Below are 57,671 nucleotides of genomic sequence, written 5' to 3'. Positions count from 1 at the left end.
GCGACCGCCGCCGCCAAATCCTCACCCTCACCGACTACGGCCGCACCCTGCTCGCCCAATGCGCCGACCTCGCCCGGCAGGTCGATAGCCAACTCACGGCGAAACTCAGCCCCCGACAGCTCGACGCCCTTCAGGACGCACTCGCGATCCTGGCCGCCGACCTCGGATTGCCCACGGCCTGACCGATCGCGCTCGCACGCGGCGACCACTACCCGAGACTCGACGCCTTTCGGACGGCTTATGCGGGCGGCATCATGGCGCTGGCCGCGCTGCTGGGCGGCGGCTGCTCGCCGGCGATGATCCTCGGCTGGACTCGACCGGATCCAGACCAAGAGTCCTGAGCTACCGCGATCCGATCCCGCTACCTGCTGCGCGGCGGTGGCAGGAGGCGGGTACGGAGGCAGTGGTCCAGGTATCGGTGCAGCAATTCACGATCTATCCGGGGACAGCGCACCGTGCTGGTGGCAAGGCCGCGAACGACATTGGCGTTGTGCACCATGCCGAGGCTGTCGAAGGACAGTGCTCTGTCGGCGTCCCCGGATCGGAGGTCGAGGAAGGCCAGCACGGTGGGATCGGTCGTCGGGTCGGCGGCCAGTGTGTCGCGCCATTGGGTGATCGGCCGGGTGCTGAGCGGGAAACCGTATTCGCGGACCCAGGCGAAGATGTCGGTCAGGTTCACCGCGGGCACGGGGGCCACGTTGAACACTCGACCGTCGGGCCGTTCGGCGAGCGAGAGCCGGACGATCGCCGAACCGACGAAGTCCACCGGCGTCCAGACCTCGGATGCGTCGAGATCGGGGGCGATCCCGGTTCGTATGCTGGCCAACAGCATTCGCCACAGGAAATCGTTCGGGTTGACGATGCCGGTGCCGGTGGCGCCGGTCACCCGCCCGAGCCGGTAGACGGCGACCGGCAGCCCGCGTTCGGCGGCCTGCTGGAGCAGCCGCTCGGATACCCATTTGGTTTGCGGATAGCCATCCCACAGTTCTTCATGGGCGGGAAGGAACTCTTCGGCCACGTCGGGGTGGATCCGTGCCGGAGCCGCGACGGACAAGGTCGAGACATAATGCACCGGGATCGACCGATGCGCGGCGGCCATACGCAGGATCTCGCGTGTCGCAACCACATTTGTCACCCGCAAACTCGAGTAAGCGCGCCGGATATCGATCACCGCCGCGTTGTGGTAGATCGCGTCGCAGCTTGCCGACAGCTCGGTGAACTGCCGATCGTCCAACCCCAACCGTGGCATGGCGAGGTCGGCAGGCAGCACTACCACGCGGTCGCTCAGCGCCGCGGTGGACAATCCTTGCTCGGCCAGCACCCGCCGAATCCTCGCCAGGCCCTGTGCCGGATCGTCGGCCCGGACCAAACACACCACCTGCGCGTCGGACTGCGCTAACAGCGCGGAGAGCAAATATGCGCCCACGAAACCTGTTGCGCCGGTGAGCAGTACGCGCCGCGGTGGCGACACGAGCGCCGGAGTCACGATCGATGACACCACATCGTCGGGCAGGATCGCATCGGCCAGCGCCGCGGCGGGCAAGCCGGTGATGCGCTGTGGCGCGGCGCCGGGCTCGCTGTCGAGGGCCGCCGCGAGTCCGGCCACCGTGGGGTGGCGGAACAGCAGGGCGACCGGAACGTCACGACCCAGTGCGGCACCAATGCGGTTCACCGCTTGAATGGTCTGCAACGATTGCCCGCCGAGTTGGAAGAAGTCCTCCGTCGTAGACCGGATCCGCACCCCGAGTACCTGTTCCCACACGGTCAGCACCGTGCTTTCCAATTCCGTTGCCGGTGCGGTCCCGCTCGACTGTGTCGTGTCGGTGGCCAGCGGGGAATTCCGCAGGGCACCTCGGTCCACCTTCCCCGAAGGAGTCCTCGGCAGTCGCTGCGCCATGACCACCGAGCCCGGAATCGAGGCGGCGGGCAAGACCGAGCCCAGATACGTTCGAAGTTCGGCCGAGGACGGACAGACCGCTGACGCCGCGGGAACGACATGGGCGGACAGGTGTTTCGCGCCATCGGCCAGCACCCGTCCGACCACCGCGGCCTCGGCGACGCCGGGATGACCGAGCAGCAGCGTCTCGATCTCGGCAGGATCCACCCGATGGCCGCTGATTTTGAACTGTTCGTCGATCCGGCCGACGAAGACGAGCTGTCCGTCTTCGCCGCGACGGACCAGATCGCCGGTGCGGTATGCGCGCGGCCGGCCCGCCAATTCTGGTAGTGACGTGAACCGTTCGTCGGTCAGCTCGGGTCGTCGCACGTATTCCCTGGCCAATCCGGCGCCGATCAAATACAACTCACCAACGGTGTTGGGGGCCGCCGGCTGTCCGTGCTGATCGAGCACCGCTGCGCGTACGCCGGGGAGAGGCACACCGATGGGCACCGTATCTCCGGGTCCGCCCGCGACATTCAGCTCGGCCGCGGTGGCCACCACGGTGGCTTCGGTCGGCCCGTAGGTGTTGAGCAGGCGCACCGAACCACCGGTGATGTTGTGCCACTGGACGATCCGCTCGGGCAGCGCCCCCTCGCCACCGATGATCACCATGCGCACACTGTCCGGCAAGTTCGCAAGGCCCGTCGCGAGGGCGTGGGTGAGTTCGTGCCAGAACGCTGTCGGCAGGTCGAGCACGCTGATGCGGTGTCGCACACAGGCGTCGACGAAGTGCGGCATGGATTGCAGCATCTGCGCGGTGCGCACGACGAGGGTGGCACCGGTCACCAGAGTCAGGAATATCTCTTCGACGCTGGCATCGAAATGCAAAGGGGCGAACTGCAATACCCGGTCGTCGGGCGCCAACCGGTAGCTGTCCCGCGCCCCCGCAACGAAATTCGCCAGCGCGCCCCGGGTGATCAGCACTCCGTTGGGACGACCGGTGGAACCGGAGGTGTAGATGACGTAGGCCGCATCATCGGCCCCTGCCGATGTGGCAGGCCCGAACGCGTTACCGAGGTCCGAGCCGACCGACATCGCGTCATCGATCAATATCACGTCCTCGCCGCGGTTTTCGACCAGGTCGACGTACTGCGCCGTGGTAATGATCGCGCAGGGCTCGGCGTCGGCCAGGATGGCCGCCCGCCGCGATCGTGGCCCCAGGGGATCCATCGGCAGATACCCCGCGCCCGCCAGCAGTACTCCGACGATCGCCACCACCGCTTCGATACCGTTCGGCAACAGCACCGCGACAAGCTGGCCGGGTCGAACGCCGCGTCGGCGCACGGTGTCGGCCAGTTGTTGTGCGGCCGTGGCGAGTTCCTGGTAGGTCAGCCGCCGCGTTCCCTGCTCGATAGCGACGGCAGTGGGCTGCCGACGAGCGCGTTCGAGGATCAGATCGACCACGGGTCGCGCGGGTGCGGACAACGGACCGCCGTCGAGTACGGCTCGGTCGCGTTCGGACGCGGGGAGCGAACGGATTTGGGCGATCGGTCGATCGGAGCCGCCGAGCAATTCCAGCACAGCGGTCCGCACCTGGGCGAGCATGCCGTGCGCGTGCTGCCCGTCGAGGGCGGCGTCGAAGGTGGCACGCAGCACCATCTCGGTCTCCGGAATCACGTACAGCATCAGTGGAGTTCCGGTCACCTCGTCGAACTGGACATCGGTGATCGACAGACCGGTCCCCTCGGCGGCCAGATCGTGTGCTGCCGGGTAGTTCTCGAAGACCATAATGGTGTCGAACAACGCCATTTCGCCGACGGACCGAGCCACCCCGCCGCACCGCTCCACCTGGGCCAGGGTGAGGCCGTCGTTGGCGCTGATCCGAAGCTGACGATCCTGAATGCCGCGCAGCCAGGCCGCAACGGGCATGGCCGGATCGACCGGAACCCGTAGTGGCAGCGTATTGATGAACAATCCGACCGCGGACTCGATACCGTCCAGCTCCGCGGACCGTCCGGTGGTCGTCACGCCGAACACGACGTCGGATTCACCGGTCCACCGGGCCAGGAGCAGCGCCCACGCCGCCTGGAAGAGTGTGTTGACCGTGACGCCGAGCGCGATCGCACCTCGACGCACCGAGGTCGTTTCGTCCTCCGTGAACCGCAACTCTCGAACGCCGTGGCGAAGTGCGCTGCCCGGCAACGTATTACCCGCGGGCAGCGCCCTGGTGGGTGCCGTGAGACCGGCCAACTCCGTGCGCCAGAACGACTCCTGCGCCGCCGCGCGTTCAGCGTACACGGCCGCACGCCGTGCCAGGAGCGCCGAATATGCCGGTGGTTCAACGAGTATGGGTGACTGATCCTGAAATGCCGCGCGGTAGCACGACATTACTTCGCGCAGTACCGTCCCGAGGCTCCAGCCATCGAGCAGGAGATGGTGGTGGGTCCATATCAGCTCGAAGTGCTCCGCGGATCGCCGCACCAGTGTCCAGCGCATCAGCAGGGGCCCGGCGAGATCCGGAAAACCGCGCTCCCGGTCGGTCTCCAGCACCTGTGCCATCCGCCGATCGCCATCGGCGGGGTCGAGTCCACGCAGATCGACGACCGCGATGGTGACATCGCCCTCGGCGATGACATGCTGGACGGGTCGGCCCACCGAATCGAAGCCGAAGCGCATCCGCAGCGTCTCGTGCCGATCCAGCACGTGTTGCCATGCGGTACGCAATGCCGCGACCCGCACGGGCCCGCTCAGCCGGAGGCGAACCTGCTCGCAGTACAGCTGCGGTGACTCCTGGGTGACGCAGTGCAACAGCATGGTTTGTTGCATGGGTGAGAGCCACTGGGACTGCGTCGTTTCGGCGTCCAGGTTCGAGTACGCGTCGAGATCGTGTTCGGCCGTCGTGCTCGCCGCCGCCATCTCGATGACCGTGCGATGAGCGAATATCTGCTCCGGTGTGAGCAGCACACCGGCTCGACGTGCTCCCGCACTGAGTCTGATTGCGAACACCGAGTCACCGCCGAGGGCGAAGAAGTCCGCGCCGATACCGATATCCGATCGGTCGAGCAGTTCCGCGAGCAGACGGCACAACAGCGTCTGACGCTCGTCGGTGGGGCGCGCTACCTCGGAGCCGCTACCGACGGCCATCGCGGCAAGTGCTTTGCGGTCGACCTTTCCGTTGCCGCTGAGCGGGAATCGTTCCACAACAACGATTTCCGGGGGCACCATGTAGCCGGGCAGGACAGCACGGCAGTGTTCGGCAGCGAGCGCGGCCACCTCGGTGCCTGCGTCAGTATCGGCGACAACGTAGCCGACGAGGTGCCCGCCGGTGGCGAGCACAACGACGTCGCGAATGGCGCTGTGCTCGCGCAGCACCGCTTCGATCTCTCCGAGTTCGACCCGGAATCCGCCGATCTTGACTTGCTGGTCGGTCCGGCCGAGAAATTCGATGAGTCCGTCTCGGCCATACCGCCCGAGGTCTCCGGTGCGGTACAGGCGGCCGAAGTCCTGGTGGGTGACGAACCGCTCCTCGGTGCGCCGGCTGTCCCGCCAATAGCCCTGCGCCACACCGATACCGCCGATGTGGAGTTCGCCGGTGACCCCCGGCGGACAGGGGTGACCGACCTCGTTGAGGATGTGGAACCGCTGGTTGGTCATCGGGCGCCCGTACGGGATGGAGTTCCACTGCGGATCGACCTCCGTCACGGGATACCAGTTCGACCAGATCGACGCCTCGGTGGCGCCGCCGAGGCCGATCACCCGCACGGATCGACCCAGTGCGCGGAGTCGGCCGGGCAGGCTCAGCGGAATCCAGTCACCACTCAACAGGCAGATCCGCAGCGACTTCAGGGCATCGCGGGTGCTGTGTTCTGCCTCTTCGGCGGCCAGCCCCGCCAGTGCGGGGACCGAGTTCCATATCGTCACCCGTTCCCGCCGCACCAATTCCAGCCAATGCTCGGGGTCCTTGAGCCCAGCTGACTGCGGTAATACGAGGGCGCCGCCTGCGGCGAGCACGCCGAAGATGTCGTACACGGACAGGTCGAAGCTGAGCGACGACAGGGCGAGTACCCGGTCGGTCGCGTCGACGGCGAAGCGCGAGTTGATGTCACGAATGGTGTTGGTCGCGCCGAGATGATCGATGATCACCCCTTTGGGTGTGCCGGTCGAGCCGGAGGTGAAGATCACGTAGGCGAGTCGGTGCGGGTCGGCAGGCAATACCCGAGGTGTCGCCGGGGTCGCACGCAAGGTGGAGACGTCCACCTCGAAGACGTGTCCGGCGAATTCCGGTAGCGCTGCCCGCGTCTCGGGCTGGACCAGCACGTGGTCGACGCCACCCAACCGCAGCAATTCCGCGATGCGCCGGGGCGGCAGTTCGGCGTCGATCGGCAGGTAGGCCGCACCGGATTTACAGACACCCAATGCCGCGACGATCTGCTCCCAGCCCTTACGCATGCAGATCGCCACCAGTTGGCCGGGAAGAGCTTGCGCACGTTGCAACCGCGCCGCGACGGTATCGGAGAACTCGTCCAGCTCGGCATAGCTGAGACGGATCCGATGATCGATGATCGCCTCGGCCTGCGGCCGCGCCGCCGCCATGACCCGGAATCCGTCGTGCAACGCGATATCGGACGGCACCGGTCCCGCGGTGTCGTTCCAGTCCTCGACGACGCGTCGATACTCCGCGGTGGGCAATATCGGCGTCGAGCCGACCGGGAGTTCCGGGGCAGCGAGCAGTCCGTCCAGCAGGACCATGAAGCGATCGGTGAAACGCTCGATCGTGGCCGGATCGAACAGATCGGTGCTGTACTCCCAACTGCCATGCAGGCCGTCGGCGGATTCGGCCAGTGACAGGGTGAGATCGAACTGGGAGACGGTGCGCGGCAATTCCGCTGAGGTGGCCGTCAACTCGGAGGTCAGGGCGAGGTGGCCGCCCGCGCCGCCCATCCCCATCAACGCCAGGCTGCTCATCTCCCGTGACCGCGCCTGGCGCAGCACGAACATGACGTCGAACAGTGGCGAGCGGCTCAGATCCCGCGGCACCCGCAGCCGCTCCACCAGCATCGGGAACGGCAGTGCCTGATGGATCATGGCCTCCACCGATGTCGAACGCACCTGCCGCACCAGATCATCGAAGGACGTCGTCGGATCCACCCCGACCCGCATCGGCAGCGCGTTGTCGAAATAGCCTGCCACCGAAGCCCATTCCGCATCCGTTCGACCGGTCATCGGGGTGCCGATCAACAGATCGTGCTGATTGCTGTGCCGGTGCAGGAAGACCGCGAAGGCCGCGAGCAGGGTCTGATAGGTGGTCGCACCGGCAGCGCGAGCGAACTCACGCACCCGGTCGGCGGTCCGGGCCTCAATCCGGAACCCGTGCATCGCCCCGCGGAACGACTTGGTCTGCGGCCGCGGCCGGTCGGTCGGCAGTTGGAGCACGGGGAGCGGACCGGCGAGATTGTCGCGCCAGTACTCCCACAGGCGCTCACCCTCCTGGCTCGCCAGCATTCGGGTCTGCCATCTCGTGAACTCGGCGTAGTGCCGGGTCACCGGGGGCAGCATCGGTTCGGTGCCTGCGGTTTCCGCCTGGTAGAGGGTGGCCAGGTCGTTCACCAGCAGAACCAGCGTCCAGAACTCGCCGACGATGTGATGCACCACCAGCAGGGCGACGTGTTCATCCGGGGCGGTGCGGTAGATGCCGAGCCGCATGAGCGGACCGGTGGTCAGGTCGAAGGGGCGGTCGACCTCTCGTGCGAGATGTGCTGTCAGCTCCTGTTTTCCCCATCCGGTGGCGTCGGTCTCCGACATCCGCAGCGTGTCGGTCGGAATCTGCGCCTGGTGCGGTTCTCCCCTGTCGTCGGTAACGACGCGGGAGCAGAGCACGCGATGGCGCTGCGCGAGCCTGGCCACCGCGCGGTGCAGCGCGGCCGAATCCAGCGGTCCGCGCAACACCAATGCTTCACCGAGGTTGTAGGCGGTGGCGTCGGGCGCGAGTTGGTGCAGGAACCACAGGGCACGTTGCCCGTAGGACAGCGGCCACTGGGTCGGGTGCCGCTGCGCACGGTCACGCAGCAGCGTGGCCAGCAGCCGGCGCTTCTCGGTCGACGACAGGTGCCGGACCGGATCGGTCTCGGCGACAGGGGAATTCGTCATGCTCGGTGGCCCTTCTGTTGCGACCCGATGATCTGTCCCGACCCCTCGATCTCGGCGTCGTCGGCGTATTCGGCCAGCAGTGTGTCCAGCTCTGTGTCCGACAGCTCGTCGAGTCGGTCCAGCAACGTCTCGGGGGCAAGGTTGTCCCGCGACACCGCCGCCGGGGTCGCCAACTGGTCGGCGACATGCTCAGCCAACTCGCGCAGAGTCGGTCCGCGCAGAATCAGTGCGGTGGGCACGCGGATCGAAAAGGCGGACTCGATGCGATTTTTCAGCTCCAGGCCCATCAACGAGTCCAAACCCAGTGCGGTGAGCGGGGTGTTCAGCGCCACCCGCTCCGGTGCGGTGTCCAGGGTCTGTGCCAACCGAGCCCGCAGTTCGATGCTGATCCGCTCGATCCGCTGCGCGGGATCCGCATCGAGTAGGTCGGCGAGGTCGATCCCGGCGTTGTCATGTCCCGCCGCGCTCGCGCCGGAGTTGTCGGCACCGGCCGTTGCGGCGGAGGAGGCGCCGAGTAGGTCGCCGAGCAATCCGGCCCCGATGCGGCCACCCGCGATGCGTTGCCAGCGTTGCCAATCCGCGTCCAGGACGGCGAGCACCGCACGGTCGTCGCCGAGTGCGCGGCCGAGCGCCGCCAGCGCCGCCTGCGGTGCCATCGGACGCAGGCCCACGGCGGTGAGCCGTTCCGCGGTGGCCGAGTCGACGACCATGCCCGCACCGGCCCACGGTCCCCAGGCGATGCTCACCGCAGGCAGACCGTTGGCTCGGCGATACTGCGCCAGCCCATCGAGAAAGGTGTTGGCCGCGGCATAGCCGGACTGACCGGGGGACCCGAGCGCACCGGCGATCGAGGAGCACAGGAGGAAGAAATCCAGCTCCGACGCCGCCGTCGCGCGGTGCAGATGCCAGCCACCGTCGACCTTCGGGCCGAGCACCGCGGCCACCTGAGGCCAGCTCTGCTGGTGCAGCAGAGCGTCATCCAGCACGCCGGCGGCATGCACCAGACCGCGCAGCGGCGGGAATTCCCGCCGGATCCGCTCGACGATCTCGACGGCCTGACGCGGCTCGGCGACGTCTCCCCGCACGTAATGCACCTCGGCGGGCCCGGCGGCCAACGCCGCGATCGCCGAGCGTCCCTGCTCGGTGAGCTCGGAGCGGCCGTTGAGCAAGATCGTCCCGGCGCCCTGGGCGATCAACCACCGCGCGATGGCGAGGCCCACACCACCGAGCCCCCCGGTGATCAGATAACTGGCATCCGGCCGGATCGGCATCGTTGCGTCCGAGTGCGTCCGGTCCCGCTCGACCAACCGGGGCGTCAGCCACGAGTGGGCCCGATGTGCCTGTTGCACTCCATGTTCCGAGCTGATCAGCAGATCGACCAGAGCGCAGGCTTCGTCGGTCACGGAGCCGCTTGGATCGAGGTCGGCCAGTCCGCCGAAGGTCATCGGATTTTCCGTGGCCAGCGTCCGTCCCAACCCCCACACGACGCTCTGGCGCGGATCGATCGGCTCCCGCGCCACTTGCTGCGCGCCCCTGGTGATCAGCCATACCGGCCCGCCTTCGGCGGTCGTCCAGCCGTTGAGCAGCGGAACAAGTTCGCGGACAAGCGAATTCGCTGTCGCCGCGGGTTCCGTGGCGGCAGGCTCGAGCGGAAGCAGGTCCAGTGCCGAGAGATACAGCACCCCACGCCACCGCGCGGCGCCGAGCGTGCGCCAGTGATCGGGATCGGTGATGTCGAGCCGTTGCCTGCCACCGTCCGGGTGGCACAGTTCCCAGCCCCCGTCCACGGCGGATATGACCGCGCAGGGCTCGCCGCGTTCGGCCAGCATCTCCAGGATCCGATCGCTGAGCGGGCCGCGAGTCGACCACACCAACCACGCACCCGTGCGGGCCGGGTGGGTCGCAGGCCGCGGAGGCGAACCGGGCCGCCACTGAATGTCGTAGCGGCACACCGCATCAGGGTCGGCAAGTCCTACCTGCTCAGGCTTTATCGTGGTGAGTCGCACCCCTTCGAGCAGCAGCACCGGACCGCCATGCTCGTCGTAGACCCGGATATCGGCCAGCACCTGGTATCCGCCCCGCTGTGCGACCTCGAGGACTTCGATATCGCCCCAGGCGGCCGCCACCGGTCGGCGAGCGAGCACCACCCGCCGGACCGTCAGGGGGACCAGCAGGTCGCCCCGGTCGGTCAGCTCCTGAATCACGGCGTCGGGCAGGGCTCCGGCGATCGCCTGGAAGCAGGCGTCCACGAAACCGGGGGCCGCGACCACGTCCGCATCCACGCCGTCGGGCCTGCTCAACATGAACCGGGTCGACCGCGAACCCGGCCGCACCCACCGGATCCACCGGAAACTTCCGCCGAGCCGCAACCCTCGGCGCGCCGCTTCGGCATAGAACTCCGCACCGTCCATCGCGTCGTCCGGGCGCACCGACTCGGGTGGCTCCTCGGCAATCGACGAGCACAACGAAGCCTTGGACCTGGCGTGCATGCTCCAGTGCCGCGGCCGTCCATCCTCGGCCGGTGCGCTGTGCACCTCGACCGCCCAGGCACCCGGCTCCGCCGGCGTCAGCTGGCATTGCGCCCGGTGCTGCTGCTCCCCCGCGAGTACGAGCGGCCGGGTGAAGACAACGTCGGAAAACTCGAGATCCGCGGCGCTGTTCGCCAGATGCCAGATAGCGCCTGCCGCAGCGGTCAACCAGTACGCCCCCGGCACAACGACGCGACCGAACAGCCGATGATCACCGTTGTCCGCTGGCTGATTCTCACCCAGTATCTGCTCGAAAACCGCTGCGCCGGAAGGCAACCACACCGGGGCGCCGGCGTAGGGCACGGTCAGTTCGGCGGAAGAACCCGGCGTCGTGTTCTGTGCCAACCGCGCCAATGTCCGCCGACCGCGTTCGACGAACTTGTTGGAATGGGTGACGCCCTCGAAGGGATATGTCGGCACTCGATGTATGCGACCGGGCCGGTCACGGTGGTACTGCGCCCAATCGATCCGCGCACCCCGGGTGTACAGCGCGGCCAGTGCCCGCTGCACCCGCTCCGGCTCCGGTTCGGCGCCGACCATTGCGGCAAAGGCGTGCACATCCGCTTGCTCGACGCCGCGGCGCACGAATCCGGCCAAGACGCCGGCCGGTCCGATCTCGACCATGAGCGGGCAACCCGCGTCGACCAGGGTCCGTACTCCGGCGGCGAATCGCACCGGTTCGCGGACATGCCGACGCCAGTACGACGGTTCGCTCAACTCGGTGCTGTCGGCGAACTCGCCGGTCAGATCCGAGACGAACGCGGTGTGCGGCGCATGTGTCATGGCCCGCGCCACCTGCTGTTCGAATTCCGCGAGCATCGGATCCATCAGCGCGGAGTGGAACCCGCGGGTCACCGGAAGTCTGCGGGTCGGCACCCCGGCGCCGGACAATCGCGAAACCACCTCGGCCAGAGCCGATTCCGCGCCGGATATGGTCACCGCGGCCGGACCGTTGACCGCGGCCACCGTGACCAGATCCGCGTGCTCACCGATCGCGTCTCGTACCTCGTCCACGCCGGCGACCACCGCGTACATGGCACCCGGCGAGGTGTGCCGCATGAGCCGGCCGCGGGTAGCTACCAGGCCGGCGGCGGTGTCCAGATCGAACACGCCTGCCGCACATGCCGCCGCGTAGGCGCCGACACTGTGCCCGAGCACGGCGTCCGGTCGAACACCCATCGACTCCCACAGTGCGGTGCTCGCGTATTCGAAGGCGAACAGCGCCGGTTGGGCGTACTCGGTGCGGTCGAGCAGGGTGCCGGACCCGAACAGCACCTCGAGCAGTGGGACATCGAGATGTGCTCCCAGGGCTTCGGCACACCGGTCCAGCGCCGCGCGGAACATGGGTTCGACGCGGTACAGCTCCTGGCCCATTCCGGCACGGTGGGAACCCTGCCCGGAGTACAGGAACGCGATCCGGGCGGGGCGGGCGTCGTCGCTAACGGTCCCGGTCAACTCGGCGAGCTGTACCGCGGCATCCGCCGGGTCCCAGGCCACCACGGCACCCCGGTGCGCGAAATGGGTGCGGCCGGCATTGACGGTCCTGGCCATATCCGGCAACGCGATTCGATCGACCTCCAGTGCCCGGCGGTAGCCGGCGGCCAGTTTCCGCAGGCCGACGTCGGTGCGGGCCGATACGGTGATTACCGCGGGCCGGTCCGGTGTCATCGCCGCGGGCGACGTCACGTCCCGCTCGCGTGCGGGCGCTTCGAGCACCACGTGGGCATTGGTGCCGGATAAGCCGAACGAACTCACCCCGGCAATCCGCGGGCCACCCGACGGCCAGGCTTCCGGTGCCGTCGGTATGCGAATCCGTGAGCCGTGCAGCCGGATCCGCGCGTTGAGTTCCTTCAGATTCAGGTGCGGTGCGATGGTTCCGTTCTCGAAACACAAGATCGTCTTGATCAGTCCCGCCATTCCGGCGGCCGCTTCCAGATGCCCGATGTTGGTCTTGACCGATCCGACCAACAGCTCCCGGCCTGCCAGCGGTCCGAAAACATCGCCGAGCGCGTCCAGTTCGATGGCGTCGCCGAGTGGCGTTCCGGTCCCGTGCGCTTCGATATAGCCGACCTCGTCCGGTGTCACGCGGGCATCGGCCAGCGCCTCGCGGATCACCGCCCGCTGCGCCACCCCGTTGGGTGCGATGATCGAGGCACTGCGACCGTCGTGTTTGACCGCCGATCCGCGGAGCACGGCCAGCACTCGCTCACCATCGGACACCTCACGCAGCCGCCGGAGTACCAGCACCCCGCAGCCTTCGCCGCGGCCGTAGCCGTCGGCGCCCGCATCGAAGGTTTTACAACGTCCATCCGCCGCAATCATTTTGGCGAGCGAGAGGTTGATCCAGATATCGGGCGACAGCAGCAGACTCACCCCGCCGACCAGGGCCATATCGCATTCCCCGCGGCGCAGGCTGGCCGCCGCCAGGTGCAGCGCGACCAGGGACGAGGAACACGCGGTGTCCAGGCTCAGCGCCGGCCCCTGCAGATCCAGCGCGTGGGCAAGTCGACCGGATGCCATACCGTGCAATGTTCCCGGGCCGGTATAGGCCTCGATCATCTCCGGCGCCCCGGCCCATATCTGCAGATTGAGAAAGTCGGTGCTCGAAACACCCACGAACACACCGGTTTTGCTACCGGCCAGCTGGTCCGGGGGCTGGCCGGCATCCTCCAGTGCTTCCCAGGTGGTTTCCAGCAGCATCCGGAACATCGGATCGATACTCCGAGCTTCCCGGGGCGCGATTCCGAAAAAGTCGGCGTCGAAATCTTCGACATTATCGAGAAATGACCCCGCGCTCGCGTGAGTTCGGCCGGGCCGGTCCGGATCTGGATGGTAGAACTGCCCGAGCCGATCCGGCGGAAATGGCCGCACCGCGTCCCGTCCGTCGGACAGCAACGACCAGAATCCGGCCGGTCCGCGTTCCGCGCCGGGAAAACGGCAGCCCATTCCGATGACGGCAATTTTTTCCTCGCGACTGTCGGTCATCGCGGCGTCCTTTCCGAAATTGCCAATACGCCATCCAGATAGCCGGCGAGCGCATCGATCGTCGGGTGATCGAACAGCAGGCCGATCGGCAGCGATACACCCAGCTCGGCCTGTACCCGGTTGCGGATCTCCACCGCGGCCACCGAGTCGATACCGAGCTCGAGGAACCCGGTTCTGGCGCCGAGCGCCGACCCGTTCCCGAGCCCCAGTACGGTGTCGACCCGCTCGGTCAGGTAGCGAACGAGCTCGTCGCGCCGTTGCCAGGCGGGACCCCGCGCCGCACGCAGTGTCGTCGGCTGGTCGGCTACCCGCCACTGCGCGACGACCGCGAGACGGCCGCGCTCGAAATCCGACCGGCACAGCATGCGTTGCACCTTGCCGCTCGATGTCCTGGGTACGGTTCCCGGCTCGACGAGGGCCACCACAGCGGGCATGACGCCGTGCTCAGCGCCGATCGCGGACCGGATCGTGGCCAGCAAACCATCCCGATCCGCGATCTCGGGTGCCTGCCGCAGCTCTTGCAGGACAACAAGTTCCGACCGGCCATCCGGATCGACGGTGAATGCCGCGGTGCCGCCGGGCCGCAAGCCGGGATGGCAGGCCGCGACGCTGTGCTCGATATCGTGGGGATAGAAGTTGCGGCCGTCGATGATGATCATCTCCCGGTGCCTACCCGTGACGAACAACTCGCCGTCACGGAGAAAACCCAGGTCACCGGTCCGGAGGAAGCGCACTCCTGGTCGGCGGGGCAGGGTGGCGCCGAAGGTCTGCACGCCGTGCTCCGGTTCGGCCCAGTATCCGTCGGCGACGGAGGAGCCGCTGATCCAGATCTCACCGATCTCGTCGGATCGACACGGTTGTCGCGTCTGCGGATGCACCACCTGCACGTCATGGTCGGGCACCACCGGCCCGTTGCCGACCAGCACGCGCGTGCCCGCGCCGTCGCGCATGCTGATCCGGCCCTGCTCCAAAACATCGGCGTCGACACGTATTTCGCTCGGGCCGTCCGGGCGCTGCCCCCCGGACACCATCAGGGTGCACTCAGCCATGCCGTAGCACGGAAACAGGCTCTGCCTGCGGAATCCCGCGACCTCGAACGCCGACGCGAAATTTCGCAGCGTCTGCGCGCGCACCGGTTCGGCACCGCAGAAGGCGACATCCCAACCGGTCAGATCGAGCCGTTCCCGATCGGGTGGCTCGATCTTGCGTGCGCAGAGGTCGTAGGCGAAGTTCGGGCCTCCCGCGCTGACGCGTGACTTGCCGGAAATTCGTTCGAGCCAGGTCGATGGGGAGTGCAGGAAAGTCAACGGCGACATCAGCTCGCAGGTCATTCCGACATGGAGGGGTTGCAGGATGCCACCGATCAAGCCCATATCGTGATAGGGCGGTAACCAGGTCACCACGTGGCAATCTGGGTCATGTCGCATCGCCTGCCGAATGAGCTCGCTGTTGGCCACCAGGTTTCGCTGGGTCACTCGGACTCCGCGCGGGGCACGGGTACTGCCCGATGTGTACTGCAGGAAGGCGAGGTCGTCTGCCGTCGACAGCAGGGGGCGCCAGTCAGCGGCCGCACTGTCCGGCACGATATCGGTTGCGCACCAACGCAACTGGGGTCCATCGCGCTGAGACAACAACGAGTCGCCAACGGCGCGCACCGCGCTGATGGTGAGCACCATCGACACCTGCGCATCCTCGATGATCCCCAGCAGGCGCGAGAGCGACCGAGCGGATCGCCCAACCTCCGGCGGATAGGCGGGTACCGCGATAACACCGGCGTATTGGCAGCCGAGAAAGGCCGCGACGTACTCCAGGCCCGGTGGATACAGCAGTAACACCCGATCACCTGGCAGGCACTGGTCCTGCAGTGCCGAGGCGATCGCCCGCGCTCGGGTATCCAGGTCGCCGTATGTCCAGTGCACGTCGAATTCCGAAGCACCAGTAACGAACGTCAGTGTCCTTTGCCCCGGGGTGTTCTCGGCATGGTGGCGGATAACGTCTACGAAGGACGTCTTATCGGTGATAGGCAGGTCCGAGACCATATCTCCCCCTTTATTTGCACTGCAAAGAATGTCGAACGCGACGTCGCGTACTGCGCCGACCTATGGGTTGTTCCGGCAGCGGTTCGAGCTCAAAGGATAGAGTCGCGATGATGCCGGAGCTTGAGTAGTCGACTACTCGTTCTTCAGAAAATTGCGTCCGGCCGGTATTGCAATCCTCATCTTTTCGATGGCGCCGACCGCAAGATCAGATCCCATCCGTCCGAGTTGATCTCGTCGGCGGGATAAGCGAACCGGCACAGTGGCAGGTGACATCGTTTCTCCTTTTGTCCTCGGAAAGGTTCTCCCAGAAATGTGCGGCATGGCAGGGTGCCTGCTCCCGATGTTTCCGGGAACCTTCCCGGGTCGCGGGGCAGGCCGGGCTCGTTCGGCGGCGGTGCGCCGGGCAGCCCACCCGAAATCCTTCGGTACAGCCAAGATTCGCGACGGACGAGCACAGCAGTGACCGGTATGGTGCTTGCGGCGGCAGTGGAGACGAGGCGTGATGAAGAGTGCAGACGACTTCGATCGTCGGATCGAACCGTTCCGGACGGAGCTGCTGGCGTACTGCTACCGGATGCTCGGGTCGGCGCACGACGCGGAGGACCTGGTCCAGGACACGTATCTGCGAGCGTGGCGGGCGCGCGAGCAGTACGACGATACGCGCAGCTCACTACGCACCTGGCTCTACCGGATCGCGACCAATGTTTGCCTGACCGCGCTGCAACGCCGAGGCGGGCGACCGCTACCGTCGGGACTGGTGGACGCGACGGATCCGCTCGACCCGCTCGTCCTCGGCGAGCACGCCGCCTGGCTGCAGCCCGTACCGGATTCGTTGTTGAGCACCGGCGATCCGGCCGGAACCGTGATCGAGCGCAGCAGTCTGCGCTTGGCATTCGCCTCCGCCCTGCAGCACCTATCGGCGCGGCAGCGTGGTGCGCTGATCCTGCGTGAGGTGCTCAGCTTTTCCGCGGCCGAGTCGGCGGAAATCCTCGGCACCACAGTCGTATCCGTGAACAGCTCACTACAGCGGGCGCGCACCCGCCTGAAGGAGATCGGGGTCGGGCTGGAACGGGTCAGCGAGCCGTCCACGGCGGAGCAGCGCGCCTGGGTCGAGCGCTACATGACGGCGTTCGCGCACGCCGACGTCGAGGGCCTCAAACGACTGCTCACCGAGGACGTCGTCATGGAGATGCCGCCGATGGTCAACTGGTTCCGCGGCCGCACCAACTACGGCCTGTTCATGGAATGGGTCTTCGAGGCGGCCGGGAAGGACTGGCGGCTCGCGCAGGTCACCGCCAACGGCGGCCAACCCGGATTCGCCGCCTACCAGCGCGTCGACGGCCGGTACGAACTGCACACGCTCCAGATCTTCACCGTCACCGCCGAGGGCATCAGCCGTAACTCGGTGTTCCAGGATCCCGAAGTCTTCGCGACTTTCGGCTTGACGGCCCGACTCGACGCTTAGGGCGCAAAATTCTTTCCAGCAGACGCGATGAGTTCGGGCGTCGCCGCCGGTATGTATTCCCGAGTTCGCCGGAACACTCCTGGCGAGCCGATCAACAAGGGAGACTCCGATGTCGAACAATCGTGCCGCAGACGAGGCCGCGATCCAGGCCGTGCTCGCTGATTCCTACAAGGCATGGGAGGCGGGCGACGCCGACGCCATGGTCGCCGACTACACCGCGGACGCGACCGCCATCATTCCCGGCTCGCTCCGCGACAGCCGCGAGATGATCCGCCAGAGCATGGCATCGGCCTTCGCGGGCCGGCTCGCGGGCAGCTCGACCGTCAACAAGCAGCTCAGCATCCGCTTCGTCGGCACCGACGCGGCGATCGTCATCAGCGAATCCGCCATCCTGTTCGCCGGCGAGACCGAAGTTCCCGCCGAACGCACAGTCAACGCGACCTGGGTCTTCGAGAAGCGCGACGGCCACTGGCTGATCGCCGCCTATCACAACAGCCCGGTACTGGCGCCTGCTCAGTGAGCGGCGGCGTGCACTGACCAGACGGCCCTCACCCGCCAATGCGGTTGGGGGCCCACCGGTAAAACCGAGTCGTCATGCGCTGAAGTCTTCGACCCGGACATCTCACCCGGATTTCGCCCACATCTCAGCCAGCGGCGGCAAACCCCGGCGCCGCCCAGCAAAATCGAGCAGAGTGTCGGATCCGGGCCACGCTGTTCGTAGCGATAGTGAACGGCCGCCCACGAGGGCGCCGACACGACCATAGGAGCCGACCGATGTCGCACTCACAGACAAAGATCCACCGCATGTTCGAGCTCGTCGAGCCGATCGCCACCGTCACCTTCTCCGCGATGGCGAACGAGGCGTTTCTGGCTGTGGGCATGCGCAATTATTGGGACGGATACTTCGCGGGGCGGGCCGCGCCGCTGGGACTGGCACCGGCTGAGGTGGTGCACGCGGTCTTCTACAACTTCGCCGATGGCGAAGTGGCACGCCACATCCCGTGGGTGTGGGGGAAGATCACCCCGCAGGAGGCGATCGCCGTGCGCGAGCGGGGCAGCGCCGCCGCGTTGCGGCAGCGGATCGGGGAACTCGCCGACTCCCCGGATCTGGTGCGCGTCGCCGACCTCGCCACCCGAGCCGCGGTCAGCGCGCCGACCGAGGGCCGAGCGCTCTACGCCGGGCTCCGGGCACTCGACGTGCCCGAGGAGCCGGTGGCCAGGCTCTGGCACGCGGCGACACTGCTGCGTGAGCACCGCGGGGACGGCCACAACGCCGCCCTGCTCGCCCACGGCATCGGCGGCACCGAAGCCCATGTCCTGCTCGCACTCTCCCTCGGCATGCGAGCGGAGGAGTTCGGCAGAATCCACCACCTGCCCAAGGCACAGCTGGCCGCCGTCATCGACCGGCTGCACGGGCGCGGCCTCGTGGACGCAGCCGGCGGTTTCACCGCCGCAGGCCGGGAGACCAAGGAGCGGATCGAGACCCGCACCGATGAGCTGGCGGCACCGGCGTACGACGTGCTCACCACAGCCGAGTTCGACGAGCTGACTTCGCTACTCGAGCCGATCGCCGCCGCGGCACAAACCGACGACTGAGCGACGCGGAACTCAGGCCGGTGCCTGCGCGGCATCCGATGGCTCGGACGAGTAGCGCGGAAGGTGCTTGCCGAGGGTGTCGGCCAGCGCCTGGACTCGGCGGACCAGGTCTTCCCGGTAGGTGATGACGTTGTCCCAGTACAGACAGAGGGTGCCGTGCTGGGTGTCACCGTTGCACACCGGCATGCCCATCCAGCTGTGGAAACCTTCGGAGACAACGAGGTCGCGCACGGATCGGAGGAGCGGATCGGTTTGGGCGTCGGCCACGAAGACGTGCTGGTTGTGTTTGACGATGTTGGGGAGGATGACCCCCTCGACCCGACCCTTGATGAGGATTTCCTCGACGTAGCGAGAGGAGAGACCTCGCCAGCGCATCGTGGACGGCGACGGATCGGCGAGCCAGACGTTCCCGGCGGCCACGTGGACTCGGTCCGCGCCCAGCGACGCGGTGGCCACCTCGCAGGCGAGGTCGAGCAGTTCGGACATGCTTCCGACCTTCGACGCCTGCTGGTCGAACTGCTCGAAGTGGTCCGGCCGGGTGCCGGTGCCTCGGGTGATCGTCTCGACGACGTGCGTCGAGAGTGACTCCCCGATCCCAGGTCCCTGCTCGATGTGGCGGACATAGAACTCGAGCGCGTCGCTGTCGGATCCGAAAGACGCCAGCACGATCAGTTCGTAGGCCCCGGTGGTCAGGTGGACCGCATCCACCTGCGGCAGCGACGCCAGGCGGTCGGCGACGGCGAACCGCTGGCCCGACTCGACCCGCACCAGGACGATGAGCCGCGACGGAGGTGCGGTGCGGTCCATGGTGGCTACGACCCGCATACCGTCGCGCTCGATCAATCGGCGGATCCGCTGACGTACGGTCTTCTCCGACACCCCGACCTGGGCGGCGACCTCGAGGTTGGACATCCGCCCGTTCTCGGCCAGCAGTCCGAAGATCTGTTTATCCAGCGCGTCGAGCTCGCGCACATGAACCTCCTCGACTCGGGCAGCACAGCCCCACTGAAATCCGAATATCGACCAACATAGCCGATATTCGGAGCCTGAGCCTCGCGGCAAGGGGCGTGAAGTCCGGTTCGGCTGGCCGGGTTCGTCATCTTCCAGGCGGCCTTCGCCGGTCCGAGGTCGGGGCGGCTCGGCGGGATTACCCCAGGCCGAGCGTCTGAATGCGTCGTTGAGGTTACGCCCGAGTCGGCCCGCACGGGAACTTCCGTCATTGACGGTCCGCCTTCAGTAGCGGTACTTTACAAGAGTCCGAATATCGTCCTAAGAAGGTCGATATTCGGACCCAGCTAGGTAAAGCGTCCGAATCTAGGGCGCAAGGTGGCCGCCCTTCGACCCATCACCCCGATGTCGACGACGGGCCAGCCGGTCTGCGCCGAACACCGGCCGAATCATGAGAGAGGACGCGGCAAAACATGCGATTCGCCTTCAGGACTGCCCCCCAGGACACCACCTGGGCCGAGATACTGGCCGTCTGGCAGGTGGCCGACGACATCGAGGTGTTCGAATCAGGATGGACCTTCGACCACTTCTATCCCATCTTCTCCGACAGCCGAGGGCCGTGCCTGGAAGGCTGGACGGTCACGACCGCACTGGCCCAGGCGACCAAGCGACTCCGATTCGGCACCCTCGTGACCGGGATTCCCTACCGACATCCCGCTGTCCTCGCCAACATGGCGACGGCCCTCGACATCATTTCCGGAGGCCGGCTGGAGCTGGGGATAGGGGCCGGTTGGAACGAAGAGGAATCCGCCGCCTACGGCATTCCGCTCGGTACGCCCGCGGAGCGCAGCGACCGGTTCGAGGAGGCTTGTGCGGTGCTCACCAGCCTCATGAGCCAGGAGACGACCACCTTCCAGGGCAAGTTCTACCAACTTACCGACGCCCGCAACGAACCCAAAGGCGTCCAGCGCCCCCACCCGCCGATATGCATCGGGGGCAACGGCGAGAAGCGCACCCTCCGCACGGCGGCCCGCTTCGCTCAGCATTGGAGCTTCCTCGGCGGGACCCCACCGGAATTCGCCCATAAGCGGGACGTCCTCCATGCCCACTGCGACGACCTGGGTAGAGATCCGAGCGAGATCCTCCTGTCGAGCCCCGTGAAATACGACGGAGACGTGGGCGCCACCGCCGCGGCTGCCGCCGCTCTGGGAGCGGAAGGGCTCGACCTCGCCATCATCCCCCTGCGGCCGCCGCTAGACCCGGCGGTACTCGAGCCCCTCGCCTCCGCCCTCTCCGAGATCGGCCAGTAGGACACACATGATCGTCGACGTACACACCCATTACTTGCCCACTTCGTATCGGCCCATGTTGGCAACGTTGACCGCGATGTCGGGGACGACGACCGCGCCCTCGGCGAACTCGCCATCAGAGGGACGTCAGATGTTCGCGGCAATGTCCGATGAACCGGGAATGATCAATCAGCGAATCGACATGATGGACGATGCCGGAGTGGAGCGGCAGATCCTTTCTCCTGGCAGCCTGGCACCTTACGCGACGGAATCTCGGTTGGCGGTCGAGGCGGCCCATCTGCTCAACGACAGTTACCGCGAGCTGACCGATTCGCGTCCCAACCGATTTTCCTCCTTCGTTTCCCTACCCTTGCCGCATATCGATGCGTCACTCGAGGAAATGCGGCGCGGACTGGACGAGTTGGGCATGGTCGGTGTAGCCCTCAGCTGTTCGGTATTCAACCGCTCCACGGCCGAAGTAGAATTCGAACCGCTGCACGAGGAGATGAACGCGCGGGGAACGACCCTTTTCTTCCATCCGAGTCAAAACGGCATCTGTTCACCATTCATCAACGACTACGGTTTCACGACAGCGGCCGGGGCGTCACTGGAGGACACCGCTATCGTGCTCCATTTGATCAAGCGAAACATCCCGGCTCGCTATCCGAATATCAAAATCATCATTCCGCATTTGGGTGGCCTGATCCCGATGCAGCTGGCGCGACTCGACGGCCAAGCAAGCACGCCGGACCTGCTCAGCCCACCAAGCGTGATGGCGCGCAGCCTCTATTACGACACCGTCGGATGGGGTTCACAGGCCGCTCTCCGGTGTGCCTGCGAAGCCTTCGGCGCCGACCACCTCGTGCCGGGCAGCGACTTTCCTGCTCTGCTGACGGTCGAGTCCTATAGGCGGACGTTCGAGTACATCAAGGAATCTCGATTGTCCGACCAGGAAATCGAGCAGATCCTCTACAGCAATGCGTCGGCTCTATTCGACTTCGACAAGGCACCATCCCGGGCCGTTCCCCGTCGGGAGGTAGATCATGGATGTGTTTGAGGCGATGGAGTCGGCCGTGACCATGCGGTGGTTCTCCGACGAGCCGGTACCAGATGAGCTGATCGATAAACTGATCTGGGCCGGTACCAGAGCGTCGAGTCCAGAGAACTCTCAACTCTGGGACTTCATTGTGGTCAAGTCACCAGAACAGCGTGCGCGGCTGCACGAAATCATTGTTCCCGACATCTCGTCACTCGACGCCGTCCGCGATCGGCTGGCAGATGCTGCCGACCCGGTGAAGCGTCGGATGGGAGAGAGCGGGTATCACCTGTTGGCCACTCTACGAGAGGCCCCGATTCTGATCTTCGTCTGTGGATCATCGCTGGTTCCCGGCGACCCGAGAGAGGACCGCTACCAATACGCCGCAATTTACGGAGCTTCGCAAAATATGCTCGTAGCCGGACGGGCGCTGGGGTTGGGAGTCGCTCCGACCGGCATACATAACCTCAACGGCAGGGGTGTCCGACAAGTGCTCAATGTGCCCGATCACAAGATCATCGGTGTGACCGTGGCAGTCGGGTGGCCGACCCGTCCATTCCGTCCGGTCAAACGGAAGCCGATCGCGGACGTAATGCACGTCGATGCTTGGTGAACGTCCCACCACTACTCGTTCGGCAACTTCCGGTAGAAGGACTGAGATGGGCCGGGTCATCATCGCCGGTGCGGGAATCGTCGGGTTGAGCACCGCGCTTTCCTTGCGCCGGGCGGGTTTTGCGGTCGCGGTCCGGGAGCGGGCGCCGCGGATCAGGGCGACCGGCGCCGTTCTCGGGGTGTGGCCGCACACGATCCGGGAACTCGAACGACTCGGGCTCGGCGCGCGGCTGGCCGAGATCAAAGCGGAACCCAGTTTCGTGCGCTATCGCGATTTTTCCGGTGCCGAGCTCGCCACGATCGACATGCCACCGGCCCGAACGGTATATCGTCCCAGGCTCAGTGCCTTACTCGCCGCCGCGGTCGGTGCGGACGACCTGCGAACCGGCAAGGAACTCGTTGATTACGCCGAAGACCGGGACGGCGTCACCGTGTATTACGCCGACGGCGACCACGAACGCGCGGACCTGCTCGTCGGCGCCGACGGCCTGAATTCGCGGGTGCGTGCGATCCTCGCCCCTGGTACCGAGAGCCGTCACCAGGGCGGGCACCACGTGTGGCGGGCGGTACTGCCCTTCGACGGCGAGGTCGACGATGGCTGTCCCGTGCTCGGGCGCGACCGCACCCGAGGGACGCTCATGCGCCTCGCCGACGGTTCTTGCTGCTGGGTCATCGCCCAATTCGGCGCCACCACCAGTACTACCAGGAACAGCAAGGAAGAAGCCCTCGCCAGGGTATCGAACCTGCACGACGGGACCTGGCCGTTCGCGCTGCGCGAGGCCATCCTGGCCACCCCGGAAGAGTCGGTCCTGCACAGCCGGGTCGCCGTGGTACCCACCATTTCTCGCTGGGCCACCGACCGGGTCGTGCTCGCCGGAGACGCGGCACACGCCATGTCCCCGCACATCGGGTCCGGGGCCTCGCTGGGCATCGAGGACGCGCGCGTGCTCGGTGACTGCCTCAGCCGCGCGGATATCGCACCGGCATTGGCCGCGTACCAAAACGACAGGCTCGACCGTTACCGGCAAGTGCGACGGTACGCGGACGCCCTGGCCGCGGCGCCGACACCGCTGTCCTATGTGGAACGATTCTCCGAATACCTGAACTGGCTCCACCGCAGCCGGTGAGGCCGTCGAGTTCCGTTGATGCCGCGCGCCCGACCGTGTCAGCGCGCGGCATCGCGCACCTCAGTGGGCGGCGTTGTCCCAGCTGCGGCCGGTGCCGACCGAGACATCCAACGGGACCGAGAGATGGATGGCGGCGGCCATCTGTGCCTTGGCCAAGGCCTCCAGAATGTCCTTCTCCCCCTCGGCTACCTCGAACAGCAATTCGTCGTGGATTTGCAGGAGCATGCGGGAGCGCAGCCCTGCTTCCTGGATCGCCTTGTGCACGTTGATCATTGCCACCTTGATGATGTCGGCGGCGGTGCCCTGGATCGGCGCGTTGAGGGCCATGCGTTCTGCGGCTTCGCGGCGCTGGCGGTTACTGGAGTCGAGGTCGGGGAGGTAGCGGCGGCGGCCGAAGAGGGTGGAGGTGTAGCCGACCTTGCGGGCCTGTTCGACTACCTCGTAGAGGTAATCGCGGATGCCGCCGAAGCGGTCGAAGTAGACATCCATTTGTTCTTTGGCTTCGGTGGTGCTGATCTTCAGTTGTGCGGCAAGGCCGTACGAGCTCAGACCGTAGGCGAGGCCGTAGGACATGGCCTTGATGCGGCGGCGCAGTTCGGGGGTGACCTCGGCGATGGGGATGTCGAAGGCCTTCGAGGCGACGAAGGTGTGCAGGTCTTCGCCGGAGTTGAAGGCCTCGATCAGCGCCTCGTCCTCGGAGAGGTGCGCCATGATGCGCATCTCGATCTGGCTGTAATCCGCGGTCATCAGCGACTGGTAGCCGGCGCCGACGACGAAGGTGTCGCGGATCTGCCTGCCGGTGTCGGTGCGGATGGGGATGTTCTGCAGGTTCGGCTCGGTGGACGAGAGGCGGCCGGTGGCGGCGATGGTCTGGTTGAAGGTGGTGTGAATGCGGCCGTCGTCGGCGACGCACTTCAACAGGCCGTCGACGGTGACCTTCAGCCGGGTGGCGTCGCGGTGCTCGAGCAGGTGCTGCAGGAACGGATGCTCGGTCTTCTCGAACAGCGACTCCAGCGCGTCGGCGTCGGTGGTGTAACCGGTCTTGGTGCGCTTGGTCTTCGGCATGTCGAGCTCGTCGAACAGCACCACCTGCAACTGCTTGGGCGAGCCGAGGTTGATCTGCTTGCCGATCACCTCGTAGGCGGCGTTGGCGGCCTCGGACACCTTGTCGGCGAACTGGCGCTGTAGCGTCTCCAGCTGGTCGGTGTCGACGGCGATGCCCGCGCCCTCGAGGGTGGCGAGCACGCCGAGCAGCGGCAACTCCATGTCTTCCAGCAGCGGAACGGATTCGATCTGCTGGAGTTCGGTGTCGAGCGCGTCGGCGAGGTCGGCGACGGCCCTGGCGCGCAGCATCTCGGTCTGCGCGAGCTCGGCGTCGACGGCGTCCTCGTCGTCGAGCAGCGACAGCTGCGGGGCCTCCTCGGTCTCGGCGCGCAGCTCGCGGCGCAGGTAGCGCAGCGAGAGGTCGTCGAGGTTGAAGCTGCGCTGGCCGGGGCGGACCAGGTAGGCGGCCAATGCGGTGTCGCTGGTGAGGCCGCCGAGGGTCCAGCCGCGGCCGCGCAGTGCGTGCATGGCGGCCTTCGCCTCGTGCAGCGCCTTCGGCACGGCCGGGTCGGCGAGCCAAGCGCCAAGTGCCGCTTCGTCCTCCGGGGTCAGGATGGCGACGTCGATGTAGCCGCTCTCGCCGTCGGCGGCCGCGATGGCGAGCGCGCGGACGTCACCGTTGCCGGGGGTGCCTGCGCCGACGACCGAGACACCCTGCCGGACACCGGCTTTCGCGTGCTCGGCGAGCCAGTCGGCGACCGCGCCGACCTCGAGTGCGCCGCCGCTGATCTCGAAGCCCGCCTCGGCTTCGGGCTCCTTCGGGGCCAGCGTCTCGAACAGGCGGTCCCGCAGCACGCGGAACTCCAGGTCGTCGAAGAGCTGATGGATCTTGTTGCGGTCCCACGGTGCCTGCGCCAGCTGATCGGGCGTGTAGGGCAGCGGCACGTCGCGGATCATCTCGGTGAGCTGACGGTTGAGCACCACGCTGCTCAGGTTGGCCCGCAGCGCGTCGCCGACCTTGCCCTTCACCTCGTCCACCTTGTCGACGAGGCTGTTGAGGTCGCCGTATTCGCGGATCCACTTGGCCGCGGTCTTCTCCCCCACGCCGGGGATGCCGGGCAGGTTGTCGCTCGGGTCGCCGCGCAGCGCCGCGTAATCCGGGTACTGGGCCGGGGTGAGGCCGTACTTGGCGAACACCTCGTCGGGGGTGAAGCGGGTGAGATCGGAGACACCCTTGCGCGGGTACAGCAGCGTCACGTTGTCGTCGACCAGCTGGATGGCGTCGCGGTCGCCGGAGACGATCAGCACCCGGAAGCCCTGCGCCTCCGCCTGCGTGGTCAAGGTGGCGATGAGGTCGTCGGCCTCGAAGCCGTCGATCGCCATCACCGGGATGCCCATCGCGCCGAGCACGTCCTTGGTGAGTTCGACCTGCCCGCGGAACTCGTCCGGCGTCTGCGAACGGTTCGCCTTGTACTCCGGGTATGCCTCGGTGCGGAAGGTCTTCCTCGACACGTCGAACGCCGTCGCGATGTGCGTCGGCTTCTCGTCGCGCAGCAGGTTGATCAGCATCGCGGTGAAGCCGTACACCGCGTTGGTGGTCTGCCCCGTCACCGTTTTGAAGTTCTCCGCCGGTAGCGCGAAGAACGCGCGATAGGCAATCGAATGCCCGTCCAACAACAGCAGAGTCGGCCGGTCACCCGACGCGGAATCGCCGGAGCCGGACGCGGTGGCAGGACGCTGAGCAGTCGTGGGTGAACTCACGCCACAGAGTCTAGGGACCAGCACCGACAAGGTGATACGGCGACACCCGCCTCATCCACGTCAGCTGTGAACAGCGCACCTGAACGGCATACGATTCCGCTGCGGTACCGGCCGCAGCGTCACGAGGAGTGCGAGAAATCCGATGGTTCGTTCCGCCGAGGCCATGCATGCCTACCTGATCGACCAGGTCAACCTGATGCTGCGCCGACTGGAGATGTACGGCGGCGAACCCGCGCTGTGGACGCTCTTCGACCACCTGTTCTTCCTGGAAGAGGCGGACAACGGGATCGCGGACCTGCACGAATCCTGGCGTGCGCGCAACGCTTTCACACCCACCGGTGTCAAGGGCGCGCTACAACGCCACCTCCCCGACGACCTTTGCTCGGCGTTGCCTTCGATGTATGCCGAGGCCGCTCGGCAACGCGGCTGGCTCCGCCTGGACCGGGCGCTGACCACTGACGAGCACACCGCATTGCGCGCCTCGATCGAAGCGTTCGTCACGGAGAACCGCACCTGGCACGATGTGCTCGACACATTCGGTCCACCCAGCGTGCTGTTCGGCGGAACGAACCCGCGATACGAGAAGACGCTGGCCTACGCGACCGAGGACAAATCAGACCCGATGGTCTTCTTCCACCTGTGGAACGGCTCCGATCCGGGCACGAAGACCTGGCCGCCGAAGTACAACGAACCGATCCTGTTCGCGGTGCGTTACGGCATGGTCCCGTTCGCGGCGTCCTTCTGCTTCACCCCAGAAGGCACTCGGCGCCGTCCGCCCGAGTGACCAGCCAACCGTCTTCCGTCGAACGCCGGGACCGAGTCGAGGCGGTCGTGCCCTGGTCCCGACTCCAGCCCGGATCAAGTCCGGGATCACGACGAGACCGCTCACCACAATGTTGCGACGAGCTCCCGCAGCACCGGCAGGCTGACCGACCCGGAGCCGAGGACCGCGTCGTGGAATCCCTTGATGTCGAAGGCGCTGCCGAGGCGTTCGGTGGCCGTGAGACGTTGGCGGCGGATTTCGAGTTGGCCGATCTTGTAGGCGACGGCCTGGCCCGGCATGCCGATATAGCGGTCCACCTCGGTGGTGATCTCGGCGAGACCCGCCGGACAGTTGGCGACCATGAAGTCGATGGCCTGTTGCCTGGTCCAGCCTTTGGCGTGCAGGCCGGTGTCGACGACGAGGCGGCAGGACCGCCACGAGTCGCCGCAGAGCATGCCGAGGCGGCCCAGATCGTCCTCGTACAAACCCATTTCGTCGGCGAGCCGCTCGGTGTAGAGCGCCCAGCCCTCGACGAACGCGGTGTTCGCGTAGGACTGACGCTGGAAGCGGGGCAGGTGGTCGAGCTCGTTGGCGATGGTGAGTTGCAGGTGGTGGCCGGGGATGGCCTCGTGGAAGGCCACCGAGGCGGTCTCGAATCGGCCGCGGCCGGTGGGGTGCGAGGTGTTGACGAAGTAGGTACCAGGCCGGGAACCGTCCGCGGCGGGCGGGAAGTAGTAGGCCGGCGGCGCGTCCGCGGCGAGGAAGTCCGGCACGGGGACGATGTCGCACGTTTCCTTGGGCAGCCTGCCGAACCAGTTGCCCATCTCGGCGTTCGCGGCGGTGACCGCGTGGCGCGCGTCGAACATGATCTGCTCGCCGTCGACGTAGCACAGCGCCGGATCGTCCCGCAGCCGCGCGAAGACCTCGCCGAGTTCGGCGGTGCCGAACAGCCGTTCGCCGATCGTCGCGTACTCCTCGCGCAGCCCGGCCAGCTCGGTCAGCCCGAGCTCGTGGATCTCGTCGGCGCCCAGGTCGGGCAGGGTGGTGTGATAGCGCAGCTGACGGCGGTAGATGTCCTCGCCGTCCGCGCCGAGCCAGCACAGGCCGGGCTTGTCGTCGGGGCGGCTCGCGGGCAGCAGCTCGTTGAACAGCACCTCACGGTAGGCCTGGAAGGCCGGGCGGATGGCCTCCCTTGCCACCTCGGTCAATTCGGCCCGCCAGCTCGCTTCGCCGTCCCAGCCCTGCGGGCCTGCGATGGTGACGAACGGATCCGCCGACAGCTCCGAGGCGAGGTATCCGTCGAGCTGATTCAGCGACCGCTCGAGGGTGATCCGCGCGGGCGTACGGCCCGCCGCGAGGCCGTCCCGGAACCGCACCACGGCCTGGCCGAGCATGTCGCCGTACTGCCGATATCGCTGGACGAGTGCGCGCGCGTTTTCCGGCTGTGGCGCGTTGGTCTGCGGTGCCAAGGTGAGGGCGTAGGCGTGCACGCCCTCCATCTGATCGGAGGCCAATTCCAGCGGCCGCCATTCGAGCCGCTCGATCGCGCCGGTCAATTCGGTGCGCAGCAGGCTTCGGGTGATGCGATCGGTGTGGTCGAGCCGCTCGGCGTCGAGCGCGTCGACCTGCCCAAGCAACTCACGCCAGGTGGCCAGCAACCGTTCGTCAGCGGCGGCGGACAGATCCTCGATGCGGTCGTCGAAACGACGGTCGCCGAGCAGCGTCGCGTCGCTGGGTTTGGCCTCCAAGAAGGTGTCCCAGTACCGCTCGGCCAGACCTGTCAGCTCATCGTGACCATTCATGGTGACGATCATGCCTCGAGGACGGCCTTGCGGCACTGGGGTTTACACCGGGACTATCCGACGCCGAGGTAGGCCGACTTCACCGACGGATCGGTGAGCAGCTCCCGGCCGGAGCCGGTCTTGGTGACCTCGCCGGTCTCCATGATGTAGGCGCGGTCGCTGCGCGAGAGCGCCTGTTGCGCGTTCTGCTCGACCAGCAGCACCGTGGTGCCCTGCTGGTTGATCTCCGAGATGATCCGGAAGATCTGCTGAATGATCATGGGCGCCAAGCCCATCGACGGCTCATCCAGCAACAGCAGCCGCGGCCGCGCCATCAGCGCCCGGCCGATGGCGAGCATCTGCTGCTCGCCGCCGGACAACGTGCCACCAACCTGCTTGCGCCGCTCCGCCATTCGCGGAAACAGCTCGAAGACCCAGTCGAGCGTCTTGTTGTATTCCGCCTTCTGCTTGAACGGCCTTCCGTAGCAACCCATGTCGAGGTTTTCCTGCACCGTCATGCCGGGGAAAACGCCACGGCCCTCCGGTGCCTGGATCAGACCCTCGCCCACCCGCTCGTGCGCCTTCATGTGGGTGATGTCGCGACCCTCGAACATGATTCGACCGCGGGTCAGCGGCAACAGCCCGGACAACGCCCGCATCGTGGTGGTCTTGCCCGCGCCGTTCGCGCCGAGCAGGGTAACCAGCTCGCCCGCCGCCACCTGCAGCGAAATCCCGTGCAGCGCCTGGATTCTGCCGTAGTTGACGACCATGTCGGTTACCTCGAGCAGCGCGTCAGCACTGCCTTTGGTCACCTCGACGGCCTGCTGATCCGGTTCTCTGTGCGATGCCATCGCTGCTCCTACCCGTCCGTCCCGTGCGCGCTTGCCGTCCCCGACTCGGTGCCGTCATCGGGCACACCGAGGTAGGCGGCGATCACCGCGGGGTCCTCCCGGATGTCGGCGGGCAGCCCGTCCGCGATCTTGCGGCCGAACTCCAGCACCACGATCCGGTCGGTCACGCCCATCACCAGGCGCATGTCGTGCTCGATCAGCAGCACGGTGAACCCGTCGTCGCGGATCTTGCGGATCAGATCCATCAGCGCCGACTTCTCGCTCGGATTGAACCCGGCGGCGGGCTCGTCCAGGCAGAGCAGCTTCGGCTCAGTGGCCAGCGCCCTGGCGATCTCCAGCCGGCGCTGATCACCGTAGGACAGGTTGCGCGCCTTCTCCACCGCTTTCGGTGCGATGCCGACGAATTCGAGCAGCGCCATGCCGCGCTCGATGGCGTCGTGTTCCTCCCGCCGGTGCCGGGTGGTGCGGAAGATGGCGCCGGGCACCGAGGTCTTGTGCCTGGCGTCGGTGCCGACCACCACGTTCTCCAGCGCCGTCATCTCGCCGAAGAGCCGGATGTTCTGGAAGGTGCGCGCGATGCCGAGCCGGGTGATGGCGTTGCGCTTGGTCTTCGTCAGCGGCGCGCCGTCGAAGTACACCGTGCCCGACGCGGGCCGGTACACACCGGTGATCGCGTTGAAGCAGGTGGTTTTTCCGGCACCGTTGGGTCCGATGAGCCCGAGGATCTCGCCGCGGCGGATCTCGAAACTCACCGCGTCCAACGCGGTCAGACCGCCGAACTTCACGGTCAGTTCCTCGGTGCGCAAAAGCGGTGCGCCGACAGCCGTTTCGATCTCGCGGCTGGAGGCGACGACCTCCGCGACCGTCTCGGCGTCGGCCAGATCCGGAATCACCGCGGTCAGGTCGACCACGCCGGCACTGGGTGCGGCCTCCGGTTCGGCCACGTAGCCCGCGGCCATGTCTTCGTTGTCGAACAGTGCGCCACCGGCGCCCGGCCCGGTCATCGGGTCGCCCCCATTCCCTCGTCACCGAACGGCTTACGCACCGCCTGGTACACCTGACGCCCGTAGGCGAGCAGCTTTTGCCGGACCGGGAACAGGCCCTGCGGTTTGAAGATCATGACCACCATCAGCGTGATACCGAAGAACAGATACTTGTAGTCACCGAGTGACTGCGCGCCCGCTTCGTGGAACTTCAGCACACTGCCGAGCACGATGAGCAGCACCACGATCGCCACGATCGACCCGGCCAGATACCCGAGCCTGATCGGCCGTTCCTGATCGCGAGCCCACCTGCGCCACACCACGATCAACGCGACGAGCACGGCCACGCTGAACACGATCAGCAACCAGCCGACCGCGGTCTGCCCGACCGCCTGCACCGAAAGCAACCGGTTCGGCAGGTACACGATGATGAACGCGCCGACGATCACGCCGAGCTTGTTGCCCTGCCCGCCGATCACCACCGCGCACAGGAACAGCATCGAGTTGATGATGTTGAACCCGGTCGGGTTGATGAACTGCACCTGGCCCGCGTACAGCGCGCCGGAGAGCCCGCCGACCGCGGCACCGATCATGAACGCCCACAGCTTGAACTTGAAGGTGGGCACGCCCATGATCTCGGCCGCGTCCTCGTCCTCGCGGATCGCGACCCAGGCCCGGCCGACGCGGCTGCGCTCCAGGTTGCCGACGATCAGCAGGACGATGATCACCAGGATCATGCCGACCCAGAACCACCAGGTGCCCGCGTTGGCCTTGTCGAAGATGTTGGAGGTGTCCGAGTTTCCGACGTTGCCGGAGGAGAACACGCCGTTCTGCTTGTGCGCGGACTCGCCGATGTGCGGGTAGGCGATGCCGGACAGGCCGAGGCTGCCGTTGGTGACGTCGCCGAGGTTGTCGGCGAGCAGCCGGACGATCTCACCGAAGCCGAGCGTCACGATGGCCAGATAATCGCCGCGCAACCGCAGCGTCGGGGTACCGAGGATCAGACCGGAGACCGCGGTGACCGCCGCCGCCAGTGGCAGGCAGGCCAGCCAGGCCCAGTCCTCGCTCAGCCAGCCGCCGTCGGTTTGATTCCACGGACTGTTCGGACTGGTGAGCAGGCCGACGGTGTACGCACCGACGGCATAGAAGCCGACATAGCCGAGATCGAGCAGACCCGCCTGTCCGACAACGACATTCAGGCCGACCGCGAGCAGCGCGTACATGGCGAACTGCGCCATCACGCCGCCGAAGCTGGTGCCGGGGGTATCGAGGAAGGGAGGCGGGAACAACGGAAGCAACGCCAGCAGAATGATGGCGGGCACGCCGACGGCCCACTGCGCAGGCCGGGACAGCCCGCCCCACCAGGAACGCAGACCGTCGCCGATGCCGTGCATCGGCCGCTCCGGCTTGATCGGCGGAGCGGCGGTTTTGGTCTCACTCATGCTCTCGCCTTCCCGAGGCTCTCGCCCAAAATGCCGGTCGGCCGGATCATCAGCACCAGCACGAGCACCACGAACGCGACCACGTCACGCCATTCGGTGCCGAACAGGATCTGGCCGTAGTTCTCCGCCAGCCCGAGCAGCAGGCCGCCGAGCAACGCGCCACGCAGGTTGCCGATGCCGCCGAGCACCGCGGCGCTGAACGCCTTGATGCCGAGGATGAACCCGCCCGAGTAGATGATCCCGTTCGGGATCTTGAGCGCGTACAGCAGCGCGGCCGCACCGGCGAGCACGCCGCCGATGAGGAAGGTGAGCATGATGATCCGCTCCCGCGAGACGCCCATCAGCGTCGCGGTATCGGGATCCTGCGCGACGGCCCGGATGCCGCGGCCGAACTTGGTCTGGTTGATGAGCAGCTCGGTGGCGATCGCGAGAATGACCGCGGCGCCGATGATCACGAGCGTCACGTTGGTGATGTCCGCGCCACCGATATTGAACTGCTTGGTCGGCTCCACCAGCATGATCGGCTTCTGGGCGTTGGTGCCGCCCAGGCTCGGCCAGATCTTCGGCAGCACGAAGTGCACTACCTCCTGGATCACGAACGAGGCGCCGATCGCGGTGATGAGAAAGATCAGGGGTTTGGCGCCACGTCTGCGCAGCGGCCGATAGGCCACGCGCTCCAATCCGACCGCGGCGGCGCCGGACACCGCCATGCCGAAGATCATCGCCAACGCCAGATAGGTGATGGTGAGGATGATGCCCTGGGAGTAAACATCACCGCTAGGCGAGAACCCGAGCAACATCAGCCCGATGTACTGGCCGAACAAGCCGAGCATGAATATTTCCGAATGGGCAAAATTGATCAGCCGCAAAACGCCGTAGACCAGGGTGTAGCCCACAGCAACCAACGCGTAGATCGCGCCGTAGGACAATCCGTCGACGGTCAGTCGCCAGAAATCGTGGATCACACCTTCATAGTTGAAGTCGATAGATCCGCCGGCGAGTTGTACAACGCCGGTTAATGCCGATGAGTTCATTCGCTAATTCGCCCTCATTGATTCGCCCTCATAGATTCGCCCGAACGACACAGCAGCACGTACTGGGATTCGCGCGAACCCCGGTACGTGCTGCGCGATCTCGTGTGACTGGGTTACTTGACCGTGTAGATCCAGATCAGCGCGTTGCTCAGTTCCCCGTTGGGGTTCCACTTGTACTGACGCGCGAGACCGGCACCGTCGTAGGACTTCACGAACTCGAGCAGGTCGGGACGGGTGACCTTGCCACCGTCGATGCCCTTGGACAGGATCGTGGCCAGGTCGTAGGCCTCCACCGAGTACACCCCCGACGGCTGGCCGTTGAAGGCCTGGTAGTCCTTGGCGAACTTGTCCGGCGCGGGACCACAGGGGCAGGTCAGCGTCGAGCCCTTGGCCGCGCTGCCCGCCTGGGACAGGAACTGCGGGTCGTTGACGCCGTCGGGGCCGACGAAGACACCCTTGAAGCCACCGGACTTCAGCTGCTGCGCGAGCGGCGCGCCCTCGGCGTAGTAACCGGCGTAGAAGACGGCGTCGGCATTGGCCGAGGCGATCTTGGTGACCGTCGCGGAGAAGTCCTTGTCACCGGTCTTGATGCTGGACGAGCAGGCGGCGTCGGCGGCGGCGCCGAGACCATCGGTGATGCTCTTGGCCAGGCCGGTGCCGTAGTCGCTGTTGTCCTGGACGACGCAGACCTTCTTGTAGCCCGCGGTGCCGGTCAGGTACTTCGCGACCGACGGACCCTGCACGTCATCGTTGGCGAGGCCGCGGAAGAAGGTGGTCCAGCCGTTCTGGGTGAGCGTGGCGTTGGTGGCCGAGGAGGTCACCGAGACCAGGCCCGCGTCGCTGAGGATCTTGCCGGTCGCCTTGGTCTCACCGGAGAACGCGGGACCGACCAGGCCGATGATCGACTTGTCGTTGACGACCTGCGGGACGACCTGGGTGGCCTTCTGCGGGTCGCCCTCGGTGTCGAACGACTTCAGTTCGATCTTGCAGCCCGTGTTGGCCTTGTTGTGCTGATCGAGCGCGAGCTTGACACCCATCTGGATGTTGATCCCGAGCGCGGCGTTCGGGCCGGTCAGCGCGCCCGCGAAGGCGATGGTCGTGCCGGCCGGGCAGGTCGCCTTGCCGTCACCGGCGGGATCGGCCGCCTTGGCCGGGTCGGTCTTCGGGACCTCTTTGCCGTTGATGTCTACCTGCGCCACCGGGACGATGGCCAGTCCGGCCGCGCCGCTGGTGCCGGACGAGTCCGTACCGGTGCTGGTCGATTTGTCGCTACATCCCGTCAGCACCAGCGCGGCGGCAGCGCCGATAGCCAAAACACCTCGCGTCGTACGACTGTGCCATGTCGAACTAAGCACGTTTCACCTCTAAGTCCTGTGCTCCCCCGGATCACCGAGGAGGCCGACCACGTCAGCCCGGTCAGAACTTAGCGTTCATACGTTAGTTCCGCATCACATTCGGATCATGAACGCAACATCGTGTCGAATTTTTGTTCACGATTGCGTTTCCCGCGCGTAAAATCCACGACTAATCGGCCCAGACGGACGCGGTCCTTCAACGCGCCGTGGCCCGTCGTAGCGAAGGCGGCGGTCCACCCAGCGGACCCGGCCCCTCACTTGGGCGCGAGGTTCTCCAGCACGACCTCGGCGACCGCCTTCATGGTAGTCCGGCGATCCATCGCGGTCCGCTGAATCCACTTGAAAGCCTGCGGCTCGGACAGACCCTGCGTCTGCATCAACACGCCCTTGGCCCGTTCCACCAGCTTGCGCGTCTCCAAGCGGTCGGACAGGTTCGCGACCTCGCCCTCCAGCGCGGTGATCTCATGGAAACGGCTGGCCGCCAGCTCGATCGCGGGCACCAGATCCGACTTGGTGAACGGCTTCACCAGATACGCCATCGCGCCGGCGTCACGCGCCCGCTCGACCAGGTCGCGCTGGCTGAACGCGGTCAGAATCACCACCGGCGCAACACGTTTCGACGCGATTTCGGCCGCCGCATCGATACCGTCCCGGCGCGGCATCTTCACATCCATGATGACCAGATCCGGGCGATGCTCCACCGCCAGATCCACCGCCTGCTGGCCGTCGCCGGCCTCACCGACCACCAGATAACCCTCTTCGGTCAGCATCTCGACCAGGTCCATGCGGATGAGCGCCTCATCCTCCGCGACGACAACCCGCTTCGCCCCCGCGTCGCGCTTAGTGCTTGCGCCCCCTGCTGCTGTGCTCATAGGTAGACCCCTCTGGTTCAGATGCCTGTCCCGACACGCGGCAGTGTGGACGTTGGTCCAACAAGCCGACCATCGACCACACCACCAAGCTATCGAGTGATGTAAAGAGTACCTTTCACTTCGGCATAGAACGCATATACCCAGGGCAAACCGCCTGGCCGCGCGTTACCGACCAACCAGTTAGGTCCAAGCCCACCCCACCCGCTATCATTTCCTCCCGGTGCGCCGGGTTGGCGGAACTGGCAGACGCGACGGTCTCAAAAACCGTTGTCCGGAAGGACGTGTGGGTTCGAGTCCCACACTCGGCACCAAGGTAGAGGGCGGTTTCTCGGAACCGCCCTCCCACCACTTCCTCACGCAGTCCGCAGTTGGTCCGCAGCCGCTCAGGCACCGGCATCCATTCCGTCCGCGACGACGTCCAGATCGTCCGGGAACAGGTGGCCGTAGAGGTCCAGGGTCAGCGTCGCGGTTTTGTGGCCGAGCATCCGCTGGACGACCTTGATATTGGCCCCAGCACTGATCGCCAGCGAAGCGGCGGTATGGCGAAGAGCATGCGGCACAACACCCTTCAGACCGACCGTGGTCGCCGCCTGGTCGAACACCCGCCGGAACTCCGTCGAGGTGAGGTAGCCGCCCTTGTGACTCGGGAACACCAGCTCATCCAGGTCGCGACCCTCCAGCAGCTTCGCGAGTTCCTTGACGAGGATTCTTGGCACCGGCACCGCCCGAGTCGTGTGGTTCTTCGTGTCGGTTTCGACCATTCCCTCACCAGTCACGCCAGTTGCCGAACGAGTGACACGGATGCGGCGATTGTCCACGTCGACGTTCGCGCCGTGGAGCGCGATGGCTTCACCGAACCGAATACCGGTGTAGGCCAACGTAAATACCAGTGTGCGGAATCGACTGGCCGCCATGCCCAGTTGCATGACCTCCAGGTGAGTGAGGTACCGTTGCTCCCCCGCAATCATCGATGGCAGGTCGATTTCCTCGCCAGGATTCACCGCCAGACGCTTGGATTTGATCGCGAACCGCAATACCTGACTGAGCACCTGATACGACTGGATCACGCGCGAGGCGGAAAGCCCGCAGCCCTCAAAACGCGCACTGCCCGACTGTGAGAGATTCACCACCCATTCCTGAATGTCCTCGAACTCGACATCTCGCAGCCGAACCGAACCCCAACGCGGCAGAACGATCGTATCGAGCAACGACCGATACCCGGCGACAGTCTGCGGCTTGCGGAATTTCTTTGAGGTGTATGGCTGGATTGGTTCTCGCCGACACGACTCGCGGGGTTCAAAGCGAACACCTTGCTCATCGCTGGCCACGGTTTCCCGGCATCAGCCCGTGCCTGCCATTCCTTGGCATAATCTTGACCGCTCGCAATCACCGCACCGAACACCGACACGAACGTATGTCGCGGCACCCCCAACCAATCAGTCCACGTCCCGTACTCACGAGTCTCGTCGACAAACATCTCCCCAACGTCGAACACCACTGCGCCAATCACCGTTTCCCACCTAGCGCGTTGATCCGACATGCCTACCTGTCTCGCGCCAGCAGCTCACTCAGCTGCTGTCCTGTCTCGGTGAACCTGGCCAAGTCTCAGCCAATCTGGTCAGCCGATTACATCTAGCCGACTTCACCACATGAAAATCATTGGGTCGCACACGACCGGTGATGTCAGGATGCCGCAGATGAGCACTGACGATCCCAAAGACCTCGTTCGACACGGCTACAACGCTCTCTCCGAGCACTATGACAAAGCCTTCGGCGGTCAGACCAAATACCAGGCCTGGTTGGCCGAACTCGACGAACACATCCCGTCAGCTGCAAGGGTGCTCGACCTCGGCTGCGGGTCCGGCATCCCGGTCGCCCGCATGCTCGCGGCAACGGGGCGACGGGTGGTCGGCGTCGATATCAGCGACATCCAGATCGCCAGAGCACGTCAACTCGTCCCAGACGCCGAATTCGTCCGCGCGGACGCCACAGCGATCGACTTCGGACCGGACTCGTTCGACGCGATCGTCTGTCTCTACGCACTGATCCACATACCCCTAGATCAACAGTTTCCATTGCTTGCCAAGATCGCCGGATGGCTGCGGCCACAAGGCGTGTTCGTCGCCACCACCGGTCACCACGCCTGGACAGGCATCGACGACAACTGGCTCGGAACCGGTCACACCATGTGGTGGAGCCATACTGACGCCCTCACCTACCGAGCCTGGCTTACACAGGCCGGACTCGCGATCCGACGCGAGGAATTCATCCCCGAAGGAAGCAGTGGACACACCCTCTTCTGGGCAGCGAAACCCTAGCGGCACAGCTGATTCCATAGTGACCAGATTCAATTAAATTCCGAGCAACCTGCCGTCTCAGTGAATCTGGCCAAAACCCAGCTCATCCCGCCGAGTCCTGACCAGATCTACTGAGACAGGACAGCTGCATTGCCAGACGCTCGACAAGGGCGGAACACACCGTTCAGCCAACCGCCGATAAGCAGGTCTTATCGGCGGACAGCTATTCAATCGGGATTTTGGCGCACCCGCCGCTGTTGTCCTGACTCAATGAATCTGGTCCAGGATCAATCGATCTGGTTCCGTGGCTCGCTTATCCGGTCTTGGCTCAGTCTTCTGGTCGGGATCGATCTCGCGGCGGTGCTGTCAGGACAAGTCGAGCACCAATCGGCCACGCAAACCGCCCGTCTCCAGCATCCGATGCGCCCGCGCCGCCTCATCGGCGGGCAGCACCTCGGCGACCCGCAGCGTCAGCGTGCCGTCCTCGGCCTGGCGGCGCAGCGTATCCAGCGCCTTGGTATCGGTGATGCCGTCTGGCGCCATCACCGGGTGCACCCGGATGCCGCGCTCGGCCGGACCTGCCCAGCCCCGGAGTTGGGCCAGTGCCCCGCCGTCGGCGATCGCAGGCACTGTCTCGGTGGTCTGGATCGAGCCATCAACCAGGCCTGGGACTCCGTCGGGTGCCAGCGCGCGGATCCGGTCGGCGACATCGGTACCGCGCTCGACCACCTGGTCGGCGCCGAAGCCGCGCACCAGATCGATGTCGTGCGCGGCGGCGTCGGCGATAACGGTCAGCCCGTCGGCCTTGGCCAGCTCGACCGCGTATCCGCCGACGGCCCCGGCCGCACCGGTCACAGCGACGGTTGCGCCGCGCGGCAGGGCGAGCGCGTCCAGGGCGAGGCGTGCGGTCAGGGCGTTCATGAGCAGGGTGGCCGCTGCGGGGAAGTCGGCTCCCGCCGGGGCCGGCACCACCGACGCGGCGGGCACCACCACCTGCTCGGCGTAGGCACCCCCGTGCTGGCTGATGAACAGCACCATCGCGATCACGCGCTGGCCGATGGCGAGCCTGCCGTCGGTCTCCGGCCCGAGCTGGTCGATCACACCCGCGGCGTCCATACCTGGCACGAACGGGGGTCGGCGGCCGGGCATCCGGACGGCGTGGCCGCCCGTACGCAGCATGACATCGGTGGGGTTGACACCGGCCGCGTGCACGCGGATACGGACCTCGCCGGGACCCGCCTGCGGTTCGGGCAAGTCCAGGACCTGTAGCGCTTCTGGACCGCCGAAGTTGTAGATACCGATCGCTTTCATGCCCGAGTGAACCTGCCGCCCCGGCGCGGTATTCCGTTAGTCTCAGCCGTCGGCGGCGAGATGAAATCACCTGTGGGTCAAAACCGCTCGATGCGCCGCGCGCTTAGCGCCGGACGGGGTGAATCTGCTCCGCGACCCCCATTTCGCGCTTACCAGATAGATTGAGCCACCGCGGCAAGCTACGGCAGGCGGGCACGTCGGCACGTCGGTAACCGCGCTCGCGTTCACAACCGCCACTCCACGACACTCTTGGTCGCTTCGGGCATATCCGAGTAAATGTGGCCACGACATCAGCCGTCCCCGACCTACCTCCGCAGCCGATCACGAATCGAACGGCCGCGAACGGGGTGACTGGCGGTGGTCCCGAGCGCGGGTCCAGCAGCTACCAATTCCTGCAAACGTCGAGAACGACAATCTCAAAAACCGTTGTCCGGAAGGACGTGTGGGTTCGAGTCCCACACTCGGCACTCGACGACAGGCAACCCCTGTTCGCGGAACGCGCGAACAGGGGTCGTCTCGTCATTACACCGGGGGTGCGACCCCCGGGCCCCGCTCGGCGGGGCTTCGCCCCCCGAACCCCCTTGGCGTGGTTGCGTGCGTGGGTGGGTCACCGTCGATCGCGCGCGCGTCTCGTCGTTGTTCGGGCACCGACGACGATTCCGTGCGGCTCAGTGCGGCATGTCAAAGTGATCGCCCATCCGGAAGGCGCACATCTTTATAGGAGGTGTGCGGTTGACGCAGGGGGTGCACACCCTTTCGTGTACGGCGTCCGAGTGAAGTGGACGGGGTTGCTTGCGCCGCTTAGCATCTCGTGGTCTCGGATCGTTGCTCGATTCCGTGGCGACTTGTTTTGCTTCGAATCGCGCCTTCTCGTTCGGCATCGAGTAATATCGAGATGTCACGTGAGTGATGCTGGGCGGTGGGACGCCGCTTCCGACGACGCCCCACCTGATGGGTTCATCTAGCCCCTCAACCAGCGGACTAGCACGAGCGCCCCGGCGACCACGGCAGCAAATGTCAGCATGATGCCGTAGTCGACCGGGGCTTTGCTCTTTGCTCGGCGATGTTTCGCCATTCCCCACCACCTCCCTCCTGGGCGCGATGTCTGGACAATGTCCATCGCCCCTCGGCGGGAGGTGCCAATACCTTACGTCAGGCCACCGACCGAAACTGTTGGAACACAATTGATTTCGGAAACTCAACCATGTCCAATAGGAACGTTCCAAAACGGCCTATCCCGAATGCACGAACGAAATACTGCGCGTTCCAAAACGACCTAACGCGCCATTTACAACTCACTCCGCTGACATGCCTCTGCGGCCCCCCTTGTCGTGGTTGCGTACACGGGTGGGGCACCGTCGATCAAAGGCCCGGGCGGGTTGCTTGCGCCGCTTAGCATTTCGCAGGCTAGGAGCATCGTTTGATTCGTGGCGACTCGTTTTTCTTGAATCCGACCCTTCTCGTTCGAAGCCAAGTATCATCAACTCGTCACGTAAGTGATGCTGGGCGGTGGGACGCCGCTTGTGACGACGCCCCACCTGATGGGTCTCTTAGCCCCTCAACCAGCGGACTAGCACGAGCGCCCAGGCGACCACGGCAGCTGTTGCAAGCGGGAGGCCATAGTCGACCGGGGCTTTGCCCTTTGCCCGGCAATGTTTCGCCATTCCCCACCACCCCCTCCGGGGGGCGATGTCTGGACTAAGTCCATCGCCCCTCGGAGTGAGGTGCCAATACTGTCAGGCCACCGACCGAAACCGTTGGAACACAATTGATTTCAGAAACTCAACCCAAAGTCCCATCGGACGTTCCAAAACGGCCAATCCCAAATGTCAGAACGAAATATCGCACGTTCCAAAACGATTTACCGCGCCATCTACGGCCCGATCCGCAGGCAGGCCGCTGCTGCGTTCGGTTGCCGTATTCCGCCCCCGCCCAGGATGCGCTATCGGTCGGCCATCAAGCAGATAACCGCGCCCGGATCCCCGGGAACCGCGCTGAATGCACCATCCCGCGCACTTCACATTCCGCCGCGCACGAAATTGCCAGCAATTTCGTGCGCGCGACGAGAACCAGTGCGCGGCATGCATATCCCGCTCTTGCCCTAGCCGAGCCCGCGGGCTTCTTCGAGTAGTCCTTTACCCTGCGAGCCTTGAGGTAACCCGGGCGTCCGAATCATGGGGGTGCGGTCTCGTCAGTTCTTGATCTGCGCGTGCCGCTCGGGACATTACGGAACTCGACATCCGTCCGCGCTCAGAGCGAATCCGCTGCGGGCTCCACCGACCAGAGCGGCCCAACCACACCTGCAGTCGCAGCATCTGGCTGGCAATGAAGAATTACCCGTGCTGAACAGTTTTACGCTGTGCAGGCAGTCTGGTCGGGGGTGTCCGTCATAACCTCGGCTACCTCTACACTCAACTTCGAAACGATGTCCTCCACCGACTTTTCCCAGCCGGGTGTGTTTCCACCAGCCGTATGAATCACTGCCCGGACCGCACTGGTACTCACCTTCCCCGCGTCCAGTAAATCGTGCGCCGATACGCGCAGCTTGAGTCTTACAACATCGTCCGTCTCGCGATCTACGCTTGCGGCCAGTACCCGATCGAGTGTCTCGAGGACCGAAGACACCTCGCTGATGTGCTTTGCCACCTCACGCTCGTCACCGAGGATGTCGCCGTGCAACTGGGCAAGAAAGATAGCCTGCCAAATTCGTACGACATCCGGCTCGGCACGTACCACTTCCTTGCGCACCCGCTCGCCGATGCGAGCCTCACGCTGCGCCGTGCTCGCACTACCCTTTTCGTACTTGATAGCGCGAAGTTCGACATCGAAGCCGAGCACGTGCATCATCCGAGCCAAACTGCGCAGGGTTAGATTCCGGCGTCCGCTCAGCCTGTTGCTGACCTCAGTTGGCCGCACCTTCAGCAGATCCGCCAGTTGCTTCTGGTGCTTACCGGTGGCGTACAAAGCCTCGTGCACCAGCTCAGTCGCAGCCGAGACCAGACGCTCCTCAGCAAACAGAGCGTCGGACTCCGTTGTACGTCTAAACCAAGTTGTCATATCCGTTGCGCCCCCTCAAATATCTCGCGCGCACGATCTACTTGTTTGCAAACTTGTCGATCGGACGGTTTCTTTGCCCCGTGCGTAGCCGCCCAATCTTCTTCGTGCTTGATCGCATAGAGCCGGCACCCGGACCTTGCCTTGATCTCTGACACTGGCGGACGTCCCGGGCACTGTAGGACCCGCATCTCCTCCGGACTCCGCAAGAAGCCACCTCGGTGAGTCGGGCGAATCGGGCCCGAAATTGACTTCGCAGTGTAGGGCGCGAACACAATCTTGGACAGGTCTGCGGAAAACCCGTTATCGTAACGTTCGGCACTGAAACCCCGTTGACGACACACCGCTCGCATGCCGCCCAAACGGAGCGGTCAAGTCCCAGGACGGTGCGGTCAACTCGATGCCGCTCGGCTCGGCAGCCTCCCGCCGCAACCTATTGCTGAACTTCGCTGCGCAGGTCAAGACCGACGGCCGCCACGCTGCGGACACTCGACGCCGAGGCGGCGGCCCGCGCGGCCTGGAACTCCATCCGCTCCGCCGCGCACGCATCGACACCGACCAGGCGACGTCGGCCGCGCCTCAGCCACGGCTCGACCGTTCCACCAGTCCCGCAGCCACACCGACGCCGTCTCACCATCTGGGCCGAAATACGGCTCCGACTCCAGACCCCATCCACCCATCGCATTCACCATGACAAGTTCGACGGCCACACCCAAGCTGCGGTTCCAGTCAGACCCGGTGACATACGCGGACATTCCTCCCGCCTCCTCGCGCGGTCACGGTGTCCGATGGACGGGCGCGCCAATGGCCGAAGCATCGAACTGTTTGGGTGTCCGGCTCGTATTCACGCGTAGGGTGGGCACAGGGACGCCCAAATCAGCGGAGGTTGCGGTGCGGGTGAACAGGACCACGGTGGATCTGGATGAGTATCCGGATCTTGTTGTCATCTATCTCGGGATGCGGGTGCGCAAGCCGCGCGGCATGCTGCGGTTGCTGGGGCTCGGGCCGAAACTGTATAGCTCGCACCAGGATCGGCCGGATGGGTTGCTGTCGCACGAGGACGTGATCTGGTCGCTGTTTCCGCCGCACTGGGGGGCGCGGCAGTACTGGCGGGACCTGGACAGTCTGGAACAGTGGACGCGGTCGGCGCCGCACCGGGATTGGTGGCAGAAGTTTCTGCAGGACGCGGGCGGCACGGGGTTCTGGCATGAGGCGTACTTCCTGCGGGGCGGCATCGACGCGATGTACGACGACATGGACACCTCGACGGGGATGACGCGGTTCGCGCCGGTGGTCGCCGCGCGCGGGCGGATGTTCTCCACCAGGGGACGAGTGCACGACCAGCAGTCGAAGGTCGCCCCGGTGGTGGACGAAAAGACTTACTACAGTAGCGAACTCGAGTAGTTACCCAATCGAACGATTACTGGCTACGCTGGCGTATCACGACGCAATTACAACGGTGTGTTTCGATGACCCCGGCGTGGGGTAAGTGCACAGGGACACAGTCGAACATGATCATTTATCAATGCGACGCACACCTCATGTGCGCCGCTATTCGTGTACGGCACTTGACCTGTAGATGAATATTGGCCCGGACCGGGTGTTTTGGTGGTTTTCAGACATCGGCGGCGTTATCCAACGTTTACCGTATTCCTATGCACGTCCTGTTCGTCTGCAACGGCAATGTTTGCCGTTCGGTAATCGCCGAGCGCCTCACCCGCGCGCTCGCGGTCGAACACGCCCTGCCGAACCTCACCGCGGAGAGCGCGGGAACCCGTGCGCTGGTCGGCTTTCCGGCCGAACCGCTGGCGGCGCAAGCCATCGAGGGCCTCGGCGGGGACGCCGGCGGTTTCAAGGCAAGGCGCCTCAAGGACGAGATGGTGGACAACGCCGATCTGGTGCTGACCATGACCCAGCAGATCCGCGACACGGTGAGCGAGATGGGTTTCGGCGTCGCCGCACGCACCTTCACCCTGCTCGAAGCGCACCGGATCGCGCACGTCACCGGCGCCCGCTCCATCGCCGAACTGCACCGCTCCCGCAACGACCTGTCCATCGTGGGCCGGGAGAACATCATCGACCCGGTCGGGCTGTCCGAGCAGGCATACTGCGAGGTGGGCGACCGGATCGCCGAAGCGTTGGCGCCGCTGCTGCTCGCGCTGGCACCGCACGAACAGCGCAGGCCTATCGCGGACGAGCGCCCCGGCCTGGTCATCGAGCCCGGCGAGGCAGCCCCGCCGCTGGCGTCCTTCCTGGCGGCGCACCGCATCAGGTAGTCTTCCGAACCAGCAATTTCAACGTTCCGACACAGCAATGCAGAGCTGCTATGTCCATTTCCCCGCCGGACGTATTACACTCCCGCGGACACCAACTTCCATCGTTGCTGGTTCGACACACGACAGGAATAGACATGCCGAAACGCATTTCGGATGTTTCGCTCCATGTGTATGTGACACCGGAAACCCTCGAACGAGTCGTCCAGACCGTGCGCGAGGTGGTGGACGACCACCTGCAGGACCGCGAGGTGTTCGCGTGGCGGTTCACGCTGCCGGTGGACGCCGACGATCCGACCCACGTGACGCTCGAAACCCAGTGGCGGATGGAGCATCCCGGCATCGAGCCGGGCGAGCGCGGCACCTACGAGATCGCGCTCAGCCTGGTCGGCGCGCCCGCCGAACTCACCGACACCGACATGGCTGGGCTGGAACAGCAACTGCTGCACGGGATCTACGGTGCCGCGCGCACCGAGCCGGGCCAGAACATTCCGTTCTCGATCCGCGCCAGGCAGCGATCCGACGTGGACCTCGATATCGAACGCGAGCGGATCTGACCCGGAAACGACTGCGCCGCACCGGCTTCCCAGCGGATCGGGAAGCGGATGCGGCGAAGTTCAGCGGAAACTACACCTCGCGCGCGGCCGACTTGCCCCGCGCCGGGAAGTGCCGAATCAGCCCCTCCTGCACGGTGGTGGCCAGCAGATCGCCCTCGCGGGAGAAGAAACGACCGGTGGCCAGGCCACGCGAGCCCGACGCCACCGGGGATTCGGTGGCGTAGAGCGCCCACTCGTCGAACCGGAACGGCCGATGGAACCAGATCGAATGGTTCACCGTCGCCGCCACGATCCGGTCGAGTCCCCAGGAAAGCCCGTGCGTGGTGATGATCGAATCCAGCACCGTGGTGTCGGACGAATAACCCAGCGTCGCAACATGAAGCAGCGGATCGTCGGGCAGCCGCCCGTCGGTGCGCATCCACACCCGATTGTGGTTGAGCCGCTCCCCCGTCGCCTTCATGATCCAGGCCGGATCATTGGTGTAGCGCAGGTCGATCGGGTGCGGCGCCTTGATGAACATCTCCAGCTTGTCTTCCAAGCCGACGAAGCTCTCCTCGATGCGCGGCAACGTGTCCGGGTCGGGCACGTCGGGCAGTGGGTGCCCGTGCTCGAGCCCCTTGTTCCAATCCTGGAACGCGGCGAGCATCACGAACAGCTCTTGATCGTCCTGGAGGGCGGTGACGGTGCGGTTGGCGAACGCCCGGCCGTCGCGGTGCCGGTCGACCCGGTACTCGATCGGCTTCTTGGTATCGCCGCCGCGCACGAAATGCGCGTTGATCGCGTGCACCGGACGGTCACCGACCGTGCGGCCCGCCGCGATGATCGCCTGCGCGACGAGCTGGCCGCCGAATGTGCGGCTCCACACCTTCTCCGGATGCTGCCCGACGAACACGTCCTCGTCCATCTGCTCCAGATCGAGCAGACCGAGCAAAACGTCCAGATCAGACTTCCCGGCCGCCGACGAATCGACGACCGACCCTCCAAGAGAACTGTTCACAATTAATGATCCTCCTCACCGATGCGATGCACGTGGATCAGGTTGGTGGAACCGACCGTACCCGGCGGGGAGCCGGCCACGATTACCACGAGGTCACCCTTTTGGTATCGCTCCATGGACAGCAGTGCTACATCGACCTGGTGGATCATAGCGTCGGTGGTGTCCACCATCGGCACGATGAACGTCTCCGTACCCCAGGTCAGCGCGAGCTGGCTGCGCACCTCCGGCAGCGGGGTGAACGCCAGCAGCGGCAGCGGAGTGTGCAGCCGGGCCAGCCTGCGCACGGTGTCACCGGACTGGGTGAACGCCACCAGCGCCTTCGCGTTGAGCCGCTCGCCGATGTCGCGGGCGGCGTAGGAGATGACGCCGCGCTTGGTGCGCGGCACGTGGGTGAGCGGGGGCACCCTGGTCGATTCGGTCTCCACCGCGTGCACGATGCGCGCCATGGTGCGCACCGTCTCGATCGGCCACGCGCCGACCGAGGTCTCGCCGGAGAGCATCACCGCGTCGGCACCGTCGAGCACCGCATTGGCGACGTCGGAGGCCTCGGCCCTGGTGGGGCGCGAGTTCTCGATCATCGACTCCAGCATCTGGGTCGCCACGATCACCGGCTTGGCGTTCTCGCGCGCCATCTGGATGGCCCGCTTCTGCACGAGCGGCACCTGCTCCAGCGGCAGCTCGACCCCGAGGTCGCCGCGGGCCACCATGACCGCGTCGAAAGCGAGCACGATGGCTTCGAGGTTGTCGATCGCCTCCGGCTTCTCCAGCTTGGCGATCACCGGCACCCGACGGCCGACCTTGTCCATGATGTCGTGCACCAGCTCGACATCGGCGGGGGACCGCACGAACGAAAGCGCGATGAAATCGACGCCGAGCTGCAGCGCGAATTCCAGGTCCTCGATGTCCTTTTCGGACATCGCGGGCACCGAGACATCCATGCCCGGCAGCGAAACACCCTTGTTGTTGGAGACCGGTCCACCCTCGGTCACCCGGCAGACGACGTCGTTGCCGTCTACCCGGGTGACGGTGAGCCCGACCTTGCCGTCGTCGACGAGCAGTCGGTCGCCCGCCTTCGCGTCCTGCGCGAGTTCCTTGTATGTGGTCGAAACACGGTCGTGGGTTCCGTCGACCTCGTCGACGGTGATCCTGACCTCTTCACCCGTCGCCCAGACGGTCTTGCCCTCGATGAATCGGCCGAGCCTGATCTTCGGTCCCTGGAGGTCGGCGAGAATGCCGACCGCTCTGCCGAGGTGATCGGAGGCCGCCCGTACCTTCTTGTAATTCTCTGCGTGATCCGCGTGTTCGCCGTGACTGAAGTTCAGTCGAGCCACGTCCATGCCGCTCTCGACGAGTTCGCGGATACGGTCCTCGGAGGCAGTAGCCGGGCCGAGCGTGCACACAATCTTCGTCCGTCGCATCACGGGTAGAGCCTAGTCCCGACCGGTACCCAGAGCTGCCTGTGCCCCAGGTGAAAGCTGAGTGAAAAAAACGTTCGCGACTTGGTGAAACCTACAACTGTTACGGATGGCGCAACACCCCAGGCCACGGCTACATATTTGAAACATGGCTAGAAAATGTTACTCGCTGGTAGAAATTCATGGGGCCGAATCGGGTGAAATCGACGTGTCGGCGCCGGGTTGCCACGTCACGGATCGAAGGTGATTTCGCGGTAGCTGAAGCCGAGTTCGGGGATGGTGCCGGTGCGGGTGTAGTGGACGAGGAGGAGGTCGACTTCGGCCGGGGTGAAGACCTCGTTCGGGTAGACGTGTTGGACATGGCCGTCGAAGGCGATCAGGATGTCGTCAGTCGGTCGCGGGGCGCTGCGGGGTGGGGCATCCGCGATCTCGGGGACGGGAGCGCGGAGCTCGATGACAGGCGCGAGCGGTTCGTCGATCGGACCGGATTGTCGCGTGGCGCCGTTCGCCGAGTCGTCGGCAGCCGTCGACGAATCCGAGTACGCGATCTGGGCCGCTTCGACGATCGGGAGGGGTGCAGTCGCGGACTCCGAGTACGCCATCTCGACAACATCAATGGCCGGGAAGCGCGCGGTGGCGGGCTCCGAGTACCTGACCTCAGCCGCTTCGGTCACCGGGAGAGGCGCAGTGGTGGACTCCGAGTACGCGGCCTCGGCCACTTCGGTCACCGGAAGAGGCACAGCCGTGGACTCCAACTCGGCAACTGGGTGAGGCGGTGCCATCGCCGGGTCGGAATAGACGATCTCGGCGGTCTTGATCTCCGGGAAATCCGTCGGCCTTGCCCACTCGCCCGCCGGGATGCTGATCGGATTCAGCGGCCGGTCCATCGACTCCCGCAGCGCCCGGAGCTCGTCCCCCAGCTCATCGAGCTGCCGCATCGACTCTTTCAGACTCTGCAGCGGCGACGTCGCGTGATGACCGACGACGAACATGCGGTAGTCATCGCCGTCCCACATCCGCCATTCGACCAGGTAGCGGCCACCCGATCCGGCGGCCTGCACGAACTCCTCGGTTCCGGTGGCATCCTTCTCGCCGAGTTCGGCCAACGTCTGCCCCGACGGCAACGCCGACAGTCCGAGCACGGCGAAACCCGCGCCGGCTTCGCATTCCTGCAGCACCTGGGCGAACTCGCCGTCGGCGACGGTGGCGAGCACCGGCCGGAGATAGTCGTACTCGACGGTCAGCACGTGCGTCTGCGCACCGAGATCGTCCAGCACATCGGGTGAATCCAGTTCCCGCAGTGTGTATTCCGCACTCGGTACGGTGCCGGTGCGGTAGTAGGCGCCGAACAACTCGGCGGCCGCGGCGAGGTCGAACACCTCGTCGGCGCGGGCCGTCACCGCGCGACCGAGGCCGAACCGCACGGTGCGCGGCGACGAGTCGTGCGCGCTGCGACGGGCAATGCGATATCGATGCGGGAGACCATCGACGGTGTGCCGCGACTCGATGACCACTTCGTTCAGCGGCCCCACCGCGAGCAGGCAATTGCCACGGCCTGCGACCCGATCGGCCTCCCACAGACGTTCCGGCGGACGCGCCGTCCACCAGAGCCGGAGGAACCACTGACCGAACGACGCGCAGTAACTGAACCACGCGCGAAAGTAATCGGCGCCCAACGCGGCACCGGCGGCAACGGACGCGGGTAGCGCGTTGTCCGGAACCGGAATTCGGCAGCGATGCGGCGCACTGGCTTCGAGCACATACCAGCCGTCCACCGCCGACTCCTTCCGATCCCGGACAACTTAGCCCCGGGTCGCCGAGCCGCCAAGACAGGAAAACGAGGGGCGCGTCAGGTTGCCACGTGCCGCGCCAGGCGCGTCTCCAACCTGGTTTGGCCGAAGCCGAGGATCAGGCAGATGATCCAGTAGTAGACCGCCGCGACGCCGTACAGCGCGAAGAAATCGAAGGTCGGCGCGGCGGCCAGCTGGGCGACGCGCAGCAGTTCGGTCACCAGGATCGTCGAGGCCAGCGACGTGTCCTTCACCAACGAGATCAACGTGTTGGACAAGGGCGGCACCGCGATGCGGGAGGCCTGCGGCAGGATGATCAGCCGCATCATCTGCGGATACGTCAGGCCGACCGCCTGCGAGGCCTCCCACTGCCCCTTCGCGACGCTGAGGATCGACGCGCGCACGATCTCGGCCGCGTAACCGCCGACATTGAGGCTGAACGCGATCACCGCCGCCGGGAACGGATCGATCACGAGGCCGAATTGCGGCAGCGCGTAGAACACGATGAACAGCTGCACCAGCAGCGGCGTGCCCCGGATGATCGAGATATAGAACCGGGCGGCCGCCGACAGCGGCCACACCGGCGACATCCTGGCCAGCGCGACGAACACCGCGATCGCCAAGCCGATGACGAAGCTGACCGCGGTGAGCGGCAGCGTCTGTTTGAGGGTGGCCTGCAGCATCGGCCACAGGTTGTGCCAGATCAGTTCCCTGGTAGCGGGGTCCATGGAGGGCGTCGGCTACTTGCTGACGTCGGTGCCGAAGTATTTGTCCGAGATCTTGGCCAGCGTGCCGTCGGCGCGCAGCTCGGTGAGCGCCTTGTCCACGTCCTTGATCAGCGCGTCGTCCTTGCGGGTGGCGAAGGCCTGCTTGCTGGTCTCGCCGGTCTTGCCGGAGACCTTCACGCCGGTGTCGCCGGTCTTCTTGGTGTATTCGGCGACGGCGAGGGTGTCGTTGACGGTGGCGTCGACGCGGCCGTTCTTCAGCAGCTGGATGGCCTGCACGAAGCCTTCCACCGCCTCGACCTTCGCGCCTGCGGCGGTGGCGACCTTGCCCCAGTTGCTGGTGGCGGACTGAGCGCAGGTCTTGCCCTTCAGGTCGGCGAGGGTGGTGATGGCGTTGTTGTCGGCGCGGGTGACGATCACGCCGTCGGAGGTGGTGTACGGGGCGGACAGGGAGTACTTGTTCTTGCGCTCGTCGTTGCTCGTCACCTGGTTGGCGACCAGGTCGAAGCGCTTGGACTCGAGCCCGGCGAAGATGGCGTCCCACGGGGTCTGCACGAATTCGACCTTCTTGCCGAGCTTGTCGCCGACCGCCTGGATCACCTCGATGTCGTAGCCGGTGATCTTTCCGTCGGAACCCTGGAAGCTGAACGGGGAGTAGGTGCCTTCGGTGCCGACCTTCAACACGTTCGGATCGCTGCTGCTACCACAGGCGGTGAGCCCGGTGGCGGCGACGATGGCGAGCATGGCGGCGGCGAACAGCTTGCGACGCACGGGTTCCCTCTCTTCGGTACGCGGACATCCCACGCACAACACGCAAATCCGGCTCATGCTACGCCGGGACTTATCCGAAGGACCCTATATCGATCATGGTGCGCGAAAGGGTTGCACTCGCCGAATTCGAGGACAAGTCGCGAGGGCCTGCCCCTATTTCTCGGGGCTTTGACCTGCCCGTACCTGCCGGGAAAGGGCGAACGGGCACCGCCTGATCAGCGATGCCGTCACCTTCCGACCGCGGTCCAGTCGCCCCTGCCCACTGCCACATCCACCATGAGGTCACTCGATATCACAGAGTTCACCCGGCGCTGCCTTACGTCGCGGTGGCAGGGGTGCCAGGTCAAGCAGCTGACACTGTCAAAGAATCTGAAAGGGACGGAACCGATCCGAGATCCGTGCGTCAATCACCAGTGACAGACAAAGCCGGGACGGGTGTATACGGGGAGGATCCACGGAAAGCGTACCGCGCGCAGCGGCCTTATAAACCGCGGAAAGCTCATAGTTAGAAAACATGAGTCGACATCGGTAGAGCCCGTGATGCACACGCCGCGCTCATGAGGCTATATCGCCATGCCACGGAAGGAGCTCAGCTGACCAGTTAGAGATATGCACCAACTATGAAGCTCGAGCCGGGGAGCTGTCACTCCCCGACCCGAGATCTGCGCATACGCACAGACAGTCACGTACCAACCTAGCGATTGGGTTTCTCAATGATTATCAGTAGGTCCGTAGCGACCAGCGCAATCATACTTACCACCTTGGCCGGCGTAAGCACCACCGCACCAGCATTCGCGGCCGCTCCACCGACCTCGGCAGCCGCGATGCAAACAATCACCGATGCGATCGAATCCGGCTCGGTCAAGGTCAATGCCGACCTCGCGGCTCTCGACTTCCCTCATATGACGCAGACCGCAGCCAGGGGTGAACTTCGCGTCACCGTCCGAGTGGCGACGGGCGGCACGCCGTTCAGCAACCTCCAGCTCGTGGTGAACCGCGACAACGAGGTCACCGACTATAGCGAGGTTCATGTTACTGAGTACACGCCCGACTCAGGACACGTTACGACGTGGTCGAAGGATCGAGTCGTACTCGACCAGGACTTCGCCGCGGCTGCGGACCGAGCGATCAAGCGCGGCATCGGCGACGCGATCAGCGAACTGAATTCGTGCCTTTCAAGCGCCGGCATTCCCGCGTGGCTGATTACCGCAGTAATGCTGACTTGCAGAGTTGCTGTAGGCCCCGGTCTGGCCGCTTGCCTCATTGCCGGTGGCGTTGGCGAAGCTACTGCCGCTTACTGCCAAGGCCGCGCAATCTCCAAACTCTAATCTTCCCCAGTCCAAGCAACAAAGCACACAGAAAGATAGAAACAAATGAGCATAATTCGCAAAGCCATTTCGATAACCATCCCGGTTGCAGCTGCTGCCATGATCTTCACGCCAACGGCCAATGCAGAAATGTACCCCAGCGAAAATCAGATCAATCATCAGATCACTCGGGTATATGCGTCCACCTTCGGGATTCCCACCAATCCGGTCAAAAAGGGGAGCGTAGAAGATGCCGTGCGTTGCCTGGAAGAGAACGGGGTCCCAAAAGCAATCGCCTCGGCGGCGGCGGGCGCCTGCCTTGTATACCCTTTACCGGCCAAAGTAATCCCTTGCTTTGTCGCATTTGGCATTGCAAGCGGAATGGCTGACCGCTGCGGCGGATAGTAACTCCATGACGTCTCCGGCCCCAAAGGGCTAGATAGAACGTCGGCCCCGCTTGCCATCAAGCGGGGCCGGTCATGTGTTGTCGCATCTTTGATCGATCGGCTACACCATCAGTCGCGCAGCGGGCGACCGTCGCTGTCGGGCACCTTGCCGGTCAGCATCAGGATGCCGTCGATGACGCCCCAGATCCAGCCGAGGGTGAAGCAGGTTACGGCGCTGACGACCAACTGGGCGATACCGAGCCCGGTGTGGCCTGTGTAGAAGCGGCCGACGCCGAAACTGCCGAGGAATATCTGGAGCAGGCCCGCCACGAGCTTCTGCTTGTCGGAGAACGGCGCACCGAACTGGTCGCGGCCCCAGGGGGCTTCCGGATCGTTCGGGTTGTAGCCCTGCGGGCCGTATCCACCGGGCGGCGGGTAGCCGCCCGGCTGCTGGCCGTACGGGTTGGGCTGGCCGTACTGCGGCTGCGCGTACGGGTCGGGGGGCTGCTGGGCGTACGGCTGCGAGTCGAACTGCTGCGGCATGGCCGCGGTGTCCTGCGGCTTGTTCAGATCCGGCCCCGTGCCGGGCGGACCGTACTGCGGGCCGCCGAATCCTGGGTTGTTCTGCTGGTAGGGGTCGGTCACCAATGTCCTCCTCATTCGTGCTGGGCGCTCGGCCCGGCATTGATCGATCTGCCGAGCGGGGAAGATGCTCGCGACGATCACGAGTCATTGTGGTCGGACCGGTGTGATTTGTCGCCCGATAACCGTCGGCATTCCCCCTGGTTATCGCCGGTGATGCGCCATCGTTATCGGCGGGCGGGAAATTCGGAGCAAACCGGTGGGCGATACGGCGGTGCCGCCGCGTAATCAGCGGCGGCACCGTCGTATTCAGGACTTGTCGGAATCCGTCGCCTTCTTGGACGCGGTCTTCACGGTGGTGGTTTCCTCGGTGGCGGCGGGGTCCTTGTCCGCGTCGGTGCTCGCTGCCGTGTCGGGCTCGGTAGCCGTGTCGGTATCGGTCGCCGGGTCAGCGGCGTCGACCGTTTCGCTCGACTCGTCCGGCTCGAGTTTGTCCGTAGCCGTCGCCCCGTCGGTGTCCACGGCCGAATGCTTTTCCAGTACAACCGTATCCGAGTGCGCATTGGCCGAGGCCGCGGCGTTTGCCGCGCGTACCGCGCCGACCTGCCACGGCCAGGGGCGGGGCGCGGTGGACGGTTGCAACTGTTCGGCGGTCTCGCGTCCCTTGGTCGCGAATACGAAATAGGCAATGGCCGCGAGGAATACGAGCGCGGAGGTGAACGAGTTGATGCGGATGCCCGCGATCTTGGTCGCCTCGTCGTCGCGCATCAGCTCGACGAAGAAGCGGCCGAAGCTGTAGCCCGCGACGTACAGCGCGAACAGGCGCCCGTGCCCGATCCGGTAGCGCTTGTCCAGCTGCACCAGCAGCACCACGATCAGCACGTTCCAGATCAGCTCGTACAGGAACGTGGGGTGCACGACCTTGTCGACGACCCCGTTGGAGACGCCGTTCATCGCGTCCGGCTTCAGGTTGTCGTTGTACCGGAAGTAGATCTCCAGGCCCCAGGGCAGGTCGGTCTTGCGGCCGTACAGCTCCTGGTTGAAGTAGTTGCCGAGGCGGCCGATGGCCTGGGCGAGCAGGATCGGCGGGGCGATCGCATCACCCAACGCGGGCAACGGGATTCGATACACCCGGCAGCCGATCCAGGCGCCGACGCCGCCGAGCAGCACCGCGCCCCAGATGCCGAGGCCGCCGTTCCAGATCTCCAGCGCGGCCTTGGGGTCGCCGTCGGGGCCGAAGTATTTCTGCCAGTCGGTGGCGACGTGATAGAGCCGCCCACCGACCAGACCGAACGGCACCGCGAACATCGCGACGTCCAGGATCGCGCCCTGTTGTCCGCCGCGGTCGCGCCAGCGCCGTTCGCCCCACCAGATGGCGACGACGATGCCGATGATGATGCACAGCGCGTAGGCCCGCAGCGGGAATGGGCCGATGTGCCACACGCCCTGCGGGGGGCTGGGTATGTACGCCAGGACTCGTAAGGTCACGGGGCCACCGTAGCGGAGAACGTCACCGGCGCTGGAACCACCGCACCGTGGCGGCCGTCCCCAGACGCCGTATTACGAGGCGACGGTCGCCGAACGGACGCCCTCGGCCAGCTCGGTGGTGAGCGCGCGGACCGCGTCGAGGCTCTCCCCCGCGGCGGTCACCAGCGCCGAACCCACGATGACTCCGTCTGCGTAGGAAGCGATTTCGGCCGCCTGCGCCCCCGAGCGGACGCCGAGGCCGACGCCGATCGGGATGTCGGAATGCGCCCGAATCCGCGCGCACAGCGCGGGCGCGGCGGAGGACACCACGTCGCGGGCGCCGGTGACGCCCATGGTCGAGGCCGCGTACACGAAGCCGCGCGAGGCCTCCAGGGTCTTCACCAGACGCTCCTCGGTGGAGGACGGTGCGACCAGGAAGATGCGGTCCAGGTTGTGGGTGGACGAGGCGACGAACCAGTCGTCGGCCTCTTCCGGAATGAGGTTCGGGGTGATGATGCCCGCGCCGCCCGCACCGGCGAGGTCACGCGCGAAACGGTCGACGCCGTATGCCAGCACCGGATTCCAGTAGCTCATCACCACGGCCTGGCCGCCCGCCGAGGTGATCGCCTCGACGACGGAGAACACGTCGCGCACCCGCACGCCGCCGCGCAACGCCTGATCGGCGGCGGCCTGGATGGTCGGGCCGTCCATCACCGGATCGGAGTAGGCGACGCCGACTTCGACGATGTCGCAACCGGATTCGACCATGGCGCGGACGACCTCGATGGACCCGGCCAGGTCGGGGTAGCCCGCGGGCAGGTAACCGATGAGCGCGGCACGCCCTTCACCGCGAGCCGCGGCAAAAGCATTAGCGAGACGAGACTGTTGACTCACGACTGCGCCTCGCTGACGCTCGGCTCCGTCGACGCCATAGACGCTGTACCCATGGTTCGCTCGCTGCGCTCCCTCACGATTGCACCGCCCCTTCATCGATCAGCCCGAACCACCGCGCCGCCGTATCCATGTCCTTGTCGCCGCGACCGGACAGGTTCACCAGAATGATCGAGCCCGGTCCGAGCTCCTTGCCCAATTGCAGCGCCCCGGCTACCGCGTGCGCGGACTCGATCGCCGGGATGATGCCCTCGGTGCGGGACAGCAGCAGCAGCGCGTCCATCGCCTCGGTGTCGGTGATCGGGCGGTACTCGGCGCGGCCGATGTCCTTGAGGAAGGCGTGTTCGGGGCCAACGCCCGGGTAGTCCAGACCGGCCGAGATGGAGTGCGACTCGATGGTCTGGCCGTCCTCGTCCTGCAGCAGGTACGAGTAGGCACCCTGGAACGCGCCGGGCGTGCCGCCCGTGAAAGTGGCCGCGTGCCTGCCGGTTTCGACGCCGTCACCGGCCGCCTCGTAGCCGATCAGCCGGACGTCGGCGTCGTCGAGGAACGGATGGAAGATGCCGATGGCGTTGGAGCCGCCGCCGACACAGGCGACGACCGCGTCGGGCAGCCTGCCGGTGGATTCCTGCACCTGCACCCTGGCCTCCAGGCCGACGACGCGCTGAAAGTCGCGCACCAGCATGGGGAACGGGTGCGGGCCCGCGGCGGTGCCGAAGCAGTAGTAGGTGTCATCGGCGTTGCTGACCCAGTCGCGCAGCGCCTCGTTGATCGCGTCCTTGAGCGTCTGCGAGCCGGTGGTCACCGAGACCACCTCGGCGCCGAGCAGCCGCATCCTGGCCACGTTCAAGGCCTGCCGCGCGGTGTCGACGGCACCCATGTAGATGACGCAGTCGAGGCCGAGCAGCGCGCACGCGGTGGCGGTGGCGACGCCGTGCTGGCCCGCGCCGGTTTCGGCGATGATGCGGGTCTTGCTCATGCGCTTGGCGAGCAGCGCCTGGCCGAGCACGTTATTGATCTTGTGAGAACCGGTGTGGTTCAGGTCTTCCCGCTTGAGCAGGATGCGCGCGCCGCCCGCGTGCTCGGCGAGCCTGGTGCATTCGAACACCGGCGACGGACGGCCGGTGTAGTCGCGCTGCAGCCGGTCCAGCTCGTTCAGGAAGTCCGGGTCGAGGCGTGACTTCTCGTAGGTCGCGGTGACCTCTTCGATCACCGCCATCAGCGCCTCCGGCACATGCCTGCCGCCGTAGACGCCGAAGTGGCCGCCGGTATCGGGCTCGTGGGCGCTGCGGTGCGCGACGCCCTCGCTGGCCTTGGGTAGCTCGGTCACTCCGGTCACCGACCCCGCCGCGCCGGCTTCGGGCAGGACGGGTGGGTGCCCGCGGTCACCAGCTCGGACACGGCCGCGCGGGGGTCACCGCTGGTCACCAAACCTTCGCCGACGAGCACGGCGTCCGCGCCCGCGCCCGCGTAGGCCAGCAGGTCGGCGGTGCCGCGGATGCCGGATTCGGCGATCCGGATGACCTCGGTGGGCAGACCGGGCGCGATCCGGGCGAACACGTCCCGGTCGACCTCGAGGGTCTTGAGGTTGCGGGCGTTCACGCCGATCACCGAGGCGCCTGCCTCGAGCGCGCGGTCGGCCTCTTCCTCGGTGTGCACCTCGACCAGCGCGGTCATGCCGAGCGATTCGGTCCGGTCGATGAGCGAGGACAGCACGTCCTGTTCCAGCGCCGCGACGATCAGCAGGATCACGTCGGCGCCGTGCGCGCGGGCCTCGTGGATCTGGTACGGCCCGACGACGAAGTCCTTGCGCAGGATCGGGATGCTCACCGTGGCGCGGACCGCGTCCAGGTCGTCCAACGACCCGTGGAAGCGACGGCCTTCGGTCAGCACGCTGATGATGCGCGCGCCGCCATCCTCGTACGCCTTGGCCAGGCTGGCCGGGTCGGGGATGTCGGCGAGTTCACCCTTGGAGGGGCTAGCCCGCTTCACCTCGGCGACCACGCCGATGCCGTCTTCGAGGAGGGCCGCGCGTGCGTCGAGCGGGCTGTTGGCCGCCGCTGCGGCCGCCTTGATCGCCTGGAAATCGAGGAGGGCTTCCCGCGCGGCCACATCCGCGCGGACCCCGTCGAGAATCGAGTCGAGTACCGTCATCTGGCTCGAATCCTTTCTGGGGAGACGGACTTGCTGCCTGAGAATCTCCCCAGGCGCTGTCTCACCGATGCTGACAAAGAATAAATGGGCGTACCGGCCGCGTTTGCGCCGGGGCATGTTGTGGACCAGGCAACCAGTCCATGCGCAAGGTGTGCAC

Annotated in this window: 40 protein-coding genes and 1 tRNA gene (1 of these 41 cut by a window edge); 16 read left to right on the top strand and 25 right to left on the bottom strand. The window is 65.8% G+C overall.

Features of this window, described 5'->3' with window-relative positions; translation table 11 throughout:
• A protein-coding gene (locus ACIBCN_RS04035) for a MarR family winged helix-turn-helix transcriptional regulator (RefSeq protein WP_396989956.1) crosses the window boundary here: on the top strand, positions 1–182 show its 3' portion. It extends 271 nt beyond the left edge of the window; 182 of the gene's 453 nt are visible here — the last part of the coding sequence; its start codon lies off the left edge, out of view; it ends in the stop codon at positions 180–182.
• A gap of 179 nt (positions 183–361) precedes the next feature.
• On the opposite strand, the gene ACIBCN_RS04030 is transcribed toward ACIBCN_RS04035, so the two are convergent.
• The 3 genes from ACIBCN_RS04030 to ACIBCN_RS04020 are packed head-to-tail and all read right to left on the bottom strand — an operon-like array spanning position 362 to position 15,578.
• On the bottom strand, positions 362–8,026 hold the full coding sequence (locus ACIBCN_RS04030; RefSeq protein WP_396989955.1) for an amino acid adenylation domain-containing protein: 7,665 nt from the start codon (positions 8,024–8,026) through the stop codon (positions 362–364).
• Positions 8,023–13,539, bottom strand: coding sequence for a type I polyketide synthase (locus tag ACIBCN_RS04025; protein ID WP_396989954.1), 5,517 nt, complete (start codon positions 13,537–13,539; stop codon positions 8,023–8,025). Before ACIBCN_RS04025 ends, ACIBCN_RS04030 begins: the two co-directional genes overlap by 4 nt.
• Positions 13,536–15,578: an AMP-binding protein gene (locus ACIBCN_RS04020; RefSeq protein WP_396989953.1), complete on the bottom strand. Its 2,043-nt coding sequence runs from the start codon at positions 15,576–15,578 to the stop codon at positions 13,536–13,538. The genes ACIBCN_RS04025 and ACIBCN_RS04020 overlap by 4 nt, the downstream gene beginning before the upstream one ends.
• Positions 15,579–16,080: 502 nt before the next feature.
• On the opposite strand from ACIBCN_RS04020, the gene ACIBCN_RS04015 reads away from it, so the two are divergent.
• The 3 genes from ACIBCN_RS04015 to ACIBCN_RS04005 all read left to right on the top strand — a co-directional run bounded on the left by ACIBCN_RS04015 (position 16,081) and on the right by ACIBCN_RS04005 (position 18,639).
• Entirely contained in the window at positions 16,081–17,043 is a 963-nt protein-coding gene (locus ACIBCN_RS04015) for a sigma-70 family RNA polymerase sigma factor (RefSeq protein WP_396990189.1), read from the top strand.
• A 109-nt stretch (positions 17,044–17,152) separates the two neighbouring features.
• Positions 17,153–17,563: an SgcJ/EcaC family oxidoreductase gene (locus ACIBCN_RS04010; protein ID WP_396989952.1), complete on the top strand. Its 411-nt coding sequence runs from the start codon at positions 17,153–17,155 to the stop codon at positions 17,561–17,563.
• Positions 17,564–17,817: 254 nt separating this feature from the next.
• Positions 17,818–18,639 (top strand): MarR family transcriptional regulator, encoded by an 822-nt coding sequence (locus tag ACIBCN_RS04005; RefSeq protein ID WP_396989951.1) that lies wholly within the window; start codon positions 17,818–17,820, stop codon positions 18,637–18,639.
• A 12-nt stretch (positions 18,640–18,651) separates the two neighbouring features.
• Here ACIBCN_RS04005 and ACIBCN_RS04000 read toward each other — a convergent pair whose 3' ends face one another.
• Entirely contained in the window at positions 18,652–19,611 is a 960-nt protein-coding gene (locus tag ACIBCN_RS04000; RefSeq protein ID WP_396989950.1) for an AsnC family transcriptional regulator, read from the bottom strand.
• Positions 19,612–20,060: 449 nt separating this feature from the next.
• On the opposite strand from ACIBCN_RS04000, the gene ACIBCN_RS03995 reads away from it, so the two are divergent.
• From ACIBCN_RS03995 to ACIBCN_RS03980, 4 genes are read left to right on the top strand one after another with little or no spacing between them, the layout of a single operon-like run.
• Positions 20,061–20,897 (top strand): LLM class F420-dependent oxidoreductase, encoded by an 837-nt coding sequence (locus ACIBCN_RS03995; protein ID WP_396989949.1) that lies wholly within the window; start codon positions 20,061–20,063, stop codon positions 20,895–20,897.
• A 7-nt stretch (positions 20,898–20,904) separates the two neighbouring features.
• Positions 20,905–21,933 (top strand): amidohydrolase family protein, encoded by a 1,029-nt coding sequence (locus ACIBCN_RS03990; protein WP_396989948.1) that lies wholly within the window; start codon positions 20,905–20,907, stop codon positions 21,931–21,933.
• Positions 21,920–22,525: a nitroreductase family protein gene (locus ACIBCN_RS03985; protein ID WP_396989947.1), complete on the top strand. Its 606-nt coding sequence runs from the start codon at positions 21,920–21,922 to the stop codon at positions 22,523–22,525. The genes ACIBCN_RS03990 and ACIBCN_RS03985 overlap by 14 nt, the downstream gene beginning before the upstream one ends.
• Positions 22,526–22,571: 46 nt before the next feature.
• Positions 22,572–23,651, top strand: a complete 1,080-nt coding sequence (locus ACIBCN_RS03980; RefSeq protein WP_396989946.1) for an FAD-dependent oxidoreductase — start codon at positions 22,572–22,574, stop codon at positions 23,649–23,651.
• Positions 23,652–23,711: 60 nt separating this feature from the next.
• Here the strand turns inward: ACIBCN_RS03980 and polA are convergent, their stop codons facing one another.
• Entirely contained in the window at positions 23,712–26,456 is a 2,745-nt protein-coding gene (gene polA, locus ACIBCN_RS03975; RefSeq protein ID WP_396989945.1) for a DNA polymerase I, read from the bottom strand.
• A 142-nt stretch (positions 26,457–26,598) separates the two neighbouring features.
• Here polA and ACIBCN_RS03970 point away from each other — a divergent pair, with 142 nt between their 5' ends.
• Complete coding sequence (locus tag ACIBCN_RS03970) at positions 26,599–27,240, top strand: hypothetical protein (protein WP_396989944.1); 642 nt, start codon at positions 26,599–26,601, stop codon at positions 27,238–27,240.
• Between the two features lie 101 nt (positions 27,241–27,341).
• Here the strand turns inward: ACIBCN_RS03970 and ACIBCN_RS03965 are convergent, their stop codons facing one another.
• The 7 genes from ACIBCN_RS03965 to ACIBCN_RS03935 form a co-directional block, all read right to left on the bottom strand.
• On the bottom strand, positions 27,342–29,021 hold the full coding sequence (locus ACIBCN_RS03965) for a DUF885 domain-containing protein (protein WP_396989943.1): 1,680 nt from the start codon (positions 29,019–29,021) through the stop codon (positions 27,342–27,344).
• Positions 29,022–29,074: 53 nt separating this feature from the next.
• The gene (locus ACIBCN_RS03960; protein ID WP_396990188.1) at positions 29,075–29,770 is read right to left on the bottom strand and encodes an ABC transporter ATP-binding protein; all 696 of its coding nucleotides are present in this window, start codon (positions 29,768–29,770) and stop codon (positions 29,075–29,077) included.
• Positions 29,771–29,859: 89 nt separating this feature from the next.
• Positions 29,860–30,855, bottom strand: coding sequence for an ABC transporter ATP-binding protein (locus ACIBCN_RS03955; protein ID WP_396989942.1), 996 nt, complete (start codon positions 30,853–30,855; stop codon positions 29,860–29,862).
• The gene (locus ACIBCN_RS03950; protein ID WP_396989941.1) at positions 30,852–32,276 is read right to left on the bottom strand and encodes a branched-chain amino acid ABC transporter permease; all 1,425 of its coding nucleotides are present in this window, start codon (positions 32,274–32,276) and stop codon (positions 30,852–30,854) included. The genes ACIBCN_RS03955 and ACIBCN_RS03950 overlap by 4 nt, the downstream gene beginning before the upstream one ends.
• On the bottom strand, positions 32,273–33,310 hold the full coding sequence (locus tag ACIBCN_RS03945; protein WP_396989940.1) for a branched-chain amino acid ABC transporter permease: 1,038 nt from the start codon (positions 33,308–33,310) through the stop codon (positions 32,273–32,275). The genes ACIBCN_RS03950 and ACIBCN_RS03945 overlap by 4 nt, the downstream gene beginning before the upstream one ends.
• A gap of 113 nt (positions 33,311–33,423) precedes the next feature.
• Positions 33,424–34,623 (bottom strand): branched-chain amino acid ABC transporter substrate-binding protein, encoded by a 1,200-nt coding sequence (locus ACIBCN_RS03940; RefSeq protein ID WP_396989939.1) that lies wholly within the window; start codon positions 34,621–34,623, stop codon positions 33,424–33,426.
• A 296-nt stretch (positions 34,624–34,919) separates the two neighbouring features.
• Positions 34,920–35,537: an ANTAR domain-containing response regulator gene (locus tag ACIBCN_RS03935; RefSeq protein WP_150406672.1), complete on the bottom strand. Its 618-nt coding sequence runs from the start codon at positions 35,535–35,537 to the stop codon at positions 34,920–34,922.
• 224 nt (positions 35,538–35,761) lie between these two features.
• On the opposite strand from ACIBCN_RS03935, the gene ACIBCN_RS03930 reads away from it, so the two are divergent.
• Positions 35,762–35,848 (top strand) — tRNA-Leu (locus ACIBCN_RS03930).
• A gap of 72 nt (positions 35,849–35,920) precedes the next feature.
• Here the strand turns inward: ACIBCN_RS03930 and ACIBCN_RS03925 are convergent.
• On the bottom strand, positions 35,921–36,745 hold the full coding sequence (locus ACIBCN_RS03925) for a tyrosine-type recombinase/integrase (RefSeq protein ID WP_396989938.1): 825 nt from the start codon (positions 36,743–36,745) through the stop codon (positions 35,921–35,923).
• Positions 36,746–37,234: 489 nt separating this feature from the next.
• Between ACIBCN_RS03925 and ACIBCN_RS03920 the strand changes: the two genes are divergently transcribed.
• Positions 37,235–37,855 (top strand): class I SAM-dependent methyltransferase, encoded by a 621-nt coding sequence (locus ACIBCN_RS03920; RefSeq protein ID WP_396989937.1) that lies wholly within the window; start codon positions 37,235–37,237, stop codon positions 37,853–37,855.
• 345 nt (positions 37,856–38,200) lie between these two features.
• On the opposite strand, the gene ACIBCN_RS03915 is transcribed toward ACIBCN_RS03920, so the two are convergent.
• Both ACIBCN_RS03915 and ACIBCN_RS03910 read right to left on the bottom strand, forming a co-directional pair.
• A complete protein-coding gene (locus ACIBCN_RS03915) occupies positions 38,201–39,145 on the bottom strand; it encodes an alcohol dehydrogenase catalytic domain-containing protein (RefSeq protein ID WP_396989936.1) in 945 nt (314 codons plus the stop codon).
• Between the two features lie 2,352 nt (positions 39,146–41,497).
• The gene (locus ACIBCN_RS03910; protein WP_396989935.1) at positions 41,498–42,202 is read right to left on the bottom strand and encodes a helix-turn-helix domain-containing protein; all 705 of its coding nucleotides are present in this window, start codon (positions 42,200–42,202) and stop codon (positions 41,498–41,500) included.
• A gap of 888 nt (positions 42,203–43,090) precedes the next feature.
• Between ACIBCN_RS03910 and ACIBCN_RS03905 the strand changes: the two genes are divergently transcribed.
• From ACIBCN_RS03905 to ACIBCN_RS03895, 3 genes are all read left to right on the top strand, one after another.
• Positions 43,091–43,603: a monooxygenase family protein gene (locus ACIBCN_RS03905; protein ID WP_396989934.1), complete on the top strand. Its 513-nt coding sequence runs from the start codon at positions 43,091–43,093 to the stop codon at positions 43,601–43,603.
• Positions 43,604–43,854: 251 nt separating this feature from the next.
• The gene (locus ACIBCN_RS03900; protein ID WP_396989933.1) at positions 43,855–44,475 is read left to right on the top strand and encodes a low molecular weight phosphatase family protein; all 621 of its coding nucleotides are present in this window, start codon (positions 43,855–43,857) and stop codon (positions 44,473–44,475) included.
• Between the two features lie 134 nt (positions 44,476–44,609).
• A complete protein-coding gene (locus ACIBCN_RS03895) occupies positions 44,610–45,029 on the top strand; it encodes a hypothetical protein (protein WP_396989932.1) in 420 nt (139 codons plus the stop codon).
• A gap of 70 nt (positions 45,030–45,099) precedes the next feature.
• Here the strand turns inward: ACIBCN_RS03895 and ACIBCN_RS03890 are convergent, their stop codons facing one another.
• The 5 genes from ACIBCN_RS03890 to ACIBCN_RS03870 form a co-directional block, all read right to left on the bottom strand.
• Positions 45,100–45,933, bottom strand: coding sequence for an acyl-CoA thioesterase (locus ACIBCN_RS03890; RefSeq protein WP_396990187.1), 834 nt, complete (start codon positions 45,931–45,933; stop codon positions 45,100–45,102).
• A 95-nt stretch (positions 45,934–46,028) separates the two neighbouring features.
• Positions 46,029–47,447: a pyruvate kinase gene (gene pyk, locus ACIBCN_RS03885; protein WP_396989931.1), complete on the bottom strand. Its 1,419-nt coding sequence runs from the start codon at positions 47,445–47,447 to the stop codon at positions 46,029–46,031.
• Positions 47,448–47,671: 224 nt separating this feature from the next.
• Positions 47,672–49,216, bottom strand: coding sequence for a hypothetical protein (locus tag ACIBCN_RS03880; protein ID WP_396989930.1), 1,545 nt, complete (start codon positions 49,214–49,216; stop codon positions 47,672–47,674).
• A gap of 74 nt (positions 49,217–49,290) precedes the next feature.
• Positions 49,291–49,959 (bottom strand): amino acid ABC transporter permease, encoded by a 669-nt coding sequence (locus ACIBCN_RS03875; protein WP_396989929.1) that lies wholly within the window; start codon positions 49,957–49,959, stop codon positions 49,291–49,293.
• A gap of 12 nt (positions 49,960–49,971) precedes the next feature.
• Positions 49,972–50,700: an amino acid ABC transporter substrate-binding protein gene (locus tag ACIBCN_RS03870; RefSeq protein WP_396990186.1), complete on the bottom strand. Its 729-nt coding sequence runs from the start codon at positions 50,698–50,700 to the stop codon at positions 49,972–49,974.
• 788 nt (positions 50,701–51,488) lie between these two features.
• On the opposite strand from ACIBCN_RS03870, the gene ACIBCN_RS03865 reads away from it, so the two are divergent.
• Positions 51,489–52,055 carry a hypothetical protein gene (locus ACIBCN_RS03865; protein WP_396989928.1) on the top strand — a complete coding sequence of 189 codons (567 nt, stop codon included), beginning with the start codon at positions 51,489–51,491 and terminating at the stop codon, positions 52,053–52,055.
• Between the two features lie 45 nt (positions 52,056–52,100).
• Positions 52,101–52,439 (top strand): hypothetical protein, encoded by a 339-nt coding sequence (locus ACIBCN_RS03860; protein WP_396989927.1) that lies wholly within the window; start codon positions 52,101–52,103, stop codon positions 52,437–52,439.
• A 110-nt stretch (positions 52,440–52,549) separates the two neighbouring features.
• Here ACIBCN_RS03860 and ACIBCN_RS03855 read toward each other — a convergent pair whose 3' ends face one another.
• The 5 genes from ACIBCN_RS03855 to trpC form a co-directional block, all read right to left on the bottom strand.
• Positions 52,550–53,065, bottom strand: coding sequence for a TM2 domain-containing protein (locus ACIBCN_RS03855; protein ID WP_396989926.1), 516 nt, complete (start codon positions 53,063–53,065; stop codon positions 52,550–52,552).
• 246 nt (positions 53,066–53,311) lie between these two features.
• Positions 53,312–54,490: a prolipoprotein diacylglyceryl transferase gene (gene lgt, locus ACIBCN_RS03850; RefSeq protein ID WP_396989925.1), complete on the bottom strand. Its 1,179-nt coding sequence runs from the start codon at positions 54,488–54,490 to the stop codon at positions 53,312–53,314.
• Positions 54,491–54,562: 72 nt separating this feature from the next.
• A complete protein-coding gene (trpA, locus tag ACIBCN_RS03845) occupies positions 54,563–55,363 on the bottom strand; it encodes a tryptophan synthase subunit alpha (protein ID WP_396989924.1) in 801 nt (266 codons plus the stop codon).
• Between the two features lie 73 nt (positions 55,364–55,436).
• Entirely contained in the window at positions 55,437–56,699 is a 1,263-nt protein-coding gene (gene trpB, locus ACIBCN_RS03840; protein WP_396989923.1) for a tryptophan synthase subunit beta, read from the bottom strand.
• Complete coding sequence (gene trpC, locus ACIBCN_RS03835) at positions 56,696–57,514, bottom strand: indole-3-glycerol phosphate synthase TrpC (protein ID WP_396989922.1); 819 nt, start codon at positions 57,512–57,514, stop codon at positions 56,696–56,698. The genes trpB and trpC overlap by 4 nt, the downstream gene beginning before the upstream one ends.
• Positions 57,515–57,671 lie beyond the last annotated feature (157 nt).

The sequence above is a fragment of the Nocardia sp. NPDC051052 genome (genome assembly GCF_044456045.1).
Classification (GTDB): domain Bacteria; phylum Actinomycetota; class Actinomycetes; order Mycobacteriales; family Mycobacteriaceae; genus Nocardia.
This window is presented reverse-complemented; position numbering and strand designations above follow the sequence as displayed.

Bases quoted from the DNA above. Each gene is read 5' to 3' on its own strand.
- ACIBCN_RS04030 (WP_396989955.1), bottom strand. From the start codon at position 8,026: ATGACGAATTCCCCTGTCGCCGAGACCGATCCGGTCCGGCACCTGTCG.
- ACIBCN_RS04025 (WP_396989954.1), bottom strand. From the start codon at position 13,539: ATGACCGACAGTCGCGAGGAAAAAATTGCCGTCATCGGAATGGGCTGC.
- ACIBCN_RS04020 (WP_396989953.1), bottom strand. From the start codon at position 15,578: ATGGTCTCGGACCTGCCTATCACCGATAAGACGTCCTTCGTAGACGTT.
- ACIBCN_RS04015 (WP_396990189.1), top strand. From the start codon at position 16,081: ATGAAGAGTGCAGACGACTTCGATCGTCGGATCGAACCGTTCCGGACG.
- ACIBCN_RS04010 (WP_396989952.1), top strand. From the start codon at position 17,153: ATGTCGAACAATCGTGCCGCAGACGAGGCCGCGATCCAGGCCGTGCTC.
- ACIBCN_RS04005 (WP_396989951.1), top strand. From the start codon at position 17,818: ATGTCGCACTCACAGACAAAGATCCACCGCATGTTCGAGCTCGTCGAG.
- ACIBCN_RS03995 (WP_396989949.1), top strand. From the start codon at position 20,061: ATGCGATTCGCCTTCAGGACTGCCCCCCAGGACACCACCTGGGCCGAG.
- ACIBCN_RS03990 (WP_396989948.1), top strand. From the start codon at position 20,905: ATGATCGTCGACGTACACACCCATTACTTGCCCACTTCGTATCGGCCC.
- ACIBCN_RS03985 (WP_396989947.1), top strand. From the start codon at position 21,920: ATGGATGTGTTTGAGGCGATGGAGTCGGCCGTGACCATGCGGTGGTTC.
- ACIBCN_RS03980 (WP_396989946.1), top strand. From the start codon at position 22,572: ATGGGCCGGGTCATCATCGCCGGTGCGGGAATCGTCGGGTTGAGCACC.
- ACIBCN_RS03970 (WP_396989944.1), top strand. From the start codon at position 26,599: ATGGTTCGTTCCGCCGAGGCCATGCATGCCTACCTGATCGACCAGGTC.
- ACIBCN_RS03965 (WP_396989943.1), bottom strand. From the start codon at position 29,021: ATGAATGGTCACGATGAGCTGACAGGTCTGGCCGAGCGGTACTGGGAC.
- ACIBCN_RS03960 (WP_396990188.1), bottom strand. From the start codon at position 29,770: ATGGTCGTCAACTACGGCAGAATCCAGGCGCTGCACGGGATTTCGCTG.
- ACIBCN_RS03955 (WP_396989942.1), bottom strand. From the start codon at position 30,855: ATGACCGGGCCGGGCGCCGGTGGCGCACTGTTCGACAACGAAGACATG.
- ACIBCN_RS03950 (WP_396989941.1), bottom strand. From the start codon at position 32,276: ATGAGTGAGACCAAAACCGCCGCTCCGCCGATCAAGCCGGAGCGGCCG.
- ACIBCN_RS03945 (WP_396989940.1), bottom strand. From the start codon at position 33,310: ATGAACTCATCGGCATTAACCGGCGTTGTACAACTCGCCGGCGGATCT.
- ACIBCN_RS03935 (WP_150406672.1), bottom strand. From the start codon at position 35,537: ATGAGCACAGCAGCAGGGGGCGCAAGCACTAAGCGCGACGCGGGGGCG.
- ACIBCN_RS03920 (WP_396989937.1), top strand. From the start codon at position 37,235: ATGAGCACTGACGATCCCAAAGACCTCGTTCGACACGGCTACAACGCT.
- ACIBCN_RS03915 (WP_396989936.1), bottom strand. From the start codon at position 39,145: ATGAAAGCGATCGGTATCTACAACTTCGGCGGTCCAGAAGCGCTACAG.
- ACIBCN_RS03910 (WP_396989935.1), bottom strand. From the start codon at position 42,202: ATGACAACTTGGTTTAGACGTACAACGGAGTCCGACGCTCTGTTTGCT.
- ACIBCN_RS03900 (WP_396989933.1), top strand. From the start codon at position 43,855: ATGCACGTCCTGTTCGTCTGCAACGGCAATGTTTGCCGTTCGGTAATC.
- ACIBCN_RS03895 (WP_396989932.1), top strand. From the start codon at position 44,610: ATGCCGAAACGCATTTCGGATGTTTCGCTCCATGTGTATGTGACACCG.
- ACIBCN_RS03890 (WP_396990187.1), bottom strand. From the start codon at position 45,933: ATGGACGAGGACGTGTTCGTCGGGCAGCATCCGGAGAAGGTGTGGAGC.
- ACIBCN_RS03875 (WP_396989929.1), bottom strand. From the start codon at position 49,959: ATGGACCCCGCTACCAGGGAACTGATCTGGCACAACCTGTGGCCGATG.
- ACIBCN_RS03870 (WP_396990186.1), bottom strand. From the start codon at position 50,700: ATGCTCGCCATCGTCGCCGCCACCGGGCTCACCGCCTGTGGTAGCAGC.
- ACIBCN_RS03860 (WP_396989927.1), top strand. From the start codon at position 52,101: ATGAGCATAATTCGCAAAGCCATTTCGATAACCATCCCGGTTGCAGCT.
- trpC (WP_396989922.1), bottom strand. From the start codon at position 57,514: ATGACGGTACTCGACTCGATTCTCGACGGGGTCCGCGCGGATGTGGCC.